Here is a 54992-nt window from a genome sequence, read left to right on the forward strand (position 1 = left end):
CTTCATTCGCAGAGACAGAAAATGGCGGCCCCTTCGCGGCTGACTGATCGTATTCGTAGGTCACAAGTAATTGGGGCGCTTTAGCTGTTAAGCTTGTTAGCTGGGCCGCATAGTCCCCGCGCATGTCGCTTGGCAGTGCGACAAGCGCAGCGCGGTCGATGATCGCCTCAACCGGGCCAATCATTTCGCTCGTAAGCGCAAAGATATCCCCGACATAGATATCCAGGTGCGGCGCATGGTAGTGTTTGTGGTCGGCCAGATCGGTGATCTTGGGGCTGACACCAAGTTCACTAAATAGCTGACTGATAGCGAGTTCACTTAATTCCGCGCCGATAACGCTGTGACCTTGTGACAGTAGCCAAGCGATATCGCGCGTTTTGCCACATAAGGGGACGAAAATTTTGCTACGAGGCGCGAGTTGCAGTTTTGAAAAATGTGCACTTATCAGCGCGTTTTCGGACCCTTCATGGAAGGCAATTCTATTCCCTTCCCAGCGCGCATGCCAAAAATCATGTTCCATACCGACCCTTTCTCGGTGTCTGTAACCTTGGTGCATACTGGCCATGCCGTATCGCGATGCAAGGCAAGATATGGTGAGGCGTCGGCTGTTTTGCTAACACTGCGCCATATTCCTGCGCAATGGGTCTTAAGGGGCAAAAACACATGACGAAATTCTGTGCAAACCTGACATGGCTGTTTACTGAATTGCCGCTTCTTGAACGCTTTGCCGCTGCCAAAGAAGCAGGGTTTGACGGCGTTGAAGTACAGTTTCCCTATGACGTGAATGCCCAAGATGTGGTGAACCAGCTCTCAAGGCATGACTTGAAAATGGTTTCGATAAACTGCCCGCCGCCGAATTATGCAGGTGGCGAACCGGGCTGGGCGGCTGTGCCGGACCTTCAAGATCGGTTTCAGCGCGACTTCAACCGTGCGGTCAGATACGCCAAAACCCTTGGCGCGGAACACCTGCATATCATGTCGGGTCAGGCCCAAGGCCATCACGCCAAAAAGGTCTACATCGAAAACCTGCGATGGGCCGCAGCCCAAGCCCCAAAGCAAAGTTTGACAATTGAACCGATCAATCACGGCGACATGCCGGGCTACTTTATGAATGATTTCGATCTCGCGGCCGAGACTATAAAAACTGTCGATGCACCCAATCTGCGCCTGCAATTTGACGCGTATCATGCTGCCAAGATCACCGGCGATGTAATGGCGGCTTGGGACCGCATGCGTGAACATACGGTTCACGTGCAAGTCGCCCAAACGCCAGATAGAACTGAGCCTGATAAAGGTGAGATCGACTATCCTGCGTTTTTTGCCCAGCTAGATGCCGACGGCTACAAAGGATGGGTCAGCGGCGAATACGGGCCATCCAAGACGACACAAGACGGGCTTGCATGGATTTCCTAAAATATCGGCCCTACTGAAACACTGCTGACACAACGCTGTCAGTAGGGGTATGGTTAACTACTGTCATCAACCTCAAACATTGGAGATGAGAGATGACCAAACACGCAGTAGCATGGACAGAAATCCCCGTGACCGACATGGAAAAGTCGGTCGCGTTTTATAATGACGTCTTTGACTTTGGTATGACAATCGATAACTCCGGCCCCAACCCGATGGCGATGTTCGGTGCAACCGGAAATGCAATCGGCGGGCATCTGTACCCCGGAAAACCGGCGGCAGATGGTGGGAATACCATTCACCTATATGTACCGGACGGATTGGAGGCCACGATGAAGCGTTGCGAAGCCGCAGGTGGCGAGATCGTAAGCCCAATCATTACGATCCCACCGGGGCGCTTTGCTTACGCCAAAGATTTGGACGGCAACTCACTGGGTATATTCGAGGCCGCGTCCTAATGCGCCGGGCCGACCGTCTTTTCCAGATACTTCAGTATCTTAGGGGCGGTCGGCTCATTACGGCCGCGCAGTTGGCCGAAAAGCTAGAGGTCACACCGCGCACGATTTACCGCGATATCGCGCATTTGATCGGGTCGGGTGTGCCCATTGATGGTGAGGCAGGTGTTGGGTACCTCATGCGTGATGGCTATGACTTGCCGCCGCTGATGTTCACCCAAGAAGAGATCGTCGCACTGGTTGCAGGCGCTCGGATTTTGCAAAGCTGGGGCGGGACAAAAATGGCCGCTGCCGCTCAAGAGGCGCTGGTCAAGATCGACACTGTTCTACCCGATGACGCCCGGCAAAAGGTCGGCCAAGTCAACGTGCATGCTGTGACAATGCCTTGGCACGGCGGCACTTGGCGGGATTATATCGACCAGTTCGAAGCTGCAGCCGAAGATCTGATCCGGTTCGATATTACCTATGAAGATGAGAAAGGTAACGAAAGCCAGCGGATCGTGCGCCCGCTTGGCGTTTGGTTCTGGGGTAAAGTCTGGACTGCCGTTTGCTGGTGCGAATTACGAAATGATTTTCGAATGTTCCGATTGGATCGGATCGGCCAGCTTACAGAAGCAGGTAAGTTCCGCCCACAAAAAGACCAGACGCTACAGCACTTTATGGATGCGAAGGCCTATATGCGTTAGGTTCATAATAGGGCAGGTACGCTGACCCGCCCTGATACTGATCCTTACTTTGAAAGACTTTGTGCGAGGCGCATCAGTTGCACGGCCTCTGTCCGGTAGCCGAAGCTGTCGTCGCCACGGTTCGCGTTGGCCAGTGCGATGGCGTCTTCATACCCCCAGTCGCCCAAATAGCTATCGTCACGCAGCAGTTGCCCAAAGCCTGCGATTGCTGCTGCAAAACTGGCTTCGGTGCCGGGGATGCTTTGCCCGATGATCGGCGTTTCAATGAGTCGGCTGATGTCTTCGCCCGGTGCCTTATAGCGCAGTTTGACATAGCCCAATTCTTCCGACGTGGCCGCGACCGTGTTTGGCGCATAGCGGAGCGGGTCGCTAAGTTGTGCGGGGCTGCCGACAGCGGTGATTTCATAGATTGCCGTAACGGTATGGCCCGCGCCTAATTCACCCGCATCAACCGCGTCATTATTGAAATCTTCGCGGTTCAGCGCGCGGGTTTCGTATCCGATCAGCCGATACTCGGCGACCCGGGCTGGGTTGAATTCGACCTGAACCTTCACGTCGCCCGCAATCGGGAACAGCGCCCCCGATAACTGATCCACTAAAACTTTTTGCGCCTCGGACAATGTGTCGATATAGGCAGCGGTCCCGTTGCCGTTTTGCGCCAGCGCTTGCATTGTCGCGTCGTCCAAATTGCCACGGCCAAAGCCCAGCACAGACACGTATGTCCCAGTGTCACGTTTATCGGCGATGAAATCCTTCAGCGCTTCGGGGTTATTTATCCCGACGTTGAAATCCCCATCTGTGGCAAGGATGACGCGGCTAACTTCACCGTCTTCGGCCATCGTATCGGCCACGGCATAGGCCTGTTCCAGACCACCCTGTCCGTTAGTCGACCCACCTGCACCAAGCGATTGCAAGGCTTGCAAGATCGTCTCGCGGTCAGAGGCCGCCGTGGGCGCAAGTACCTGTCCCGCACTGCCCGCATATTCAACTATCGCGACCTGATCTTGCGCGCGCAGTTGGTCAAGCATGATGCGGAAGGATTGTTTGAGCAGCGGTAGCTTTTCCGGGCTGTTCATTGATCCCGACGTGTCGATCAAGAATACTAAATTCAGCGGTGGGCGGTCATCCAACGCGGGCATCTGCCCTTGCAGTGCAATATGCACCAATTGCGTGTCTGGGTTCCACGGTGTTTCAAAGCTGGAAACGGTGGTGCGGAAAGGTGCATCGCCCGCGTCGGGGGCTGGGTAGTCGTATGGGAAGTAGTTAATCAATTCCTCAATACGCACGGCGTTTGCAGGCGGCAACTGGCCCCGCGATAGGGACGACCGCACCACTGAATAGCTGGCCGTGTCGACGTCGATTGAAAGCGTTGAAACGGGTTCTTCGGACGTGATTTTCAGAGGGTTTGGGGCCGCGTTGGCATATGTCTCTGTGGTTGATTGGGTTGCAACGGGGCTTTGGCCTGGGGCAATTCGGTCGCCGACTGAGAGCGTTGACAGCGCTTGGGCTTGCGGCTGTGCGATCTCGGCCTCCTCGACGGTTTCCATTGGTGCGGTCGTGTATAGGCGAGCACTTTCACGGCTAGTATCCGTCAGGCTAGGAGAGGGTTGCGATGCTTCTGAACGATTTAGTGAAGGTAGACCTGTTGCTGGCGCAGCGGGCATTGGCGGGGCGGTTGCGGCCGCCATCGCCGCAGGCTCTTCCTCATTAATTCCTTCTATCGCAAATGCCTCGGGCGTAAGTGGATGGTCGCGTTCGACAGTCGATACCGGGGGGCTAATAGCGTCAACAACGGCGACTTCTTCGGCAGTCCGTAGTTCTGCGCTTTCAAATGCGAGGGTATCATCAGCTGCTGGTGCCTCGGTCAATTTCGTTAGCACGGGGTCCGTCGCAGCGGGCGGCGTTAGCAAGCTTTGGCCTTGGGGCGTTAGAAACAAAAAACCGCAAGCGACAAGCGCGGTGGTTGTTCCAAGCGCGGCCTTGGATGTTAGTGCGTTCAGCATGGTTGTTACTCCTGTCCAGAGGGCGTTACACCCAGTTGCAGGAGTAGGACGCGGCGCTTCGCGTGATCCTTGGAGGTCGTCGAAATTTTTGCGGGCCAGCGCGATGTTTTCGGCGCGGCGTGTTTCATCTGCGCGCGGCGTGGCCATGTTCATCAGGGATTTGAGGTCGTCGAGATCATCGGTCATTCTGCGGCCTCCTTTTCTTTGATGGCGCGTAGGGCTTTTTTGGCTTCGGATATGCGCCAGCTGATTGTGCCTTCGGATACCCCAAGGATCTCAGCGGCTTGGGAATGGGTCATATCATCAAGAACAAGCGCGAGCGTATCGCGTAGGTCGTCGGTCAGTTGGTTCATCGCGGCCGTCAGCCAGTCCAGTGCTTCGGTCGTCTCTGTTTGTTCGGCTTTACGTGCGATTTCCCAATCGCCCCAGCCAGACGTCGCCTTAGTGTAAGTTGCGCGTTTTCGGCGGCGGTCGTGTGCTGCGTTTACGGCGACGCGGTATAGCCATGTCGTCACTTTGGCGCGGCGTTGGTAGCTGCCCAGTTTGGCGGGCAGGGCGGCGCAAATATCTTGTGTCAGGTCTTCGGCTTCGGCCCTTTGGCCAGTCAATCGAAAGCAAAACGCGAATAACCTATCGTAATGGCGATCAAGCAGGTTGGCAAAAGCCGCCCCATCGCCATTTGCGGCTGCTTCCGCGAGGTCTTCGTCACTGGTTTTCATACGCATCACGGTGGTTGGACGCGGTGGAATGGTCAATCCTTGGCGACATCTGAAAATTTATTTGTGTGCGATATGTGGCGCGATTGAATGAAGCGCAGTTTTCGGCTGATTTTCGATGATATTGCCGATCAGATCACAAATATGGATGGGTGAAACCGGGCGGCACGTTACGCGTCACCCGGTCATTATTAGCGCACCCAGACTTCGACGCGGCGGTTCAGGCGCTGCCCTGCAAAGTCAGAGTTGCAGGCGACGGGGTTTAGCTCTCCGTAGCTTTTGATTTGGACGTTGGCGGGGTCAAAGCTCGATCCGGCAACTTGGGAGGAAATACTGCCCAGCACCGCTTCGGCTCGTGCATAGCCTAGCGTACGGTTTGCATCGAAAGCACCGTCTGCGTCCGTGAAGCCCACCAAGGCCACTTCGGAAATGTTGGGATCATTTGTAAGATAGCTGGTCAGGCGCAGTAGATCGCGACGCGACGCGTTATCTAGGTTTGAGGAACCCGTCTGAAAGCGGAAGGTGGGGGAAAGTCGGCGCCATTCGAGCATGTCGATATATAGTTCCCGCAAGGCGGCGAGTTCTTGGCGGCTTTCGTTGGTGTCGATTTGCGTGCGGATGCTTTGGGCAGAGCGAGCAAGATCGCGACTGTCGATATTGAACCCGATGAAACCAGATTTTTCGATGATCCCATCAGCAGCTGGTGATTTTGCATAGGCAAGAAGTCCCTGCGCACGCGCAGGCAGTTCAGCGTTGGTCGTATATAGAAACAACGTCCGCTGGAGTGGGTATTCCCCTGTCTTAGCCGCGAAAGTAGATGCCTCTGCTGCGATCCCACAGCTTGAAATTAGGCCCAATGGTTTGTTGTCCCCGCGAAACGCAAAGCCCACGTAGCCGATGCCTCCGGGGTCACCAAAAACCGAGCCAGACATTTCAGAGTTGCCTGCTACGATCCGAGCTTGCGCAGTAAGCGATGCGTCGAAAGGGTCAAGAAACTTACCTGCAACGGTTGCGAACGTCCCTGAGTTCCCATCGCGCGTGTAAACGGTCACCGGCAGGTCGGCGCCACCCAATTGAGACCAGTTGCTGACTTTGCCCGATAGCAGATCAGAAATCTGTTTCTCGGTTAGCGCATCGACTGGGTTATCGGGGTGAACCACCACCAGCAGGCCGTCGACGGCAATCCCGTGCTCTTGTTCAAAGCTGAGCGCGTCGCCTAAACCTGCCTCTGCAAGGGCCGTGACTTCGGCGCTTTTGATCCGGCGAGATGACATGCCAATTTGCGTGGACAGATCAAGCAATCCGCGGAAGCCTGTGCTTGAGCCGTGATCCTCAATCAGCGTTGTAAAAAGTGTGTCACCGATGCCTTCGTCACCGATCACTGTAAGGACATGTTGACGCTCGCCCACTGTCTGGTTTTCGACGACAGCCCGCTGGCTTTCGGCATAGCCGCGCACCAACAGCGGCATGAGCTCTGCGCCAATCGTATCCGAGCCTTTGATGGTGAAGTCGAGAGCAGCTTGACCACCGACAGGGCAAGCCGCACCAGAGCAGCTCACAAGCGAAGCGGGGACTTGGACCTGCCCGATGTCGGTGCGCATGATATAGAATCCGTTGGTGAATTCTATCAGTTCACCCGCGAGCGCCATTTCGCCATCGTTGGTGGTTAGTGAAACTTCTTGCGCAAAAGCTGGCTGGGCCAGACACATACAGGTAGCGACGGCAAGTCGCGCTAAAGGTGTGAGGTTGAGGTGCATGTGCTTGGCCTTTCGTTTGGACGATCGTTGTGGTGCCATTCGTATTGGCGGCCATACAGATGCCTCGAAAGCACGTCAGTTTTGTTACAGTTACGTGACAGTTTCGTAACGGGGTCGCGTAAATGTAAATTATTCCAATTGGTTAAAAATTTTACATTCAGATAAAGACTGAAAATGAAGCCTAAGTTTGTACGATGATTTGTTGAGATTTGACAGCAACTGTTGCTGGTTTGCGCACAGTTTTTGAAAATTCGCACTTGGTTTGCTGTATTGTGCGCAATTCGGCAACATTACTTGTGGTTGTGTTGCGTTGATGTATTGGGCGTTCTTGATGGATACGCTTTGTGGCCATGCCCGCTTTTGTCAGCAGGCATGGCGTTTGGCTCGGTTCTGATTAATCAAACACCGACGCAGATGTATTTCATCTCGAGGTAATCTTCGATGCCGTGTGATGAACCTTCGCGGCCAAGTCCGGATTGCTTAACGCCGCCAAAGGGGGCGACCTCGGTTGATATGATGCCAGTGTTGACGCCCACGATACCGTATTCCAGTGCTTCGGCGACCTTGGTCACGCGTGACAGGTCTTTGGCATAGAAATAGGAGGCCAACCCAAAGATTGTGTCATTCGCTTGAAAAATCACGTCATCTTCGTCTTCGAACATGAATAGGGGCGCGAATGGGCCGAAGGTTTCATCGGTGCTGACAGCCATGTCTTTGGTCGCGTTGCTGATGATCGTTGGTTCAAAGAACAAGCCGCCCAGATCGTGCGGTCTACCGCCCGTCAGTACCGTTGCGCCTTTAGCAAGTGCATCATCAAGATGGCTTTGGACCTTGTCGATGGCTTTGGGTTCGATCAGCGGGCCAAGCGTTGTGCCATCTGTCAGGCCGTCACCGACGCGCAGGGCTTCGACCGCCGCTGTGAATTTGGCCGCAAACGCATCATAGACACCTTTTTGGACATAGATACGGTTGGCGCAAACGCAGGTTTGACCGTTGTTTCGGAACTTACAGGTGATTGCCCCTTCAACGGCGGCATCAAGATCAGCATCGTCAAACACGATGAACGGTGCGTTGCCTCCCAGTTCCATGCTGCATTTCATGACTTGGTCAGCAGCCTGACGCAGCAGGATGCGGCCGACTTGGGTCGACCCGGTAAATGTCAGTTTGCGTACGATTTGGTTTTCGCAGAATTCCTTGCCTATCTCCTCGGCCGCGTTTGATGTCACAACGGAAAACAGCCCCTTGGGAACGCCTGCCTCTTCTGCCAGCTTCGCCATGGCAAGTGCGGACAGCGGCGTTTGTGACGCAGGGCGCACGACAAAGGCACAGCCAGCGGCAAGGGCAGGGGCCACTTTGCGCGCGATCATCGCATTGGGGAAGTTCCACGGGGTAATGCCGGCAGCGACACCAATTGGCTGTTTGATGACAGTGATCCGCTTGTCGGCCATATGGCCCGGAATAGTTTCGCCATAGACGCGTTTTGCTTCTTCGCCGAACCACTCGATGAATGACGCGCCATAGGCCACCTCACCACGGGCCTCGGCCAGTGGTTTGCCTTGTTCCGCAGTCATGATGATGGCAAGGTCTTCTTGGTTTTCCATTAGCAGGTCGAACCATTTGCGTAGGACCTTGGCGCGTTCCTTAGCGGCAAGGGCGGCCCAAGGTTTCTGCGCTTTTTCAGCGGCAGAGATAGCCTCGGCTACTTCGGCGCGGGACAAGTCTGGAACCACGGCAATGACATCACCGCGCGCAGGGTTTGTGACCTCAAAGTTGGCACGGTTTGCTGCCGGGACCCATTCACCTGACACAAAGGCTGCTTCGCAAACCAGATCAGGGCGCGTGAGCATGGATTTGAGGTTGGTCGATTCATCAAGCATGTTAGGCTCCCTATGTTTGTCGCTATCTGACCCTGCACTTAGGGCGGCGTAAAGGGGGGACCATGGAATTAGACGATGCATTTGCCAATGCGGCATATATCCCAGATGGGGATACCTACCCGGATAAATGGGCTGCACTTGCCGCAGCGTTTCGCACGACAGCGTTATGCGAACTGGATTTGCCTTATGGCGAAGGCCAGCGGCACCGCTTTGATCTGTTCCATCCGCCCCGTCTGGCACGCGGAGTGGTCGTTTTTGTGCATGGAGGGTATTGGCGTCAGTTTGATAAATCGTATTGGTCGCATCTGGCTGCTGGCCCGATGGCGCATGGTTGGGCAGTGGCGATACCGTCGTATGATCTGTGTCCTGATGCCAGTATCCCCGAAATCGGAGATCAGATATCGGCTGCGATAGGCGTTATTTCACAGCGTGTTTTGGGACCGATTCTCTTGGTTGGGCACTCTGCTGGGGGGCAGTTGGTGGCACGTATGACAGCGCCCAGACTGCCAGAGCCATGGCACGATAGGTTGACCCGGGTTGTTCCAGTATCGCCAGTCGCTGATTTGGTTCCGCTGATGCGCACCTCAATGAACGCGGATCTAAGGCTTGATTTTGATACTGCTAGGGTTGAAAGCCCTGTGAATATGTCCGCGCCACAGATCCCGGTGATCGTTTGGGTGGGTGGTAGCGAAAGGCCAGTATTTATTGATCAGGCTCATGCCCTCTCAGATATGTGGGGCTGCGCCCTTGAGGTTGAACCTGATAAAAATCATTTTGACGTCGTGGAAGGCTTAAGTGATCCGAGGAGCGACCTGACACGTAAACTATGTGGAACAACTTACAATTGAGTTAAAGTTTCTTAGCAATAAGCATGTTTGCTGTTGCATTATGCGCACTAGATACGTGTTTTTACACGTGATAGGCGTTCATCGATTGTAAATCTGGTGTAAAGTGCAATCGATTGAGTATGGTTGTCGTTGTGAGGACGAAGATGAAAACTAAAAATATGGTTCGGGCTGCGTCCCTTGTTCTAGTGGTGGGCGTTCTTAGCGGATGCGAGGCATCGCGCAAAGACGGTAGCACTGTTGACGGTGGACTTGACGGCGGGCCGCTTCCTGACGGCATCGCATCGATTTGGGTAGACCCAGATGGGTGTCAGCACTGGTATATTGACGATGGCATCGAAGGCTACATGACTCCGCGCTTGCGCCGGGACGGTACACCGTTTTGCCGTGAAGAGCGTGGCCTGATTACGTTGAAAGATGGCAGCACAATGCAGGCCGAACAAGAGCCTGTTAATACTGGCGCATAAGTTTGCGCAGATTCTAGTTTCCCAAAAGGCGCCAGATATTTGGCGCCTTTTTTGTTTTTCGATCAGCGCATTGGGCTGAACTGTGCGTCCGTCATACTACAATCGCGGATGACATCTGGCCCACAAGTGCGGAACTCTAGGTCTCGTGTCATGCAGATACGTGCCTCTTGGATGTAATCAGATTTGCAGGTGATGGTGATCTGATCAGCCTCAAGAGTTGGGTTATCCTTTAGGAATGCTTCTTCGATCACGTGTGCAGGCATCGTGATGTCACGGTCAATGGTACGAAAGACCGGCGGACGGACAACGCGCGCATATGCTTCGCGCGATAGATCGTAATAATCATCGGGTGAAAGGCCAGTGCATACGCCGTGCTTGCGCCACTGATGCCACGCAAGCCCAGATGTACCCATGATGTCCGCCATGTCGCTTGTTTGGCCGCGGCTTGGTGGACGGTAGGATGTGTGACAAAACGACGGGTATCCACGGTCGTATTGCGGCCAAAGGCCGTGAAGAACCCAGTCGAAATCTTCGCTTTCTTCACATTGCGGTGAATTGCGTGCATCGCCTTCCAGTTCACACCAGTTAGCGGACCACGAGAGTGAGAGGACGTAGTAATCGAAGTCTCCAGCAGCATCCTGTGCTTGGGCTGAAGATGTGATAAGCAGTAGTAGGGCAATAAGCCTGCGCATTTTGATCTTTCCTAAAGTCGTTTGGGCTACTATATAGGGTTCAAGTTCCCCGACAATGCGAACCCGGCTGTTCCCACAGTCTGCCCAGTTTAAGGGCGCGGGAAAGGCTTGTCTGAAATTACGATGGAGATGAAAGATGTCCGATACACCGATTATGGCCAAAGCGACCGCTGTTTGGCTGTGCGACAACACAACCATCACCTTTAAGCAAATCGCTGACTTTTGCGGTCTGCACGAGCTAGAGGTGCAAGGCATTGCTGACGGTGATGTCGCGGTTGGCGTCAAAGGTTTTGACCCGATTGCCAACAAACAGCTGACCCAAGAAGAAATCGACAAAGCTGAAGCGAACCCGCTTCACAAGTTGAAGCTACTATTCAACCCAGCATCTGCGGGCGAAGAAAAGCGTCGCGGTCCGCGTTACACACCACTGTCCAAACGCCAGGATCGTCCTGCTTCGATCTATTGGTTGGTTAAGTTCCACCCGGAACTGTCCGATGGCCAAATCAGCAAGCTTGTTGGTACCACCAAGCCAACCATTCAGGCGATCCGTGAACGCACGCACTGGAACATCAACAACATCGATCCAATCGATCCTGTTGCGCTGGGTCTATGTAAGCAATCTGAATTGGACGCTGCTGTTCAAAAAGCGAACGCTAAAAAAGCAGCCGAAGGCGGCGCGATGTCTGATGACGAACGTCGTAAGCTGGTCAGCACCGAGCAATCTCTTGGCATGGAACCAGAGCCAAAGATCCCAGCGGCGATTTCAGGTCTGGAAACATTCAGCCTGTCTGACCCACGTGGCGACGATGAGGACGAAGAAGACAATCGTGATGTCACAGATGCGGACAGCTTCTTTAACTTACCCGATAGCGACGAAAAAGACGATTAATCGCTGTCTGACTGATCATGCAAAGGCGCGTCACCATGTGGTGGCGCGCTTTTTTTTTATGCAGGGCGACGCGCCACAATGAAATGAGTGGTCTCGTCCTTACCAAAATGACCAGTCTCCACGATCTGAAAGCCGGCATCGCGGAACGCGGCCTCTAGGGCATCAGCCGTAAATACGTTCACGAATGGGGCTTTTTTGAATAGCTGCATGAGGCGAATAACCAAAGGAATGGCGCGGTTCATATCGCCGATGCAGCCAGTCTTAGAGATAACATATCCACCCGGCTTAACCTGCGCTTTTAAATGCGCGATGGCGGCAGGTAAATCGTCAAGCAAGTGCAGAATGCTAAACGCGCAGATCGCGTCGAACGGGGCTGCGGCCAACGGCTTTAGCGCCGGAACCTGAAGAAAGCTGATGTTGCTTGGCGCATCATCACTTAGCTTGGCCTCTGCAATAGCCAGCATTTGGGACGAGATATCTGTCGCAGTAATATGTGCGACTGCTGGCGCTAAGTTCAGCGCGGTGCTGCCTGTCCCACATCCGATTTCAAGCAGGTGATCTGCAGGGTTAAGATAGCTGCGCGTGCGTTCCAGCGTGGCTTGATATGCGGATTCATCAGGTACGGGCTTCTTAGCGTATTTGGGGGCGATTTTATCCCAGAAGGCTGCGGTCGACATCTTGGGGTTCCTTTTTTGTAAATGCTGATCCTCTGAATTGCTGACATTCTACTTGCTTTGATTTTGTATATGAATTGCCTAAAAATGGCGATCTGATATACATATATGTATGAATTGGCAGGCCGTATCATTTGATTGGAACCAAATCCGCGCGTTCTTAGCGACCACCGAAGAGGGATCGCTAAGCGCAGCCGCGCGTGCGATGGGGGCAACGCAGCCGACCTTGGGGCGGCAAGTAGCCGGGCTAGAGGCTGACTTAGGGGTTACCCTGTTCGAGCGTGTCGGCAAGGCCCTCGTAATTACGACTGCTGGCAAAGACTTGCTTGAACACGTGCAGGCCATGGGCGACGCGGCGAGCCGCATTTCTATGGTCGCTGCCGGGCAGTCGCAGTCGGTGTCAGGCCGTGTTTCAATTACGGCAAGCGATCTGTTCGCGGCGGCATATCTACCGCGCATCTTGATGCAGTTGCGCGAGACCGCACCGGGGATCGAGATTGCAGTTGTCGCCTCGAACCATATTGAGGATCTGACGCGTAGAGATGCTGATATTGCCGTACGTAATGTGCGCCCGACGCAGCCCGAATTGATTGCACGGCTAATCGGCAATTTTGATGCCGGGTTGTTTGCAGCGTCGTCATATCTTGATCAATATGGTCGACCCAAAGGCGTGAATGACCTCAAACAGCACGCGTTTATTGGGCCAAACGACCCTGCAGAGATGAATGCGTTCTTTGCCACGCGGGGGATCCAGCTATCACCGGATCAGTTTCGCAGCACGTCAGATAGCGGTGTTGTGATGTGGGAAATGATGCGTGCGGGGTTGGGTATTGCAGCGATGCCCTGCCAGACTTGGGATAAAGTAACAGGGGTCGAGCAGGTCTTGCCCGAACTCGAACCGATCCGTTTTCCTATATGGTTGGCGACACATCGGGAATTACACACAAGCCGTCGTATCCGGATTGTGTTTGATGCTTTGGCAAAGGCGCTAGGCCAAATGCCACATATCTAGAGCGCCTTACGCGCGTTCAGTGCAGCGGTGATTGTGCCATCGTCAAGGTAATCCAGTTCACCACCTACAGGGACACCCTGCGCGAGAGACGTGACGCTGACACCCGGTAGCTGGTCAGCGATGTAGTGGGCTGTGGTTTGCCCGTCGATGGTTGCGCCTAGGGCAAGGATAACTTCGGTGACGTTCTCGGTCTTTACGCGGTCCAACAGTTGGGGAATGCGCAATTCATCGGGGCCAACGGCGTCTAGGGCTGAAAGTGTGCCACCCAATACGTGGTAGCGCCCCTTGAATACATTCGCCCGCTCCATCGCCCATAGGTCCGCCACGTCTTCGACGACAGCGATTTGGCCAGTGGCCCGTTTTTCAGATTGGCAAATGTCACAGATGTCCGACGTGCACACGTTCCCGCAATTCAGGCATTCGCGGACCGTTGATCCGACGCGATGCATCGCCTCGGCCAACGGGATCAGCACGAGGCTACGTTTTTTGATCAAATGCAGTACGGCGCGACGCGCAGAGCGAGGGCCAAGACCGGGAAGCTTGGCCATCAGCGCAATCAGATTATCAAGGTCGTCTGTGCCGTTAGTCATACGGTTCCCGGTGCCGCGAACAAATTTAGCTAAATTTGTTCTGTGTCATGAATTTTCTAGAAAATTCATTCGCCTTAGAAAGGTAGGTTCATTCCCGCAGGTAGCCCCATGTCTTCGGCCATTTTTGCCATTTCTTGCTGGCTGCGCTCTGCCGCTTTGCCTTGCGCGTCTTTGATGGCGGCCAAAATCAGGTCTTCGACCACTTCCTTTTCGTCACCGTTAAAGATGGATGGATCGATATCCAGCCCCTTCAATTCACCTTTGGCGGTTGCGGTTGCCTTTACCAAGCCTGCACCGCTGACGCCTTCGACCATGACGTTTTCGAGGTCGGCTTGCATCTGGGCAACTTTGCCCTGCATTTCTTGGGCTTGTTTCATCATCTTGGCCATGTCGCCAAGACCACCTAGTCCTTTAAGCATGTCTGTATCTCCTGTCTTGTTGGCCTTCAGATAGGGTCTGCGCGCGCAATTGGCAACGTAGGCTTAGTCTTCGTCGAAAGGATCCCATTCATCATCCACTTCGGGCAGCGCATCTTCGAGCGCATCCTGCGCTTTGTCGGCTTCTGTGCGGATGTCAGTGATCCGCGCTTTAGGAAAGGCCGCTATCACCGCCTGCACAAGCGGATGCTCGAATGCTTCTTGCCTGATCGCGTTTTCGGCCGCATCGCGCACCTCAGCGATGGTGGGTGCGCCACCTTCGTTCATCACGGTGATGACCCAGCGATTGCCCGTCCATGCTTGCAGTCGCGACCCAAGCCGCCCGACAAGGTCAGAGGCTGCATCAGCCGTTGGGTTCACCTCAATCCGACCGGGTTGATAATTGACGAGTCGTAGACCGGTTTCAACTTCGACCAGCAACTTCACATCGCGGTGGGCACGGATCAGTTCAACGACATCTTCGAACCGCGCGTAGCGTTGTAAGGCGTCGGTCGACAAGGCGACTGCAGTTTGTGCTCCTGATGCAGAAGGCCCGCTGGGCCCGCTATGCGTCGGGGCTGGCGTGCTCGACATTGCGTTTGTTGCGCTACCTGCTGCCGGGGCAGGGCGCCCGCCCGATGGGCCTCCGTTTGGCGGCGTTGCGTTTTGTAGCTTGCGAACCAATTCATCTGGCGTCGGTAAGTCAGCGACATGGGTCAGTCGGATCACGGCCATTTCGGCGGCCATCATGGCATTGGGTGCCATTGCGACCTCTTCCAATGCTTTCAATAGCATTTGCCACATCCGCGACATGACCCGCATGGGCAAATCGGCAGCCATCGCCTGACCGCGGGTGCGTTCATCGGGACTGATTGTGGGGTCTTCGGCAGCTTCGGGGGTGATCTTAATCACGCTGACCCAGTGACAGACCTCGGCCAGATCGCGCAGCACGGCCATCGGGTCGGCGCCATCGGCGTACTGCCCGGAAAGTTCAGTCAGGGCTTCGGCGGCCTGACCATGTAGGATCATATCAAACAGATCAAGGACACGACCGCGATCGGCAAGGCCAAGCATTGCACGGACTTGATCGGCGGTGGTTTCACCAGCGCCGTGGGAAATGGCCTGATCCAACAGGGACGTCGCATCGCGGGCAGACCCTTCGGCGGCGCGGGTAATCAATGCGAGCGCGTCATCGCTGATCTCGGCGTTTTCGCCAGTGGCGATTTTGCGCAGGAGCGCAATCATGATTTCAGGCTCGATCCGCCGTAGATCAAATCGCTGACAACGTGATAGGACGGTCACGGGAACCTGCCTAATTTCTGTAGTCGCAAAGATAAATTTGACGTGTGCGGGCGGTTCTTCAAGCGTCTTCAAAAGCGCGTTAAACGCGTTCTTGGATAGCATGTGCACTTCGTCGATGATGTAAATCTTATAGCGGGCCGAGGCCGCGCGATAGTGAACGCTGTCGATGATTTCGCGGATATCGCCCACGCCTGTACGGGAAGCAGCATCCATTTCCATCACATCAACATGGCGACCTTCCATGATGGCAGTGCAGTGTTCGCATTCGCCGCAAGGTTCCGTTGTTGGCCCGCCGTTTCCGTCAGGCCCGATGCAGTTCATGCCCTTGGCGATGATCCGCGCGGTCGTCGTTTTCCCGGTGCCACGAATACCCGTCATGATGAAGGCCTGAGCGATCCGGTCAGCCTCGAACGCGTTTTTCAGGGTGCGGACCATGGCATCTTGGCCGACCAAATCAACAAAGGTTTCGGGCCGGTATTTGCGCGCGAGCACTTGGTAGGCTGGGGTGTCGGTCATGGCGGCCTTTGTTGAGTGGATTCTATCGCGGACAGCCTAAGGGTGCTCGCCGCCAAGGTCCACCTGTTTGACCATGATCTTGCCCTTCGCGCGGATCATCCGAACCGTGTTGCATCGCGCAGGCTGCAGAGCTAACCTAAAACTGCCGATATCGGGGGGCATCCTTGGTTCGCGGAAAGCGCAGAGCACCCGGATATGATCTGAACGACCCACATATGTGGTCTTTCTCATTTGCCCGGGATAGCGAACCGGCGGGCCTATCTGGTGAGGAAGCCAATGACAGACCCATTAGACGCGCTGCGTCAGCAGGCGAAAACCCGTCAAAAACTGTATCAATCCGGTAACCGTGCCGCGAATACCCGTGTGAATGCGGTAAAACCACGCGCGGGTGAATTGAAGCGCGCCGATTTTCTGCACATCATCGCACGCGAGAATGATTTTACCAGTTGGCCGCAGCTAAAGACTGCAGTCGAAACCCAAGGCATGTATCGTGCGGCGAAACTGCAACGTCTAAAAACGGCACTGTTTCATGGGCAGACGAATGTCGTGCAACAACTGCTGTCTGATACGCCAGATTTGGCTGCGGGCGCATTTGGTTTGCAGGTCGCATTGTATGATCTGGATGCTGTGATCCAAACGCTGAAAGATGATCCACATATCGCGACCCGCCAACTTGGTCCGCGTCGTCCAATTTTGCATTTGGCATTCTCGAAAATGCTGACGGCTTGGCCTGAAAAAGAACAAGATATGCTCGCGATTGCAGAACTGTTGATAAGTGCTGGTGCCGACGTGAATGATGGCTACCCAGCACATCCCGGCAGCAAGCATCTGTTGTCTGCATTGTATGGCGCGATTGGCCACGCGGGGAATATCCCAATGGCGCGCTGGCTGCTGGAGCACGGCGCGAACCCAGATGATGGCGAAAGCCTGTATCACGCGACTGAGCTGGGCCACCATATGGGGCTAAAGCTGCTGCTTGAATATGGCGCGAATCCGGTCGGGACCAATGCGCTTTTGCGAGCGATGGATTTCCATGATGTTGCTGCAGTTGAAATGCTGCTCGTGGCTGGCGCAACCCCTGACGAAGCTATGCCTGCGTTACATCACGCAGCACGCCGTCAATCACCGCCGAAGATGGTCGAAATATTGCTGAACGCTGGCGCTGACCCGAACCGAGCCTTTCATGGCGCAAGCACCTATGCGGCTGCGCGGATTTTCGGAAACCAGTCCCTAAGCGATGCGCTGGAGGCGCGGAGCGTTGATACGACCCTGACCGACGTCGAACATATTCTTGCGGATTGCGCTGATGGCAATGTGGTTGAGGGGCGCTGGATAGATGCCGCCAAGGTTCCGCAGGCGTTCAAAAATGTCCTGCACGAGGTTCTGGTTTTGCCTAACCGCATGGAGCATGTACGTGCGTTGGTCGCTGTGGGCATGCCGTGGGATGCGCCGGACGGACAAGGGGTGCCGCCTGTGCAGCTTGCTGGATGGCAAGGGTTGCCTGACATGACCGACTACTTTCTACAGCTGGGGCCGGACCTTAGCTATGTGAATGGCTTCGGTGGCACATTGTTAAGCACCATTGTTCACGGGTCGGAAAACTGCCCGGATCGCAAAGAACGCGACCACCTTGCGTGTTTGGAACTTGCGTTGGAACATGGGGTCGCGTTACCCAAAAAGGCGATCAAGTTTGCGGGGAACCCAAGGGTGTCATCATTTCTAACTGACTGGGCTGTGGCACATCCGGGCCAAGTTGTGGACCACGGAATTGTCTGACTTTGCGATACATAACCTTGCTGTGGGCGGGGGCGAACTTGCGCTCGCCCCAGTACCGGGGACAAGCGGCTCGTATCCCTGCGACTTAGCCGACCTACAGGCGTGGGGGCCTGCGATTGTCCTAAGCATGACGACCATGACCGAGCTAGAGCAGTTTGGCGCAGGGCAATTCGGTGAAGACCTCTCGGATGCAGGCATCGCTTGGCTGCATTTGCCCGTTCCGGATTTTGGCGTTCCTCGTCATTTGAATTGGCCCAAAGTGCGCGACAGTGTTTTTGAACACTTAAGCGCCGGTAGAAGGGTTCTGGTCCACTGCAAAGGTGGCTGCGGCAGGTCAGGGATGATTGTTCTGCGGCTTATGATTGCGGCCGGAGAAGACCCAGACGCTGCACTGATGCGACTGCGGCGGGCGCGGCTTTGCGCGGTTGAAACGCTTGCCCAATTGGAATGGGCGCGGCGCGGTTAATATTATTCTGTTTGCGTACCGACATTGGCCACTACTCTGATTTCAATAATTGCGTCTTCACGACGTAAACCTGCGGCCTCAATGGCCGTCCATGCGGGGTAGGGTGGCTGTAAGTATTCAAGCCTGATCTGATTGAACAGCTCGAAATGGTCGCGCAGCCCTATGTGGTATGTCGTCATTTCTGCAATCGCAGCAAAGGGCAGTTTTGCTTCGCTAAGGATTAAGCCGATCTTATTAAATGCGTTCCGCATTTGCGTGGCCGGGTCAGATGGCATTTGACCATCTGGATCGCCGCCCGTCATGCCCGTCAGAAAAAGGTGGTCGCCCGATAGGACACCGGGCGACATTTTGATTTGTTCATAAGCCGTTTGGAAAGCAGGAGGGATAACGGGTGTAATCGCCATTTTCGTTTCCTCGAATGGTTAGCGGCCCTTTTTCTTCATGACGCTTTTGATGTGTTTGCCCAGTTTTTTGGACCGGTCACGTGCTTGGGCAATCGTTTCAGTCGCTTGGATGTTTTCGCGCTTCAGCTTTTTGAACCGCTTTAGTCGATCTGGATCGATCTCGCCTGCTGCGATAGCTGCCTGCACTTTGCAGCCCGGTTCGCTATCGTGGGCGCAATCCCGGAATTTGCAGTTTTCAGCAAGTTCCGAGATTTCTGGGAATGTTGCGTCGATGCCAAATGACACTTCGGCCAAGCCCAACCCGCGCATGCCAGGGGTGTCGATCAGCCAACCACCCGATGGCATCGCATGCAGCGAACGCCCGGTTGTCGTATGGCGACCGCGTGCATCGTCTTCTCTAATGTCGCGCGTTAGGGCGTTACCGCCTGTCAGCGCATTGGCGATGGTGGTTTTGCCAACGCCAGACGATCCGGTCAGCGCCACGGTTTGCCCTTTGCCACACCAAGGTGCCAAGGTTGCGATGACGTCGTCTGACTTTGCATCAAAGGCGATCACTTCAATCCCACGACCGAGTGCGCGCGCTTGATCGACGTAGTTATCTGGATTGTCGCATTGATCCGCTTTGGTCAGCAAAATCACGGGGGTGATCATCGCATCATGCGCCAGCGCAAGGTACCGTTCGAGCCGCGCAGGGTTAAAGTCATTGTTGCAAGATGTCGTGATAAACAGCGTGTCGATATTCGCTGCGATCAGTTGCTTTTCGCCCGTATGGAATTCGGTGCCGCGCGACAATTCTGTCTTGCGATCCAATACCTTGATCAAGCGGTATTGCTGAGGCGCGGCTAGAACCCAGTCGCCAACTGCTACCGCAGCCGTCGTGATCCCGGGATCAAGCGTCAATTCAAGCGTTCCGATTTCAGAAAAGCCCACGACACGGTCACGATGGACAGTGGCAATGCGGGCGGGGGTAAGTGTTTCAAGCTCATCAATATCGAGCTGAGACATAAAGAATGGCGACCAGCCAAGGGCGTCGCGAGTAAAATCTGTCAATGAAGTGTCCTCGTCAAAGGAAATACGTTGGCTGGTAGCGTTGTTCTACCAGTGGAAGCCGGACGAGGGAACGGAATTCGTTTCAGCGCACCCAAACCGGGAGAGGACATAGCACAATCATGAATGTTCTCCTTGTTCACGGCTTGCCTTTGCGGACTCCGCAAAACGGCGTCGCCATTTCGCTCTGTCCGTGTTCGCAAAATCGCTGGGCGATTTCGCTTTAGGTGAGAGGCTGGACATCGACCCAAGTGGGGCTCGTTGTGGCTGCTTCCTTCCGGACCTGACCAGGTTGGCGAGGCACTTGCCCGCGCCAACCTCTCAATGCCCATATATGACCAGTGACGCATCAGTGCAAGCGTCAGAACGTAAATCGGTAAAGGTCAAAGCCATTTTCACCGTGGCCAACATATGAAATTGGCTCTGCAAGGTGATCTTGTGCGGCAGGCGCAGAGGGAAACACTCCGCTAGTGTTTGGATGATGAGTAAATTCCCATTCTTTCGCGGGAAGGCTTTCTATGTTCGATTGTCCCTTAAAAGACTGGATCAAAACATCCCGTACTGAAAGCGTGCTCAAATATAGTAGGTCCTCGTCTGGGCAGCGGACATAGCCGCCGCCGCCATTGATCCGATACCTGTTTGCCGCGACGACAAACAGGTCATCATCAAGGACGGGTTTCCCATCATATCGCAGATCGCGCAGGCGAGAATTTTGTGAACTGATAAGCGCTCCTGCTGTGTCAAAGCGCGCGGGTTGGCTAAGGTCGATTTCGTAAGTCAGCCCGTGGATGACATCGCAATTATAGCCGGGACTGAATGGGTTGATAAGCGGTTGATCGTGCGCGCCGACAGTGACCTGCATGTAATGAGAAGCGCCGCGTTCAATCCAATTGCGCAGCTCGGCCCCGGTGCGTCGCACGGCACATAGCTTGTCAGTAAAGGGAAACATTGCGGCCGCATCACGCAGCGCGATTGGCCCGGGCGGGATGTCGATATAATGGCCCGGCCCGGCGCGCCCGCCGAATAGATAGGGCGCTGTCGCAGCCAACACAGGTAGTCTTTCGTGTTCTGTTCCGGCAAGAACCTCTTTGACGTGCGCGCGTTGTGCTTGGGCCAGTAACCGTTGACTTAGGTCAGGGCCAATCGTGGTAAAGTAACTGTGGACATGATCATTCGTCGTCGCGATAGGCTGACGAATATGCGCAAGCGTTGCAACATGCGCGGCAAAAACCTCTTGCTTCAGCCGTTGAGGTAAGGCGCTTTCGGGCGCTAGCCCCGGGTCCCCTTTGGCAAGCCGGGTCCTATGGCTTCGGATTTGCCATGTATCATCGACCCAGCGCAATTTCAGGTCAACGACCCCAAGCCGACTGCCGTAAAACCCCGGCATCACCGTGGGTTTTCCATGTAGCGTGCCGGAAACCGGATCGACAATATCGCTGACCGAACGATCGGGGTCAGGAAAAAACTCATGCGTATGTCCCGCAAGGATAACGTCGATCTCATTGATCGAGGCCAGCGGAACGGCAGCGTTTTCCATCCCTTCAAAGTGATCGTTCGCGCCAATCCCAGAGTGGCACAAGGCGATAATGATATCTGCGCCTTCGGCTTTCATCGTAGGGATAATCTGTTTGGCGCAAGCCGCGATATCGGTCGTTTCGGCAATGCCGCTTAGTTTGTCGGGGTTCCAATCTGATACCTGCGGAGGCAGAAACCCAACGACGCCGATTTTTATCGCCCGCGTCATGCCGTCATCGCAAGAAATGTTGCGCTGAAGAATCGCGTAGGGTGGGACAAGCTCCTGTCCGTCCGTCAGGCGCAGATTGGCGCAGGTCGCCGGAAATTCTGTCCCGTCCAAGGCGCTGCGCAAAAAGTCGATACCATAGTCGAATTCATGGTTGCCAAGCCCCAAGGCATCGTAGCCCATGACATTCATGGCGGCGATCATCGGGTGCAGGCGGCCTCGTTCCCAATTGGCAGCAATATAGTCGGCCAAGGGATTTCCCTGCAAAAAATCCCCATTGTCCATCAGTAGGGTCGTTACATCGGGGTCCGCGCGCAGCGCTGCGATTTTGTTGGCAAGCCGAATAAGGCCTGTCGTTTTGTCAGGGTGGTCTGCGAAATAATCGTAGTCAAGAATTTGCATATGCAAATCTGTCGTTTCCATGATGCGCAGGTGCCCTGTAGGGGCGACACTCCTATTATTGCGTTCACGAAAATCAACTATTTCAGTATTCATGGCGCAACTATAGGCGGTGTGTTGGCGGGCGCCAGCACCTAGATACGGAATAAATTGAACTTCTGTCGTTACCGTGCCATTTCGGTCTTATGAAGATTGCAGAGACGGTTACATTTGGTGGGTCTGGCCTTGATCGTGCGGCTCAATTGCGCGTACAGGCGGTTGATATTGCTAAACATCAGGACTCTCGGGCCATTCTTTTGTGGCGCGGAAAACCAATGCTGAAGGACGGTGCATTGGTTCGGGTTCCCTTTGACCACCCTGTGATTAAGGATGCAGGCCCTGATTTTATATTCTTGGGGCAGGACACCAACCCTATCTTCGCGGCAGATATGTCAGCTTGGACACCCCAAGATTTGGACGTTGAAGCATTGAACAGCTTTGCTGATGCTACTGAACAGCATCACCCGGCAATGCCTGAAGGCGCGGTGTTTGTAGAACTGCGTACAGTAATGAGCCAGCTTGCCCCGCTTGATGCGGAATTGGCAGCGACTGCGCGGGCGATATTTGGCTGGCATAGATCACACCGCTTTTGTGCGGTTTGTGGTCAAGAAAGTGCATTCGCAATGGGGGGCTGGCAACGGGACTGTGGAGCCTGCGGTGGGCATCATTTCCCACGTACCGATCCCGTGGTGATTATGCTGATCACACATGGCAATTCCGTCTTGATGGGCCGTTCGCCGGGCTGGCCAGAAGGCATGTATTCCTTGCTTGCCGGGTTTGTTGAACCCGGTGAGACGATGGAAGCTGCTGTCAGACGCGAAGTTCTGGAAGAATCAGGTATCCACGTTGGCGAAGTGAAATACCTTGCCAGTCAACCTTGGCCGTTCCCGTCGTCGTTGATGTTTGGGTGCTCTGGCGTTGCGACCAGTACCGATATCACCATCGATCCCGCTGAAATTGAAGACGCACGATGGGTCACACGCGAAGATATTGCGCGGGCGTTTGCGGGGCAGCACCCAGAGATACTTCCGGCAAGAAAGGGTGCGATTGCACATTTTTTGTTAGAAAATTGGTTGGCAGACCGACTCGATTAACCAATAAGCACTATGAACGTCCAAAAGGGATCCACTAGATGAAATTCAGTACACGAGAGGATATCGAAGCACCTGCTGAGTATGTCTTCGCGCAAGTTACGGATTTCGCTTCCTTTGAGCGTAAGGCGTTGCGTCATGGTGCACAGGTTACGCGGTCTGATCAGGACCAAGGTGCGCCCAAAGCAGGCTCAGAATGGAAGATCGCTTTCAAGTTTCGCGGACGCAGTCGAACCCTTGAGGCAAAGCTGACTGAAATCACTTCTCCGGTTGGGTATCATGTCGCGGGTATCGCGGATGGCATGACAATCCGTACCGGTATTGAACTGGTCGCTCTGTCGCCGACTCGTACGCGTATTATGGTCGGAATTGAATTGCGATCGAAAACATTCACAGCGCGCCTTGTGCTTGAGTCAATGAAACTTGCCAAAGCAAAGCTAAACAAGCGCTTTCGGGCACGCGTGGTCGAGTTTGCGGAAGATATCGAAGACAGCTACCGCAAAGGTAAGTAACCTACTTTTCGTGACGACGCGCTGCGGCTGGATAAACGCCCATCACATGTAGTTTGTCGGTGAAGTAATTCAGCTCTTCAAGCGCGAGTTGCACATTCCGATCATCGGGATGACCTTCGATTTCGGCATAGAATTGGGTCGCGGTGAAATGCCCATCAACCATATAGCTTTCGAGCTTGGTCATATTGACACCATTGGTCGCGAACCCACCCATCGCCTTATATAGCGCGGCTGGAATGTTGCGGACCCGGAAAACAAAGCTGGTCATCATGCCGTGTTTGCCGCGTTTGCGGTAATCGGGTTCACGCGACATGATCAAGAAACGGGTTGTGTTCCGGTCGTGATCTTCGATGTGCCGGGCAAGCACTTTTAGGTCATAGATGTCCGCAGCCAATTCAGAGGCGAGTGCCGCAACAGTTTTGTCATCACCTTCAGATACTTCACGTGCGGCACGGGCGTTGTCTGTGCTGGTGTGGCCGTGAATGTTTTGTTGGCGCAAGAAACCCGCACACTGCGGCAGGATAACAGGATGCCCATATGCATCTGTAATATCATCAAGCGTAGCGTTCTTTTTACCCAGCAGGTTCACGTGAACCCGGACAAAGGTTTCATCAACGATGTGTAAACCGCTTTCAGGTAGCAGCGAATGCACGTCAGCAACGCGGCCGTAGGTCGAATTTTCAACGGCGATCATGCCAAGGTCGGCATCGCCTTTCCGGACGGCTTCGATTGCGTCTTCAAATGTCCGGCAGGGAAAGGGTTCGAAATCGGGACGGGCGGCTGCGCAAGCCTCGTGACCATAGGCTCCAAGCTCTCCTTGGAATGCGATTTTCTGCGTCATAAGCGTGCCCTCCGAACGGCACCCGTGAAAAATGGGCGATTGGTCGCGGCAGTATACCTTGCAACCGGGTATGGGAAGCGGATACATACCCTCAAAACTGTGAACTGAATGGAACGCGACATGTTCGACACAATGACTATGACCAAAGTAGTAGGCGGCCTGTGTGGCACGTTTCTCGTTTTCTTGCTGGGCTCTTGGGCCGGCGATCTCATTTACGCTGGTGGCGGTGGTCACGGCGACCACTCACAAGCTTATGTGATCGAAGTTGAAGGCGCTGACGGCCACGACGAAGTCGTCGAAGAAGTCGACTTTGCTGCGGTGATGGCGACAGCAAGCGCAGCAGACGGTGAAGGCGTTTGGCGCAACTGCCGTTCTTGCCACTCACTTGAGCCTGGCGTGAACTCTACTGGCCCTTCTTTGTACGGCATTGTTGGCCGCCCAGTCGGGGCAGCTGATGGCTTTAACTACTCTGGCGCGTTGGTCGCGGTTGCTGATGTTTGGGATGTGGATCATCTGAACGGTTTCCTTGAAAACCCCAAAGGTTACGCACCAGGTACTGCAATGGGCTATAACGGTCTGCGCAAGGTCGAAGACCGCGCGAACCTGATCGCATACCTCGACAGCCTTGACGATTAATCGCATCGCGATACCCAAACAAAAGGCCGCTCCGATCTGGGGTGGCCTTTTTTGTTGCCCAAATTGCTGTGAAGATGGCGTGATCGCGCATTCTCAACTTGAATGTTAACCGGACTGTCACGTAGCCTTGCCCGTAACCTAATGCTTTGCTGTGACCGGAGACTATGATGCAAGATCGACCAAAGGCCCGCGCTATTGCTTTAAAGCGCGAAAATGAATCGCGCGGCTTAATGCATTGGTTTGCGGGGTCTGTTGTTGTCTTTGGCGCACTGTTCGGGGCGGATGCATTGCGGGCCGATAGCCATGTTACGGTTATCGAAAGCCACGGCATAAACGAATATGATGCGCTAAAGTACGGGCCAGATTTTACACATCTCGACTATGTTAACCCCGAAGCACCCATCGGTGGAGAGATCAGCATTTCAACCAGTGGTACGTTCGACAATATGAACCCGTTTGCGACCCTTAGCGGCACACCGGGTTTGATGTCGTCGATCATGTATGAGCGGCTCATGACCTCAACGGATGATGAGGTTGGGTCAGAGTATTGCCTGTTGTGCACGACGATTGAGTATCCCGAAGATCATTCATGGGTGATCTTCCATCTGCGTGAGGACGTAAAATTTTCCGACGGTACGCCAATGACCGCCGCTGATGTCATCTATACGCATGAATTGCTCCGCGAGCAGTCAACACCGTCTTACCGCGCAGGAATCGTTCAGTTGGTCGACAAATACGAAGCGCTGGATGATTACACGGTCAAGTTCACTTTCAATGCAGATGCACCTGAACGTGGTCGTCTGTCACAGGTCGGTGGACAGCTTGTTATGTCTAAGGCTTGGTTCGAAGAAACTGGCGCACGGCTAGACGAATCACGGATGGAGACATCACCCGGAACAGGCGAATATATGGTTGGTTCAATCGATCCGGGTCGCCAACTTATCTATACGCGCAACCCTGATTACTGGGGCGCAGAGGTTCCTATCAATGTTGGCCGTGGCAACTATGATTCGATTCGTATCGAATATTTTGCCGATACCTCTGCCGCATTCGAGGCCTTTAAGGCCGGTGAGTTTACTTTCCGTCGTGAGAATAGTTCGCTGAACTGGGCGACCGCATATGATTTTCCAGCAATCGAAAAGAACTGGGTCGTGCGCGATACGCTAGATGATGGGACGCTTCCTGCCGCGACTGGATTTGTTTTCAACCTGCGCCGCGAGAAATTCCAAGATCGAAACGTGCGCCGTGCCTTGGGCTTGATGTATAACTTCACGTGGACCAACGAAAACCTACAATATGGTCTGTTCCAACAGCGCGAGAGTTTCTGGGAAAATGATCGTCTAAAGGCCGAAGGTTTGCCCGAAGGCCGCGAATTGGAATTGCTAGAAAGCGTTCGCGAGTTTCTGCCAACTGAAATCTTTACCGAAGAAGCCTTGCTGCCGCATCAAAGCGGAGAACGGGCGCTGGACCGCAACAACATGCGTCAAGCTCTCGTGTTGATGGAAGCCGCAGGATATACCAGCAGCGACGATGGTCTTCTGCGCGATGCAAATGGCAATACCCTGGACATCGAATTTCTTGAAACCCGTCAAAGCTTTGACCGTGTTATCACACCTTATATTGATAACCTTCGTCGGTTGGGCGTGAACATCACCTATAACCGTGTTGACCCATCGCAATATCAAGCGCGCACCCAAGAGAACGACTTTGATATGATGTTCAGCTACTATTCCAACGGCCTTCAAGAGGGACGCGGGATTACGCAAAAATTTGGCTGCGAAGACAAAGACGATGTATTCAACCCCGCTGGCTACTGTTCTGAAGCCGTTGACGAATTGGCGAATTTTGTAACCGCTGCGCAAGACTATGATGAAATGGCCGCTGCCGTACGTGCCATCGATCGGGTCATGCGCTACGACTACTATATCGTTCCCGTTTGGTATCTTGGGAAAAATTGGGTCGCCTACTACGATATGTACGAATACCCGAATAATCTTCCGGAGTTTGGCTTGGGCTACCTGGACTATTGGTGGATCAATCCGGAAAAGGCCGAGGCTTTGACGGCCGCTGGCGCGTTCCAGTAAAGAACTGACATGGGCGCCTATATTCTCCGACGATTGTTGCTCGTGATTCCTACGCTGTTAGGGATCATGATCATCAACTTTACACTTATCCAATTCGTGCCCGGTGGCCCGATTGAACAGATCCTCGCGAACCTCGAAGGGAACGGTGACGTTTTTGAGGGAATTTCAGGTGGGGGCGGGGACGCCAGTTTTGGTGGCGAAGCTGAAAGCGAATACATCGGTGGCCGCGGCCTGCCGCCTGAGTTCATAGCCGAGCTAGAGCGCGAATTCGGTTTTGATAAACCGCCGTTGGAACGCTTCTTGAACATGATGTGGAACTACATGCGTTTTGACTTCGGCGAGAGCTACTTTCGCTCGATCAGCGTGTTCGATCTGGTGATGGAGAAAATGCCAGTGTCCATCACGCTTGGGCTTTGGTCGACTTTGATCGCCTATTTCGTGTCTATCCCACTGGGTATTAAAAAGGCGGTACGCGATGGCTCTTCCTTTGATACGTGGACCTCTGGCGCGATTATCGTTGGCTATGCGATCCCCGGTTTCTTATTCGCGATCTTGTTAATCGTGCTTTTTGCAGGTGGTTCATACTGGCGTTTGTTCCCGCTGCGTGGCCTGACATCTTCGGATTTCGACCAACTCAGCCTGATCGGCAAAGCGGCTGATTACCTGTGGCACATCGCCCTGCCAGTCTTTGCCTCAACGATTTCCGCATTCGCGACGTTGACCCTGCTGACCAAGAACAGCTTCTTGGACGAGATCAAAAAGCAATATGTGATCACCGCCAAGGCAAAGGGCCTGTCAGAGCGCAAAGTGCTGTATGGCCATGTCTTCCGAAACGCGATGTTGATCGTGATTTCCGGATTTCCAGCGTTGTTCATCGGCGTGTTCTTTGGTGGCTCGCTGATTATCGAAACACTGTTTTCGCTGGATGGGCTAGGGCGTTTGGGCTTTGAAGCCGCCGTTGCGCGCGACTATCCCGTTGTCTTCGGTACGCTCTTTGCGTTCTCGTTGATTGGTCTTGTAGTTGGGATTATCACCGATTTGACTTACGTTTTCATCGATCCGCGTATCGATTTTGAGGCTCGCGGATGAAGATGCTATCGCCCCTAAACCAACGCCGCTGGCGGAATTTCAAGCGGAACCGTCGTGCGGTCTGGTCGCTGATTATCTTTAGCATACTCTTTGGGCTTTCGCTCATGGCCGAGTTCATCGCCAACGATAAGCCGATCGCCGTCAGCTATCGCGGCGAAATTCGGATGCCAATCTTTAGCTTCTATTCAGAGCGTGACTTTGGCGGCGATTTCCCGACCGAGGCGGTCTACAAAGATGCCGAAGTTGAATGCCTGATCGTGACGGGTGGGTTGGACAGCTGTTTCGACGACCCTGAAATTCTGATCCAAGCCGTTGATGATGGGCAGACGCTCGAGGGTGATTTCGATAAGGGCTGGGTCATATGGCCGCTGATCCCCTATTCCTATAAGACAATTGTGGATGTGAAGGGCGTTGCCCCAGCCCCACCAAGCGCAGACAATTGGCTAGGGACAGATGATACGAAGCGCGATGTTGTGGCGCGGGTCATCTATGGTTTCCGCCTGTCCATCGTTTTTGCGTTGATGGTGACAGTTGCATCGTCGCTGATCGGGATCGTCGCTGGTGCTGTTCAGGGGTATTTTGGTGGTTGGACTGACCTAATATTCCAACGTTTCATCGAGATTTGGACAGGAACCCCATCGCTTTATGTGATCATTATCGTGTTCGCGATCTTGGGGCGAAGTTTCTGGCTGCTTGTGTTTTTGACGGTGCTGTTCGGCTGGCCTGCTTTGGTCGGCGTTGTCCGGGCGGAATTCTTACGTGCACGCAACCTTGAATACGTGCGTGCTGCCAAGGCGCTTGGCGTAAGGGACCGTACAATCATGTTCCGCCACATGCTGCCAAACGCAATGGTCGCAACGGTGACGATGCTGCCTTTCTTGGTGACCGGTGCAATCGCGACACTGGCATCACTAGATTTCTTGGGCTTTGGTTTGCCTTCATCTGCGCCGTCCTTGGGCGAGATGACATTGCAGGCTAAACAGAACTTGCAGGCCCCATGGCTGGGCTTCACTGCCTTCTTTACCTTTGCGATCATGTTGTCGCTGCTGGTGTTCATCTTTGAAGGCGTCCGCGACGCGTTTGACCCGCGCAAAACCTTTGTCGCTGACGGCAAGGTTGATACGGCTGATCTGCCCTTTGGCAACGAAAACGGGGCAGAATAATGACTGCGGTATTAGATGTGCGCGACCTGCGCGTGGCGTTTCGCCAAGATGGCGGCGTGACACATGCCGTGCGCGGCGTGTCGTTTCAGGTCCACAAAGGTGAAACCGTTGCCTTGGTCGGTGAATCCGGTTCGGGAAAGTCTGTCACTGCTTTGTCTACGGTGCAGTTGCTAGACGACAGCGCGGTCATGGCCGGGTCGATCAAATACAACGCCGAGGAAATGGTTGGCGCAGATGAAAGCGCGCTGCGCCGCGTGCGTGGGAACGACATCAGCTTTATCTTCCAAGAGCCGATGACCTCGCTCAACCCGCTGCACACGCTTGAAAAACAGCTCGCGGAAAGCATCGAACTGCACCAAGGCATTCGCGGTCCGGCGGTGCGTGAACGCATCTTAGAATTGCTTAAGCGTGTTGGTATTCGCGATGCTGAAAGCCGCCTAAATGCCTATCCACATCAGCTGTCCGGTGGGCAACGCCAGCGTGTCATGATCGCGATGGCGCTCGCGAATGGACCTGAACTGCTGATCGCGGATGAGCCGACAACTGCCTTGGACGTGACCATTCAGGCGCAGATTTTGGAACTGCTTGCTGAACTCAAGCGTGACGAAGGCATGTCGATGCTTTTCATCACACACGACCTGACAATCGTGCGCAAAATCGCAGATCGTGTTTGTGTGATGAAAGATGGCGAAATTGTTGAGGCTGGCCCCACGGCCGAGATTTTTGCGAACCCGCAGCATCCCTATACACAAACGCTTTTGGCGGCGGAATCGACTGGTCTGCCAGAACCCGTAGCGCCGGATGCTCCGATTGTTTTAAGCACGGACAAAACACGAATTTGGTTCCCGATCCACGCAGGGCTTTTGAAACGTACTGTCGGCCATGTGAAAGCGGTGAACGAGGCGACGCTGAATATCAGGGCAGGGGAAACGCTGGGCGTTGTCGGCGAAAGCGGGTCGGGTAAAACGACGCTCGCGCTTGCTGTGATGCGATTGATCCGGTCTGAAGGACAGATCGCGTTTCAAGGCAAGGATATTCATGGCCTGAGCCCCAAACAAATGCGCCCATTACGCAGCGAAATGCAAATTGTGTTTCAAGATCCCTATGGCTCGCTTAGTCCGCGCATGACAGTGGCCGAGATCATTGCCGAAGGGCTGGGGGTTCACGGTGTTGATCCAGGTCGAAATCGCCGCGACATGGTGTCCGAGATCATGGGCGAGGTTGGTTTGGATCCGGCCACGATGGACCGCTATCCACATGAGTTTTCAGGCGGGCAACGCCAGCGGATCGCGATTGCACGCGCGATGATCCTGCGTCCTAAATTGCTAATTTTGGACGAACCCACCAGCGCATTGGATATGACCGTGCAGGTGCAGATCGTACAGTTGTTACGTGACCTCCAGCAAAAATACGGGCTGGCCTATTTGTTCATCAGCCACGACCTAAAGGTTGTTCGTGCCCTGTCACATAAGGTGATGGTGATGAAACAAGGTGACATCGTCGAGGCCGGTGACGCCGATGCGATTTTCGATGCACCGCAAACCGAATACACGCGCGCGCTGATGGCGGCAGCGTTTGAGGGTAAGGTGGTTTGAAAGGTCGAAATCTTGGAGCTAATTCCTTGAATGTGGAGTTAACAACCGTTCACCCACGGACCATTTTGGTGATTTAGCCTTTGTACAGAGCGACAGCTTCGAGCATGTTTTGAAACTCCATTTGATTGACCGCTGGCCAATGCAAATCCTCGTTGCGTGAATTGTAGAAGCTTTTGAGTGAACGATAAATTGGAAGAATAACTTCTTTGAAGTCTCCGGAGGCTTGGTAATAAACTACGTTTGAAGCTGATACGCCCTTATCGATAGTGATTGTGAAGACGTCAGTTTGACGTGCTATCGACATCAGGTAGTAAGCTGGCTCGAGGCTCAACCAGACCTGTCGCTTGTTCTCATAAGTGAGAAGCTGTGAAAGGGCGATCATGGTGTCGTTGATGAAGTCATTTGGAACATTAGATACGATCACTTCGAAGCGATGTATGTCGTCAGTAATCGTGAGTTCGACCCAACCATGTTCTGGTGTGCCCAGAGAAAATTTCATTTTAACTCCTGCACCAAAAGATGCGAGCAACTAGGTTATCTACCAGTATGGCCGAGTGGTCACGGTGAGATGTGACCCACTTCGAGTTTTATGCTGGCTTTCATCTTTCCACACGCAAGTGCGTGTGGAAAGAGAACTTATAATTAGCCCTCAGATCCAATCATGAAACATGTCGTGCCGCGTGCTTGTAGGCGGCGGCAGGCTAGATCGGCACCTTCACGGCTTAGCCCCATAAAGTTTGCATCAAACCCACCAGAGCGTTGCACGACCCGGCGGAGTGCGCCGTCTAATGTGCTCATCTCGTTCAAGGCTACGCGTAGCAGGACGCGTTCGGCGTCATAGCGGCTGTTATAACGCCCAACGTTCACGCCCCAATGGCGGCCGCCGGAGGTTGAAATACGCGTCACCACTTCTGGTCCGGCATCTGCGACAACGGCTACAGGTGCGGCAGGTTTGGCTGCGGGCGCTTCGACTGCTGCAACCGCTGTCGTTTGCAGACTCGCGGGGCGAAGATGTGGCGTTAAAACAGGTGTATCAGTAGCGATCAGCGACGCGATTGTGGGATCTGGTGTGGCGACTGTTTCGGGCGCAGCTTCGGCTACAACGACGGTTTCCGGTTCAGCTTGGGGAACTGGTTCTGCCATGGCCTCGACCAATGCTGCATTAATCGCGTCGTTCAGCACATCATCAACTGCTGGCGTTTCCGCTGCTGCGACCAAAATCTCGGCAACTGGCGAAGTTGGCAGTGGGCGCGCAACAGGACGTAGGCTGCGGCTAACAAGCCCAGATTTACGCGTTACCGAACGGCTTTGTGTTGCTGGCGCACTGGTTAGCATCGCCGCAGGTGGGTTTGGTCGACGGACGGTTGCCCGTGACGGCGCGCGGTTAAAGCCCATATCCATGAGTTCAGTGACGCGTGCGTTGCGGGCTGTTGTGGACGAGCCACCAAAGACGGTCACGATGATGCGTTCTTGGCCACGCTGCGCAGAGGCAACAAGGTTGAAACCAGCCGCACGTGTGTATCCAGTTTTGATGCCATCACCACCGTCATAGGCATCCAGCCAACGACGGTTGGTATGACGGACAGTTGCAATGCCAGCGTCAGCCGTGCGGCGTGAAAACAGGTTATAATACTGTGGGAAATCATAGATCACGTGGCGACCCAGCACAGACATATCGCGTGCTGTGGACATGTGACCTGATTGGGTCAGCCCGTGTGCGTTTATAAAGTTTGTATTGCGCATGCCCATTGCGCGGGCAGTCCGGTTCATGCGTGTGGCAAACGCTTCTTCGGATCCGGCGATGGCTTCGCCAATGGCGGTGGCCGCGTCGTTGGCGGATTTCACAGCTGCGGCGCGTAGCAGATAGCGCAGGCGGATCGTTTGCCCGGCGCGCACCCCCAGCTTGGAAGGTGGCTCTGACGCTGCGTTTCGGCTGATCCGTACTTCGGTGTCCAACGTGATTTCGCCGCGTTCGATCGCTTGGAATGCGATGTAGAGCGTCATCATTTTGGTCAACGAGGCCGGATGGAGCCGGGTGTCTGCATTGCGCGAATGCAGCACCTCGCCGGTGCGTGCGTCCATCACCATTGCCGCATAGGGGGCAGCAGCTGCGCTGATGGGCGCAAACAAAGTTACGATCAAGAATGCGAATAGATACAGCCCACTTAGGGCCAATTGTCCCGGACGACTTGCCACGTCGCTTGCCTCTTATATTTACTGCCTCTGGTCCCGAATTTTTTCGGTGACCTTATTGTTATGCAGAAACGCTAACATAAGTTCGGTTTTCAGAAAATACCCTAAATTCAAAGACTTTTCTGGTGATCATAATGCGACATTTGGCACATGTTGTGTCGGTCTTGATCCATGCCGCTAAATGCGTGATTCACATTTAGAACGAAGGGGTTTTCACACGCGATGAGTGTCCTATATATGATGCTCACCAAACAGGGCGAAGCGATGTTGGCTGATTTTTACATGATGGCAGATAAAAGGGACGACGACGATGGCGGCGACCTTGGGATTGCGCTTGAGACAAAGCCAAAGACCAAACGCCCCCCGATGTACAAGGTCATGATCCTGAACGACGATTTTACGCCGATGGAGTTTGTGGTCATGGTGTTGGAACGGTTTTTTGGCCTGTCCCATGCCCAAGCGTTTGAAATCATGTTGACCGTCCACAAGAAGGGTATTGCAGTCGTTGGTGTCTTTAGCCATGAGATCGCAGAAACTAAGGTTGCGCAGGTAATGGATTTCGCCCAGCGTCACCAACACCCTTTGCAATGCACGATGGAGAAAGAATAACGCCCGGTCGTTATTCGAAGTAACATGTCACAGTCTCGTTTAAGTACCGCCCTTGATGACGGCCTTCTCGTGTTGCCTGAAGGTAAGATCGCGATCATGCGGCCGTCAGCCACTTATGATGTCGCAGGGCTTGCCCGTGATCAGGTACAGATCGTCCAGGGGTTCTATCCTGATTACACCGCTTGGGAAAACGCGGGTTATCCTGTGTCTCAGGACGTTCCAAAGGTTTCTGTCGCGATTGTTGTGGTCCCTCGGGCCAAGGCGCTGGCCCGTGCTATGGTGGCGCAGGCTTGTGAAATGGCTGATTTGGTCGTCGTTGACGGCCAAAAGACGGATGGCGTCGATAGCATATTCAAAGAATGCCGCAAGCGTCTGGGCGCTTTACCGTCGATCACCAAGGGGCACGGTCGTATCTTTTGGTTTGCTGCGACGGATGCTTTCGCTGATTGGGTCGCCCCGCCGCCAGAAAAGGGCGAGCACGGGTATTTCACCACGGCTGGTGTGTTCTCAGATGGAACTATCGATGTTGGATCTGCGTTGCTTGCCGCTGCGCTTCCAGCGAAATTGCCCGCGCGGATGGCCGATCTTGGGGCAGGCTGGGGATACCTTGCAGGGCCAGTTCTTGAACGTGCAGGCGTGCAATCACTTGATATGATCGAAGCAGAAGCGCTGTCAGTTGCTTGCGCCAAGATGAATGTGACCGATCCGCGTGCGACCTTACACTGGGCCGATGCCACGCAATTCCACCCTGATGCCGCCTATGACGGTATCGTTATGAACCCACCGTTTCACACGGGCCGGGCCTCTGATCCGTCGCTTGGCCGTGCCTTTATCCAATCTGCTGCCCGTATGCTTGCCCCGCATGGCAAGCTGTGGATGGTTGCGAACCGCCATCTTCCTTATGAAACAACCTTGTCCGAATGTTTCCGTAATGTGGACATGATTGGCGGGAATGGTGCGTTCAAGATTTTTCATGCCAATCGGCCACTGCGCTAGCAAGGCTAAGGAGTAACGCGATGTCCTTTTCTATCTCTGGCAAGACAGCCATTGTCACGGGCGCTGCCAATGGTGTCGGTCTCGCGATCGGTCGCCATTTCGTGCAAGAAGGCGCGAACGTTGTATTCGCTGATATGGACGAAAAAGCGCTGTGCCATGAAATGGGCGACGCCGCTGATAAAGAAGAGAACGTGCGCACCTTTGCGGGCGACCTACGCAAAAAGCTGACAATCGCGAACCTGCTTTCTGCGACGATTGACGCGTTCGAGCGTGTCGACATTTTGGTGAACGCATCGCGGCAGGTTCTGAAAACTGATCCGCTTGATCCCGATGACAATAGTGTCGAAGAGCTGTTACAGCAAAATACACTTACTGCCCTGCGGGTTAGTCAGGCGGTTGCACGCCGGATGATCAAACAGGCTGGCGCAGAACCGTCTGGCCAAGTGGGATCCATTGTGAACATCAGCTCTATCGCTGCGCGCCGTACGCATCCTGAATTGCTTGCTTACTCGGTCAGCTCTGCTGCGCTTGAACAAATGACCCGGTCAATGGCTGTTGCATTGGCGCCGAACGGTATCCGTGTGAACGCGGTTGCCTTTGGCAGCGTTATGAGTGCGAGCCTGAAGGGATCATTGAAAGAGTGCGAAGAGGATCGCGAAGCAATCGTGGAAAGCACACCATTGCACCGTATCGCAAGTCCGGGCGAGGTATCTGACGCAGTTCAATACCTATCGTCAGAGGCGTCCAGCTTTGTGACTGGTCAGATCATTACTGTCGATGGCGGCCGGACCCTATTGGACCCGGCAGCGGTTTCCTGTCACTGATTATTCAGGATGCATCGCGATACACTGCGCGACCATTTGATCGGAATTGGCCTGAGCTTCGATAAGGCGGCGTTCTAGCTGCTCTAGCTTTGTTTGCTCGGCGTCTAGATCAATCGAAACTGGCCGCGTTGTCGTGAAGGTTTCTGTTTCGTTGCATGGGTATGTAAAGATTTCGTCGTTTTCGTTTTCCGCACGACACGTCTTTTTTAGCGTGCGCACATCAGTGCTTTCGGCGAGCGCATAGCCACGTGCCAGATTACCCCGCGCCTCGCTAATCAAGTTGCGTAAAACATAGACATCGCGGTTAGCACTGCTGATACACTGTTCGCGCGGCGTAGCGCAGGCAGTCAGCGCAAGAAGGGGTAGAATGAATAGGGCGGGGCGCATGGTATTCTCCGGGGCTTGATCTAGATCATCGTTAGCTGATTGATATCCTGCAAAGAACCTAAGATAGAGTGTTATTCAATATCACAGCGCGAAGGGGCAGTCATGTCAAACGGATTTGAAGCGGAAAAGAGCAAAGCATCGGCTTGGTTTCGTACATTGCGTGATGAGATTGTGACTGCCTTTGAGGCGCTAGAAGACCGCCAACACAGCGATGCGCCCGCAGGCCGGTTCGAAGTGACCGAGACTAAGCGCGCATCTGATAACGGTGCGGATGCTGGCGGCGGGCTAATGTCCGTGATGCGTGGTGGCCGCGTGTTTGAAAAGGTCGGTGTGAACGTTTCGACTGTATATGGCCAGCTTGGCGAGGCCGCGCAGAAATCTATGGCTGCACGCGGTGTTCCCGGTATGGATGAAGACCCGCGCTTCTGGGCGTCGGGAATTTCCTTGGTTGCGCATATGCAAAATCCGCATGCTCCGGCAGTTCACATGAACACCCGCATGTTCTGGACGCCCCATGCATGGTGGTTTGGCGGCGGGTCCGATTTGAACCCATGCATCGAATACGACGAGGATACCGCCCATTTCCATGCTGTGCAGCAGGAATACCTCGATCCGCATGGCGATGATCTCTATCCACGCCTAAAGGAATGGGCCGACGAATATTTCTACATCCCGCATCGCAACCGCCCGCGTGGGGTGGGGGGCATATTCATGGACGATCGTTGCACAGGTGACTGGGAGGCGGATTTCGCACTTACCCAAGACATCGGGCGCGCGTTCTTGCCCGCCTATGTGCCGTTGGTTGATAAGCGTCGTGAAACCGTTTGGACCGACGCTGACAAAGATACGCAACTGATACATCGCGGGCTTTATGCTGAATATAACCTTGTTTACGACCGCGGTACCAAGTTCGGGCTGGCAACGGGGCACGATGCAAACGCTGTACTGATGAGCCTACCCCCGATGGCCAAATGGGTCTGAGCGGCATCGACCCCGCGGCGCTGCTTGCCTTTGCAGGTACTGCGATGCTGATTGAATTAACCCCCGGTCCCAATATGGTTTATCTGGCTGTTGTCGCAGCTAGTCAGGGGCGTAGGTTAGGGTTTGCTGCTGTTGCAGGCGTCGCACTTGGCCTCGCGCTGGTAGGAGTCGCTGCGGCACTTGGTTTGGCGGCGATCATCAATGCTTCTCCTACTTTATTTCAGGCACTGCGGTTTGGTGGCGTGGCTTACATGCTATGGTTGGCGTGGGATGCCTGGCGCGATGCAGACGAACCGGTGAAAGAGGTCGCAGGCGGAATCGCTGCGCGTACCTATTTTCGACGTGGCATGATTACCAATCTACTAAATCCAAAGGCAGCGGTATTTTATGTCGCCATTCTTCCTAGCTTTGTTAGCCCAGGAACGACGGTGATGTCCCAGACGCTTGCGCTATCCGCTGTGTTCGTTCTCGTTGCAACCACGATCCATGCAATAATTGTCGCTATGGCGGGGACGGCGCAGGTTTTGCTAGAAGACGAAAAACGTAGCCAATTTATTCGACGCGCGCTTGCGCTTGCGCTTGTTGGTGTCGCGCTGTGGTTCGGCTGGTCGACGACGCTTAGTCAACCGTAACAAATTTAGGTCCGTCGATGCTGCGCCCTTGCGTTTCGGGCGACGGCGCAACCTCTGCTGGATTACCTTCCGCGATCTGCCGCAGCATCATCCCAGCCAATTCTGGAGAAATCTCTCCATTTGTTGAATCGCTAAGCATCCGCGCGGCGCGTTCCGGGGCAAAGTGAACCATGGCGCGCGCAACGCGCATGGATGTTAGCCCCTCTGGACGCTCCACGCCAAGCGGCGCAGAAAGTGCGGACCTTTCAACGGCGGTTGCAGGTACAAGCCCAATCCAGCCAATGACCATGATCATCAGGCCGACCCAAGCGCTGCGTATGCCATGAAAAACGAGGCGCAGCGTCAGAGGCAATTGCAGCCTAGCCACCGCGCACAGTGTCTATCATCAGTTGGACGTTGTCTGGGTTTGCATCAGGTGTGATCCCATGCCCAAGGTTAAATATATGTGGGCCTTTGCTAAAGGCATCGCAAATACGGCGCGTTTCAGTGACCAAATCTTGGCCGCCTGTGACCATGTGTGATGATTTCAGGTTGCCCTGAACGCAGCCGTCAACTTGTACATGTTCAGCGGCCCAAGCCGCATCAACGCCGTCGTCCACCGCAACACAATCTGCGCCGGTGGCAGCATGCACACCAGCGTATCTTTCACCCGCGCCACGCGGAAATGCGATGACGGGAATGCCCGGGTGCTTTTCTTTCAGCGCTGCGGTGATGCGCTGCATCGGTTTAATAGAAAAATCCGCGAAATCGTCCCCTTGCAGGGATCCAGCCCAGCTATCGAATAATTTCACGACTTCGGCACCAGCCTCGATCTGCTTGGACAGATAGGCAATCGTGCCTTCGGTAATCCGGTCCATGATACCTTCGAAAACCGCACGGTTTTCTGCCTTGAGCGCGTGGGCTGGTCCCTGATCTGGGGTGCCTTGGCCGGCGATCATATAAGTTGCGACTGTCCATGGTGCCCCGGCAAAACCGATGAGCGTCGTTTCCTTTGGCAATTCTTGCGACAGGATTTTGACGGTTTCATAAACCGGGTTCAATGTGTCGTGGATGGCCTCAAGGGGTTTCAACTGGGCTAGCTCATCTGCGGTGGTGGTGGTCGACAGCCGTGGGCCTTCGCCTGTCACGAACCAAAGGTCCGCACCCAATGCTTGGGGCAGCAATAGGATGTCTGCGAACAGGATCGCCGCATCAAATCCGTAACGGCGAATTGGCTGAAGCGTGACCTCGGCCGCGAGTTCAGGGTTATAGCACAGCGACAAAAAGTCGCCCGCCTGCGCACGGGTTGCTTTGTATTCTGGCAGGTATCGTCCGGCCTGACGCATCATCCAAATGGGCGGGGTATCCAAAGTTTCACCCGCAAGGGCACGAAGGATGGTTTTTTGCTGCGTCATAGGGTCGTCCTTTATATTGCAACGGTGGTCCCAATTGCATGGCTTATTGTCAAGCTAGATCGCGGTCGCTAACAAACCACCATGACATTTGAAATGCCCACACCCGCCCAGACCTTTAAGATCGGAACCCGTGGTTCGCCGCTCGCATTGGCGCAAGCGCATGAGACGCGCGACCGCCTGATGGCCGCCTTCGATCTGCCCGAGGATGCCTTTGAAATCTGCGTGATCAAGGTCACTGGTGACCAAATCCAAGATAAACCACTGCGCGAGATCGACGGTAAGGGGCTATTCACCCGCGAAATCGAAGAAGCATTGTTGGATGGTGGTATCGATATTGCCGTGCATTCAACCAAAGACATGCCCGTCGCACAGCCGGGTGGGCTTGTGATGGATACGTTTTTGCCGCGCGAAGATGTTCGTGATGCGTTTGTTTCGCTCAAGTACCAAAGCCTGTCTGACCTGCCTGACGGGGCCGTTGTTGGTACGTCCTCAACCCGGCGCCGGGCGCAGCTTGCAGCGCGCTTTCCAAAGCTGAAAGTGGTAGAGTTTCGTGGCAATGTTCAGACCCGCCTTAAGAAGTTGGCAGATGGCGTGGCCGATGCAACGTTCCTTGCGACTGCGGGATTGCGCCGCTTGGGCATGGATGATGTGCCTTACACACCAATTTCACCTGACGATATGCTGCCCGCAATTGCGCAGGGTGCGATTGGGATCGAGCGGCGGCTAGACGATGCGCGTGCGCAGACGATGCTTGCTGCTATTCACGATGGGTCAACAGGTCAGCGGATCGCGGCAGAGCGGGCGTTTTTAGGCCGTCTTGATGGATCGTGCGAAACGCCGATTGGGGCATTGGCCGAACTTGATGGTGATCAGCTACGCCTGCGCGGCGAGATCTTAAGCGAAGATGGATCGCGCGTTCTAACGGACGAAGCGACCGGGCATGTCGCAACTGGCCCTGATATGGGGAACGCGATGGCACTGCGATTGTTGTCTCGTGCAGGGCCTGATTTCTTTACGCACTAAGAGTTCTGACGGTCGATCCACAAAAGGCTAACCGCGCCTGCGATAATCACAAACGCCCCCATAAACGCGGCGATGTGGTAACCGCCGAGCCACGTGCCAAGCGCAAAGATCACAGCGGCCAGTCCTTCAGAGACAAGCCGCTGTAGTGCGACCAGAGATGCACCAGCGCCCGCGCGTGAGCCTAGTAGGTCCTGAAGGTAAGTGATGGTCAGCCCGTACAGCAGGCCCCCACCAATCGCGACTGGTAGGATCAAAACCCATACCAGCGCGAATGGCGCAAGCACTGGCAGTAGCCCAAGGAAAACCGCATAGAAAGCTGCGCCCATAGCGATGATATGCAAGCGACGCATATAACGAAGCAGCGGGCTCACCGTGAACATCACGACCACTTCGAGTGCGACAAATGTCCCAAAGAAAAAACCAACATCACCCGGTCCACGCCCGCTGGCCTCACTAAACACAAGCGCAAGCAACACGCCCATCAGCGTTGAACCTGTATGGATCGCGCCCATCCAAAACAGCCGCCAGACGATATTGGACGCCAAAACCTCGCGTAGGGACTGCGTAAAGCTGAGCGTGGATTTTTCTTCGGTCCATGGGGCGTTAGCATCTGCAGGCCACTCAAAATAAACCAGCGCGGTCATGGCGAGCATAATCAGAAGAACAACCGGGTAGAGTGTGGTCAGTTGAACGCCACTATCAAACGCCCAACCCCATATGGGGAGGACGATGATAAACGGCACGGCAAATAATGCGCGTATCGTTGATGTCAGGCTATCACGTGTCGATGCGGGTAGATGCGACGTGTATAGGCGCATGACCGCAAAGACTTGGCCAAAGATGGTCCCACCCAACGGCATGATCAGCACATGTGCGATTAAGAATGCTGTGAGGTTGCCAAATGTCCAAACGAGGAAAAGTGCAGAGCAGATTGCGCCCATAGCGATAAGAGCAAAGACTCGCCGTAATGGGTGCCGGTCCGTCAAAATGCCAACCCCAACAGAGGTTGCTACCGAAACCAGCAAGGTAGCGGTCATCTGTAGCGCGAACATTTGGTCGCTAAGGCCAAAAAATGTGATCCCTAGTAACGAAACATAGGGTGCGAATGACGCAACGAAGACGCCAAAAAGCACGGCGCACGCGCTGAAAAAACGAAGCGTGCGATCATGCCATAGCTGCATCATGTCGGTGGGATTACCTTACCGGGGTTCAAGATGCCTTTGGGATCTAACGCAGCCTTGATCGCGCGCATTGCATCAAGCGCGACGGGGTCTTTGCGACGGCGCATCGTGTCGAGCTTGGAAATGCCCACCCCGTGTTCTGCACTGAATGACCCGCCCAATTCTTGCACGACATCTTCGACGGCTTCGACCATGGCTTTCATTGCGTCAGGGTCGTTGCGGCTAACGAATGTGGTATGGTGAATGTTGCCATCGCCCAAATGGGACACGATGACCTCGACACAGTTTGGATCGATTGCCTTTAGGCGTGGGGTGATTTCGCGTTCAAATGTCGCGACCTTGTCCAAAGGCACGGCAATGTCAGTGTTCACAAAGGGATCACCCTTAACAAGGATTTCGCCGGCTTCTTCACGACGACGCCACATCTCTGTCCGTTGAGATTCGTTTTGGGCGATGACGGCATCAAGTACGCGACCATCCTCTAACATAGTGCCTAACGTTTCTTCGAGATTCGCAACCACGGGTATTTGGCCGTCTGGGCCGGGCGTGGCGTCGCGCTGTGCTGTTGCACCAATTTCTATCAGAATATTCACGTCGTAGCTGTCATCGAATGGGGGCTTTGCTCCTTCCATGATCGCGATGTGACGGTCGATATAGTTGCGGGGCATATACTCGAATGCCTCGACTGCGCCGCCAGTGCTATCTTGCATGGTGTGTAGCAATGACAGGGCGTCATCTAGTGATGGTACTGCGATCATGGCTGTCGCATAGGCGCGGGGCTTTGGCTTTAGCTTCATGACCGCTGCTGTGATGATGCCCAATGTCCCTTCGGCCCCGATCATCAGGTGGCGTAGGTTAAGGCCAGAGTTATCTTTGTGCAGCGCGCTCATCAAATTCATGATGCGACCGTCGGCCATGACGATTTCTAGCCCCAAACACAAATCGCGCGTGTTGCCATAGCGCAGAACGTTTGATCCACCAGCGTTTGTAGAAAGCACACCACCGATCATTGCCGATCCCCGTGCACCAAATGTCAGCGGAAAGATAAGGTCATGCGCGTCAGCCGCGTCGTGCAAGCTGGATAGTATGACGCCAGCACCAACAGTCGCGGTACGGCCAGCGACGTCGATGTCATCGATTTTGTTGAGGCGATCAACAGACAAGACCAGAGCATCAGTCGCCAAGGTCGCCCCAGTCAGCCCCGTATGCCCGGACACAGGAACCACAGGCGTTCCCGTAGCATAAGCGAGCTTCATAATCTCGGATATTTCTTGGGTAGATCCAGGACGAAGCACCGCAAGTGGTTCACCTTTGTATCGGCCGGTCCAGTCAGTCGCATAGGGGGCTGCATCCGCCCCAGTCAAAACTCGCTCGCTGCCAATAATCGCGGCAATATCGTCGCAAATGCTCATAGAAATATTCCTCCCGTCCTCGTGTGAAATAGCTAGCGCTAAAACGAGAGCAGCGAAAGGTCGATGGTGTGCTTGGTGTGCTTGGTGTCGTGGCGATTATTGGTCCGGGGCGCTTGGCCCGAAATGCGCCGTTGTAACGACCAAAGTTAACAAGATGCATATCCCGATTGTAATCGCGATTGGGACCCAGCCGTTTAGTACGATGATTTTTAGCAGCACAAGCCCGAGAGCGATTCCCGACGCGACCCGGACCAAAAAGAACAAAAGCAACCAGACACCAAGCAGCATGAGAACCCAGAGGTACCCATTGTCGAAATAGGCACCATATCCCATCGGCTCTAGCAATATGGTTAAAGTTTCAATTGGTTGCGCCGGAATATTGTACAGGCCGACGAAGCTAATTGCGCAGAGGATCAGCCCTGCGAGAGTACAAGCAATATACGAAACATAGTTCATGTAAGAACCTAGAACACCAAATAAACAGCCTGTGAGAGCTTAGGCGATATTCTCAGGTTAATAAACCCTAAACGGAGTGTTTGTGCGTGCTTGCAGCTGCTGCGTGCGTAGGTCGGGGATTTGCGGAATTATGCGGTCAGCCTCGCACAATGCTGCACAGTCTTGCGCATCCATTGTGCGATAGCTTTTCCGCGGACGTTTGAGGCAGGAGAACCAACAACAAAACCAACACTCAACAGGGCAACTAGTACTACATCAAACATTCGATTCTCTCTTTAATGGCCTTGTGGTGATTAAGGGTCACCACGTTCAACCGCATGGTGATATATTTGCCTGAAATTTCACCAATTTAAAATATGCCCTTAAGTACAGTTTTAGATCATTGGAATTAGATGCCCTATCCGTTCGGATAGTTTGGCCGTAAATAGAAAGAGAATACGAATACAAAAAGAAATAGCGCAATTAACGCGCAATTTTGAATTTCAATTATTTGGATTTGTGGTGGTGGCGTGGGGGAGATTTGAACTCCCGACCTAACGATTATGAGTCGTTCGCTCTAACCAACTGAGCTACCGCGCCGGACCACGAAGGACCGATTAAGCAATGGGGCGCGGGGTGTCAAACCGATTCTTCATGCTTTTGTCGGTTTTCTTTCGCGGACAGATGCAGCGATGAAATCCGCGTGACAAGCGCGGTGGTATTTTGCAACATCCAGCCAGATTACAAAGGGCTTAAAATGACCGGTTTCCTCACCACACATGTTCTTGATACTGCTAGCGGTCTTCCTGCGGCAGGGATGACCGTTGACCTTTATTGTTTGGATGATGGCGCACGCGAACATCTGGTTACGATGGTGACCAACGACGACGGTCGGACCGATAGCCCCATTTTGCCAGCCAATGCATTCACGACCGGCAAATATGAATTGGTGTTTCAGGCTGGCGCATATTTCGCCCGGACCGAAGACATCAGCTTTCTTGATGATATCCCGATCCGGTTTGGCATAAACGATCCAGCGTCACACTATCATGTGCCGCTGCTGGTTTCGCCATTTAGCTTTTCGACCTATCGCGGCAGTTAGGCGCTGAACGTCCACCGCGTCGTTTGGCGATAGGGTGCATCGGGTGTGACGGCAATTGACGGAAACGCGCTGTGGTTCGGCGCGTCGGGCCAGCGCTGCGGTTCTATCGCCAATCCCTCGTATGTTCCTTTGCCCGGACGTTGCGCACCGCGTCCATCATAGACTTGAATGCCGGGTTCTGTCGTCGCGATGGACATTGATACGCCACTGTTACCGGTCAGCGTCAGCACGTCACGCAATGCTGTTGGGCTGTCGAAAAGACAGAAATTGTGGTCTAGGGCAGGGGATCCCCTATCAAAGATGCGGGCTGTGCGAAAATCCATATCGGTGCCATCCACTTCTAGCTGGTCACCGGTCGGCGCGGTCATGTCATTAACAGGCAGGTAGCTGTCAGCCGCGATCCGCAAACTGTGCCCGTCCCATGTATCGGACCCATCCATGTTCCAATAACTGTGGTTGGCAAAGTTCATCACTGTTTTGGTATCCGTCGTCCCCGTGACCTCAAGCGTGAGGCTGGCCGGCGCGGTCACAGTGAATGTGGCGGTGACTTTACGGCGACCGGGCAGACCATTAACGCCATCGGGCAAATCAAGTGTCAGCGTGACACTGCTTTGGCTTTGATACGCAATTTGCCAAATTTGCGCATGTGTTCCGTCGCTACCTGAATGAAGGTGGCAGTTTCCGTTTTCGTTCCGCTCGAGTTCATACATCATGCCTTCAAGCCGGACGCGCGCGTTGCTGATCCGGTTGGCGATAGGGCCAACCAAGGCGCCGTGATATCCCATTCCGTTTTCGTAATCGGCCAAATTGTCAGAGCCGAGCGTTAATGAATGAGGCACGCCAGCCACCCGGACATCTTGTACGATTGCGCCAAGCGTCAGGATACTCACGCTTAGGTCACCTGCGCTAAGCGTGATTTTTTCGACCGCGTCGCCGTTTTTCGTCGTGCCAAAGGCTGTCATGGAACAATCCTGTTTCGATCCGCTTACGCGGAGTTTTGAGTATTTTGGGCAAGATGATGCGGCCTAGAGAATAACCTGATGCTCAGCTTGGCCCTTGATGTCTGTCTCGGTTTGGAAGGTTTTGCCATTCGTGTCATTTTCCGGCAGGCCTGTTGCCGCTGATGTACAGAAAAGCGTTGTTAGGTCTTTCCCGCCAAAAGATGGGCAGGTGGTTTGCGGGGCCGGGAATTCAAAGGCTTTGATGAATGTGCCGTCTGGTTTGTAACCGGCGACACGACCGCGACCCCACTGTGCGTTCCACATGTTGCCGTCTTGGTCGATGACTGCCCCGTCAGGGCGATCATCCGTCCCGCACAGGTCGAGGTGTAGTTCAGGCTCTGCGTTCGGCCATCCGTCAGCATCTAGGCTGACACGCATTATTTTCTGAGTTGGCGTGTCGGTGAAGTAAGCCGTTTTGCCATCAGGCGCAAAGCAGATGGCGTTTGAGATCGTGATTGGCGCAAATAGCTGGCGGAGTTCACCTTTGTAGTAGCGGTAGATTGCGCCAGCGTCTTTTTCGGCGTTGATGCCCATGGTACCGATCCAGAACCCACCCTGCGGGTCGGCGCGGCCATCGTTGGAACGTGTGATACTGTTGCCTGCCTCAAGCCCGCAGATTTCGCTGTGCTCTCCGGTCGTGATGTCAAAGCGATGCAGCGCCTTGGCAGAGGCAACGATCAGCGTGTCGTCGTCTACCCAACCCGCCGCACTGACGTAGGTGTCGAACTGCCAATGCTTCCCTTTCGTGTGGAGCCGGTGCCCAAGGATGTCGAACCAGAAAAGCTGATTGCGTGTTGGGTGCCAAAGTGGGCCTTCGCCAAGCTGGCATTTGGTCTCGTCGAAAATCATGATGATGCCTCGTCAAATGCGGCGACAATGTCGATGGCTCGGGCACTAATATCCGCAATCGACATGCCGGGTTTATAAAGTGCAGAGCCAATGCCGAACCCGTCGGCGCTGGCGTTCAGCCATTGTTTGAAATTCTTAGGGCCAGCGCCGCCAACAGCGTAGAGGAGCGTACCTTGCGGAAGGACAGCGCGGAATGCCCTGATCCCGTCCGGACCGATCAGGTTTGCCGGGAATATCTTTAGCCCATCTGCGCCTGCTTTGAGTGCTGTGAAGCATTCGGTTGGTGTCATGACGCCCGGCCAGCTTTGCATGCCTGCTGTTTTGCTGGCGAATATGACGCGCTGGTCGCAGTTTGGCGAAACGATGAGTTTACCGCCTGCTTGGGCGACACGACCAACATCGTCGGGGGATAGAACGGTACCAGCACCGATCAGTGCCGTATCGCCGTTGGCCTCTGCCATTGCCCTAATACTATCGAACGGATCAGGAGAGTTGAGCGGGACTTCGATCTGGGTGATCCCTGCGTCGATAAGCGCGGCCGCCGCAGGTGCTGCCTCATTAGGTGATATGCCGCGCAAAATGGCGATGATGGGACGTTGCATGGAATATCCTTAAGTATGACAGATAGGCGTGGCGCGGTGACCCTTCGGCGTCATCCACGCCGAGGTTTTATCGGGCAGGGGTTTGGTAGAATACCGTGCCCTAAAGTTAAAGCGTGACTTGTCGCGTAATTCAACGTTTGCCGTAATATAGCCCGACAACGTGCTCTGCCTGTGCAAAGAACAGCCATCGTAGGCAAAGGACCCCGGCAATATGGCAAAGCACAGCAAGCGCCGCAAAGATGTGGTTAAACGGTAGGACGAGCAGAATGATCGGGGCGATGAAACCCAATACCCCCGCGATGACCTGCAGGCGCGTTACGTGCTTGCGCCCCACGACATAGATGAATTCACGCATGAGGTAGTTACCGCCAGTATGTGGTGGCTCAAAAGCGCGGACCCTGCCGATGTGACCAAGCCCCGTGGCCGTTTGTATATCGCTGCCTGAATTGGTGAACCGCTGACTGCCGGTCATCCAAGCGTAGGTCTGAAGCGCTCCAGTCAAAGTCAGTAATACGATTGCTATTGTCACCTGACCGGCCAGCAATGCGCCGCCACTGATTGATAACGCCAAGAATAGGATAGGCGTGGTCCAATGGTGCCACCGAGGTACTGTTTTGAGCTGCGTGTAGATCATAGAGGTTGTTAACACGGTGGCGATTGCGCCGAACGCGCCAAGCCACCCGAGAAACGCGACGCGAGTTCCCGTAAATACCAAACCTGCACCGTAGATCGCCATGATCACCAAGGCGAGGACGGCGGCGATGCCTTCGCGGCTTAGCCAGCTTGTTCTCCATTGGCTGAATGCCTTGATGGCGCGTTCAGGGCGACCAAGGTGAAAGGTCGATGCAAGCAACCCACCGACCGCGCAAACATAAGCGATTGTGAACCAGATGAATGCCGATAGTCCCGTTGGTACGATTGCCCCGATGCCGAGCCAAAAAAGCAGCCCAAAGCCGAGACCCGAAAACGTGGTGAAAATGATAACCGATGGCGCTGGGTGCATTAATTGGTTCTCCCCGGCAGGGCAGACAGGGTCCGGTCAAGCCACGCGACAAAACCTTTGCCGTTGCGCGCGACCGGTTGCAGATGCTGGGCAGGCACGGCCACGTCTTTGGGCCGTGGTGGTAGGTATTTGTTGACCGGCTTGGTGCCTAATTCCGGCATCAAATCAAACCCGCCGCGTTCGGCGACCAATTGCGAAACCTCGCTTGTTTCATCTGCCAAGTCACCAAAATGGCGCGCGCCTGATGGGCAGGTACGCACGCAAGCAGGCTGGCGGTCTTCTTCGGGTAGGTTTTCGTTGTAGATACGATCAACGCAAAGGGTGCATTTCTTAATCACGCCCGCGTCCGCGTCCAATTCACGCGCGCCATAGGGGCAGGCCCAAGCGCAAAGCCCACAACCGATACAGTCCTGTTCGTTTACTAAGACGATCCCGTCTTCGACACGTTTATAGCTGGCACCTGTTGGGCAAACGGTCACGCAGGGTGCATCCTCGCAGTGTAAACAGGATTTGGGAAAGTGGACCAGTTGCGCTGGGCCAGCGTCGGGTTGGACTTCATAAGAATGTACCCGGTTGAGGAATGTTCCGGATGGTTCTGCGCCATAGGGGTCTTGGTCGGATAGGGGGACGCCATAGTTCTCGGTGTTCCACCCTTTGCATGAAATTACGCATGCATGGCAGCCCACACAGGTATCCAGATCAATGACCAACCCGAGCTTTTTGGCGGAGGGCGGAGGAAGTTGGGTCATGCGATGGCCCTTTCGATTAGTGCTGGCGTAAGCTGGCCAATCGGTTGTTCTTTGGCTGGATCCCATGTCACGATGAACCAGCTAAAACTACCGAGTGTGAGCGTCACGAATGCAGCGATAAGGAGAAGTGTTTTTGTCTTGTTCATAGCTTCATCCCTTAAAAGGTGCGTCTGCGGCGCGGCAAATTTGTCGTAAGCCGTCCAGAGTCACTGCTCGCCCTGATATTTGCGGCTGAATATCGATCCGTAATCGGTTTTGTTCGTCGGTGCCGACGATATCGGCCACGGCTAATGTGGCGTCCTTTTGGGAAAGACTGGCAGACATGAGGCAATCGTGACCTCCATTGGGCTGCTCATTCACTTTGATGTACCGTCCCTTCAGCCCCAGCGCATGGTCTTGCGCGTCAGCCCCGTCGGAACGCGAAAGGATGACATAGGAAGTTTGGCCATTATCATTGGCGAAAATGACATAGCTCGCTGCACATTCTGCGTAAGTTGGCACCACGTTCGCAATCATTCTCCGACCTTCCATTCTAACGAAGTTGGCCCTTTGCCTACGGGCGATTTGATCTCGGGCAGTTCTGGTTGCACTTCTGTTGGAGGGGTGGTTCTGGCAATTTTTACGCGCAGATCAAACCACGCGGCTTGGCCGGTGATCGGGTCAGAGTTCGCCCAGCGCAACCCGTCGCCTTTGGGCGGCAATAGTTCGTGGATCAGGTGATTAAGCAGGAACCCTTTGGTTGCTTCTGGCGCGTCTTTGCCTAAGCCCCAGGTGCCCTTGCGTTTGCCGATGGCGTTCCAGGTCCAGATCGTGTTCTCGTTCAGGCTTGCCTGATGGGCAACGGGTACGGTGATTGTGCCGTGTGCAGACGTCACCTTTGCCCAGTCGCCATCTTGAAAGTTGTTTTCGTTCCAAATTTTGGTCGGCACGTACAGCGGGTTCATCCCATGGATTTGCCTTAGCCACGCATTCTGCGAACCCCATGAATGATACATCGCCATCGGGCGTTGGGTTAGTGCGTGGATGGGGTATTCGTTTTGATCGATATGACCATCCTCAATCGGAGCATACCAGATAGGCAGCGGGTCCATCGTCCGTTGGATTTGTTCGCGCAGGTGGTCTGGGGGTTGGCGTAATCCGTTGCCCTCAGCGGCGGCTTGGAATTTGCGCATCGGTTCGACATAAAGCTGAAAGATATAGGGCTGGACCACATCATAGCAGCCCATTTTCACCGCCCATTCTTGATAGGCCATGTTGATCGGTTTGTAATAAGCGGCCTCTTGGGGGACATGTGAAACCCAAAAGCCGCCGTTGTCGATGTAGTTTTTTAGCTGCTCTGGATTGGCTTCACCGCGACCGTCGCCGCCTTCGCGGAACCCCGCCAGTGGTCCAATGCCGGGGCGGCGGATATGGTTGGTGATATAGTCAGCATAGTCTTTGTATTTCGCGCTGCCGTCTTCGTTCACAAAACCGGGCAGTCCCAACCGCGCACCCAAATCACACAGCACAGACTGAAAGCCCCGCACATCGCGATCCGGTTCGACCACGGGCCATCTGATAGCATCGGCAATCCCATCAGCCTCGCAAATGGGGCGATCAAGGATCGAAATACAATCGTGTCTTTCCAGATAGGTCGTATCGGGAAGGATTAGATCAGCATAGGCGACCATTTCTGATGAATAGGCATCGGAATAGATGATCCTTGGGATGACGTAATCGCCGTTTTCGTCCTTATCGGTCAGCATGTTATGCACACCGCCGACATTCATTGACGAATTCCAGGACATATTCGCCATATACATAAACAGCGTGTCGATCTTATATGGATCGCCCGCGTGGGCGTTCGATATCACCATATGCATGAGCCCGTGGGCAGACATCGGGTTTTCCCAAGAATAGGCTTTGTCGATGCGAACCGGATCGCCTGCATCGTTTAGGCACAGATCCTCTGGGCCTTGGACATAGCCCAGATGCGGCCCATCAAGCGGTTGCCCAGGGCTAACCCGGCAATGCGGTTTAGGGTGCGCAGTTGCAGGCTTTGGATAGGGCGGTTTGAACCTCATCCCGCCAGGGGTTTCCACCGTGCCAAGAATGATCTGTAGCATGTGTAGCGCGCGACAGGTTTGAAACCCGTTTGAATGCGCTGATATCCCGCGCATTGCATGGAATGATACCGGACGCCCGATCATTTTGCGGTGCGTCACGCCGCGGAAATCTGTCCACTCGCGGTCCAGCTCTATGGCCTCGTCAAAGGCGACACGTGCCAGATCAGCGGCGATTTGGTGGATGCGTGCGGCAGAGATACCACAGCGGTCTGCGACGGCTTCGGGGGCGTATTCATCAGACAGATACCGATCCGCCATCAGGTGAAACACCGGGCGATGGGTCACGCCGCGCGCACGATGGGTGGCGGCCAAGTCAGGCTCTACCCCTTTGCCATTCCATGGTGCCAACTTGCCAGTGCGTCTGTCGATGACTTGGGGCTGTCCTGATTTGTCTTGCAAGAACAGACCGTATTGATCGGATTTGGGGTCCTGATTTACCAAAACGGACGCATTGGTGAAACGTGCCAGATAATCCAGATCCACCTTGCCCGCCTTCATCAGGCAGTGAACCAAAGCAAGAATGAACAACCCATCGGTGCCGGGCGTAATACCGACCCAGTCGTCAGCGACGGCATTGTAACCAGTCCGGATCGGATTCACACCAATGATACGGGCTCCACGGGCTTTGATCTTGCCGATGCCCATTTTGATCGGGTTGCTGTCGTGATCTTCGGCGACACCAAACAGCATGAACAGCTTGGTATGATCCCAGTCAGGTTGGCCAAATTCCCAAAACGCGCCACCCATGGTGTAGATGCCAGCGGCCGCCATGTTGACCGAACAAAAGCCCCCGTGGGCGGCATAGTTCGGTGTGCCAAAACCCTGTGCCCAAAAGCTGGTAAAGCTTTGCGATTGATCGCGCCCTGTGAAGAACGCCAGCTTTTCAGGGGCCTGTTCACGGATCGGTTTGAGCCAAGCAACGGCGGTTTCTAACGCTTCTTCCCAGCTGATTTCTTCGAATTCACCCGACCCACGTGGGCCGACACGTTTCAAAGGCGCCCGCAGCCGCGATGGCGCGTTGTGTTGCATGATGCCCGCGCTGCCCTTGGCGCATAGGACGCCTTTGTTCACGGGGTGGTCTTTGTTGCCTTCGATATAGGCGACCTTCCCATCTTTCATATGCACGTTGATCCCGCAGCGGCAGGCACACATATAGCAGGTCGTTTTGCGCACCTCGTCTGATACAAAGGGGGACGTGTCGACGCTGGGCTGGTCTAGTGACATGTGTCTTCCTTTCACGCGATTTGGGTGCGGACTAAGCCGACCAGGGCAAGGCTGATCAAGAGGATAAGGCAGAATGGTCGATAGTAAGGAGCAAGCGTTTCAGTGAATAATCGCTGTCCAATCAAGACACCCATGGTCGTTGGGACCGCAAATAATAGGCCACATGCAAACCCCGAAAACCCGCGTACGACCCCGGCCATTAGAACGATAACCACAAGGATTATGAACTCTTGGCCGGTAAGGTTCGTTACGCTGAGCAGGGTATCAATCATTCAGGGCCTATTCATTAGGGCAAGCGCATCACGAGCGATCTGTTTTTCCTCGTCTGCGGCGATCACATGGATAGGTGGCGCGCCAAAGCATGTGAGATGCGCCATGATTTTATCACGAATGGGGGCCGCGTTTTCACCTATACCACCCGTGAAGGCTACGGCGTCGACACCGCCCATCGCGACAATCGCTGACCCGGCTTGCCGTGCGGCCCAATAGCAAAAGTGTTCAACCGCAAAGCGCGCGTCATCATCGTCGCGTTCCAGTAGGTTTTTCATATTGTTGTCGCCAGCCAGACCTTTCAGCCCACTTTGTTTGTTCAACAGCGTATCTGCGCCTGCGAGCCCCAGTTCATCCGCGATCCGCAAAACGGCGGCCCCGTCGATTTCACCGCAGCGGGTGCCCATCACCAGCCCTGACATGGGCGAATACCCCATCGAGCTTGCGACGGATTTCCCATCTTTGATCGCGCAAAGGCTGGCCCCATTGCCAAGATGCAGCGCCAATAGACGGGGCGGCAGTTCAGCCCCAAACTCTGAAACCATGTTGGCATAGGACGATCCGTGAAATCCATAGCGTTGAATGCCAGCGGCGTATTGCGCATCAGGAATGGCATAGCGCGTGGCAACATCAGGGTTGGTTGCGTGAAACGCGGTATCAAAGCTCACAAACTGCGGCAGGTCTGGGTGGGTCTTGGCCAAAGCCTCGATCCCGAGCAGGTTCGCCGGGTTGTGCAGTGGGGCGAGCGGAATGCAGGCACGGATCGCGTCGATGACCTGCGGTGTCACGTGTGCGGGTTCTGTAAAATATGTGCCACCGTGTACAACACGGTGCCCCACGGCGGTAATATCTGCTGTTTTATGACCCGCGTCGTCAAGCGCCGTCATCATTTGCGCAAGTGCGCTGGCGTGATCCGGGGCGTCGACGTTGGATTTGCTATCGCCCAGCTTCAATGTGCTATTCGCGCCAATCTCGCTCACGATTCCATCGGCGATTTGCGTAAGGTCGGCCTGAAACAGGCTGACCTTTAACGATGAAGATCCGGCGTTGACGACTAGGATCATGATGCCGCCGCCACGATTGCACCTAAGGCGGCTGAACAGATACGTGCGGGTGCCTGTTGACTGCGCGAGGTAAGAAGGACAGGAACCTTTAGCCCCATAACCAGCCCGCCAGCGCAGCACCCCATGCCAAGCACCATAAGTTTGAACAGCGCGTTCCCGGACGTGATATTTGGCGTCAGCATAATGTCAGCGTCGCCCGCCACGTCAGAGGCATAGTTCTTTGCCTTTGCTGCGGCCGCGCTGAATATCAGGTCGAGCGCCATCGGCCCTTGGACCGTTGCGTTCGGCAATGCATCTTTGGCCCATTCTGCGATTTCTGCGGCTTCCATCGTGTTTGGGATCGACGGAATTGGATCCTCGGTCGGGGCAAGAATGCCCGCTTTGACCTGTGTATCGCCTAGTATTTCGGCCAACCTTACTGCGTGGCTAAGGCAGGCTTTGCGCGTATCGACGCTTGGATTCACGTTTAGCGCAGCATCAGTCAAGAACAGCGGCCGTTCCGATCCGGGGCGCGTGATGTGAAAAATATGACCGCAACGCGTCCCTTTTTCACGCAGGCCAGCCGCCGAAGGCAGCAACCCTTTCAGAAACGTAGACGTATGAATTTGGCCCTTCATGATGCTATCGACCTCGCCAGCGCGGGCAAGCTCTGCCGCTCGCGAGGCAGCTGCGGCATGGGGTGCGTGCTCAATCCGGTAGGGGCTGATATCCCAACCGATTTGTTTCGCCGTATCGTTGATCTTGTCAGCGTCCCCAATCAGTACAGGGTCGGCAAGGCCCAGATCAGCGGCTTCGCGGATACCTTGCAGTGGGTTCACTGAACCCGCGTTGACCAAGGCAACTTTTGGCGCTGGAAGGCTTTGTGCTTTGGCGAGCAGCCCTGCTGGGCAGGGCGCTGTTTCGGTGGCAAGAAACGGGAAGGGGAGGGTCATTCGGCTATGCCTTTCATGTCATCATCGGCCTAAGTAGGCCAAGCGCTGACAAGATCAGCAAGAGAAAAACGGCAAACCGACGAAAGGTAAGCGGGGAAGCGGCCAAAAACTGGCGACCGCCCAACCAGACGCCTAATCCCAGAATAGGAAAGGCCAAAGCCGCAGCCCGCACAGTATCCCCACTGACAAGGCCACCATGCCACATCAGCGGTAGTGTCATCATATCGAGCCCCGTCAGGAACACGATCATCGTCGCTCGAAACTGCGGGGCTTGCATGGGCTGCGCCGATAGGAATGCCGCGACAGGTAGTCCGCCAACACCCGCGCTATTGCAAACGCCAGAGATTACGCCAACGCCAGCATGCCCAATGGGGCCGATGATGCGTTGAAGCGTCCATCCAGAAAGCAAAACCAGCGATAGCGTAAGGATAATCGCCGAGATCACCATCCGCACCGTTTCGTCCCCGACCGAAAGAACGATGCTAACCGCAAAGGGAAGCGCAACAGCCGCCCCAACAAGCAGAGGTATGACCCGGCGCCAGTCGATCTGGCCACGAATGCCACGCGCTTGGAACCCGGTCATCATCATTTCGCAAGCAAAGACGACGGGGATCAACGGCAGCGGGTTGGTCAGCAGTGCCGCAAAAGCGATGAAAATTGCCGAAAACCCAAACCCAGAATAGCCTCGCACAAACGCTGCCCCAAGCAATGCAATTGCAAGGGCCGCGGATGTGCCAAGGCTTAAGTCAAATGGCAAAGCTTACTCGGCAGCCATGTCATCAGAAGATACGCCCGCGACGCGCACAGGTTTCTTCATCGCGTCACGACGGAATG

At 54.5% G+C, this 54992-nt stretch carries 58 protein-coding genes, 1 tRNA gene and 1 other RNA gene (2 of these 60 cut by a window edge); 23 read left to right on the forward strand and 37 right to left on the reverse strand.

Going from position 1 to position 54992, the window contains the following annotated elements:
• Window positions 1–520 carry the 5' portion of a thiopurine S-methyltransferase gene (gene tmpT / locus ACHUEV_RS16605; RefSeq protein WP_394181857.1) on the reverse strand. The gene continues 119 nt to the left of window position 1, outside the view, so the window shows 520 of its 639 coding nt (coding positions 1–520); it begins with the start codon at window positions 518–520; the stop codon falls past the left edge of the window.
• A gap of 143 nt (window positions 521–663) precedes the next feature.
• Here tmpT and ACHUEV_RS16610 point away from each other — a divergent pair, with 143 nt between their 5' ends.
• The 3 genes from ACHUEV_RS16610 (at window position 664) to ACHUEV_RS16620 (ending at window position 2551) form a co-directional block, all read left to right on the forward strand.
• Window positions 664–1413 (forward strand): hydroxypyruvate isomerase family protein, encoded by a 750-nt coding sequence (locus ACHUEV_RS16610; protein WP_394181859.1) that lies wholly within the window; start codon window positions 664–666, stop codon window positions 1411–1413.
• 92 nt (window positions 1414–1505) lie between these two features.
• Window positions 1506–1868, forward strand: a complete 363-nt coding sequence (locus ACHUEV_RS16615) for a VOC family protein (RefSeq protein WP_394181861.1) — start codon at window positions 1506–1508, stop codon at window positions 1866–1868.
• On the forward strand, window positions 1868–2551 hold the full coding sequence (locus ACHUEV_RS16620) for a helix-turn-helix transcriptional regulator (RefSeq protein WP_394181863.1): 684 nt from the start codon (window positions 1868–1870) through the stop codon (window positions 2549–2551). The genes ACHUEV_RS16615 and ACHUEV_RS16620 overlap by 1 nt, the downstream gene beginning before the upstream one ends.
• 44 nt (window positions 2552–2595) lie before the next feature.
• Here the strand turns inward: ACHUEV_RS16620 and ACHUEV_RS16625 are convergent, their stop codons facing one another.
• From ACHUEV_RS16625 to ACHUEV_RS16640, 4 genes are all read right to left on the reverse strand, one after another.
• Entirely contained in the window at window positions 2596–4740 is a 2145-nt protein-coding gene (locus tag ACHUEV_RS16625; RefSeq protein ID WP_394181864.1) for a vWA domain-containing protein, read from the reverse strand.
• Window positions 4737–5273 carry an RNA polymerase sigma factor gene (locus ACHUEV_RS16630; RefSeq protein ID WP_394181866.1) on the reverse strand — a complete coding sequence of 179 codons (537 nt, stop codon included), beginning with the start codon at window positions 5271–5273 and terminating at the stop codon, window positions 4737–4739. Before ACHUEV_RS16630 ends, ACHUEV_RS16625 begins: the two co-directional genes overlap by 4 nt.
• Window positions 5274–5461: 188 nt before the next feature.
• On the reverse strand, window positions 5462–7027 hold the full coding sequence (locus ACHUEV_RS16635) for a phosphate ABC transporter substrate-binding/OmpA family protein (RefSeq protein ID WP_394181868.1): 1566 nt from the start codon (window positions 7025–7027) through the stop codon (window positions 5462–5464).
• Between the two features lie 398 nt (window positions 7028–7425).
• Window positions 7426–8904, reverse strand: a complete 1479-nt coding sequence (locus tag ACHUEV_RS16640; protein ID WP_394181870.1) for an NAD-dependent succinate-semialdehyde dehydrogenase — start codon at window positions 8902–8904, stop codon at window positions 7426–7428.
• Between the two features lie 62 nt (window positions 8905–8966).
• Between ACHUEV_RS16640 and ACHUEV_RS16645 the strand changes: the two genes are divergently transcribed.
• Together ACHUEV_RS16645 and ACHUEV_RS16650 are read left to right on the forward strand one after the other, a co-directional pair.
• Complete coding sequence (locus tag ACHUEV_RS16645) at window positions 8967–9752, forward strand: alpha/beta hydrolase (protein ID WP_394181872.1); 786 nt, start codon at window positions 8967–8969, stop codon at window positions 9750–9752.
• Between the two features lie 143 nt (window positions 9753–9895).
• Window positions 9896–10216, forward strand: coding sequence for a hypothetical protein (locus ACHUEV_RS16650; RefSeq protein ID WP_394181874.1), 321 nt, complete (start codon window positions 9896–9898; stop codon window positions 10214–10216).
• A gap of 62 nt (window positions 10217–10278) precedes the next feature.
• Here ACHUEV_RS16650 and ACHUEV_RS16655 read toward each other — a convergent pair whose 3' ends face one another.
• Window positions 10279–10908 carry a ribonuclease T2 family protein gene (locus ACHUEV_RS16655; protein WP_394181876.1) on the reverse strand — a complete coding sequence of 210 codons (630 nt, stop codon included), beginning with the start codon at window positions 10906–10908 and terminating at the stop codon, window positions 10279–10281.
• A 136-nt stretch (window positions 10909–11044) separates the two neighbouring features.
• On the opposite strand from ACHUEV_RS16655, the gene ACHUEV_RS16660 reads away from it, so the two are divergent.
• Complete coding sequence (locus ACHUEV_RS16660; protein WP_394181878.1) at window positions 11045–11797, forward strand: DUF1013 domain-containing protein; 753 nt, start codon at window positions 11045–11047, stop codon at window positions 11795–11797.
• Window positions 11798–11853: 56 nt separating this feature from the next.
• On the opposite strand, the gene ACHUEV_RS16665 is transcribed toward ACHUEV_RS16660, so the two are convergent.
• Window positions 11854–12474 carry a class I SAM-dependent methyltransferase gene (locus tag ACHUEV_RS16665; RefSeq protein ID WP_394181880.1) on the reverse strand — a complete coding sequence of 207 codons (621 nt, stop codon included), beginning with the start codon at window positions 12472–12474 and terminating at the stop codon, window positions 11854–11856.
• 109 nt (window positions 12475–12583) lie between these two features.
• On the opposite strand from ACHUEV_RS16665, the gene ACHUEV_RS16670 reads away from it, so the two are divergent.
• Complete coding sequence (locus ACHUEV_RS16670) at window positions 12584–13483, forward strand: LysR family transcriptional regulator (protein WP_394181882.1); 900 nt, start codon at window positions 12584–12586, stop codon at window positions 13481–13483.
• On the opposite strand, the gene recR is transcribed toward ACHUEV_RS16670, so the two are convergent.
• The 3 genes from recR to ACHUEV_RS16685 form a co-directional block, all read right to left on the reverse strand.
• Window positions 13480–14073, reverse strand: a complete 594-nt coding sequence (gene recR, locus ACHUEV_RS16675) for a recombination mediator RecR (protein WP_394181884.1) — start codon at window positions 14071–14073, stop codon at window positions 13480–13482. The genes ACHUEV_RS16670 and recR overlap by 4 nt on opposite strands.
• A gap of 74 nt (window positions 14074–14147) precedes the next feature.
• Window positions 14148–14492 carry a YbaB/EbfC family nucleoid-associated protein gene (locus ACHUEV_RS16680; protein ID WP_106356315.1) on the reverse strand — a complete coding sequence of 115 codons (345 nt, stop codon included), beginning with the start codon at window positions 14490–14492 and terminating at the stop codon, window positions 14148–14150.
• Window positions 14493–14555: 63 nt separating this feature from the next.
• Window positions 14556–16307: a DNA polymerase III subunit gamma/tau gene (locus ACHUEV_RS16685; RefSeq protein ID WP_394181887.1), complete on the reverse strand. Its 1752-nt coding sequence runs from the start codon at window positions 16305–16307 to the stop codon at window positions 14556–14558.
• A 276-nt stretch (window positions 16308–16583) separates the two neighbouring features.
• Here ACHUEV_RS16685 and ACHUEV_RS16690 point away from each other — a divergent pair, with 276 nt between their 5' ends.
• A complete protein-coding gene (locus ACHUEV_RS16690; RefSeq protein ID WP_394181889.1) occupies window positions 16584–18083 on the forward strand; it encodes an ankyrin repeat domain-containing protein in 1500 nt (499 codons plus the stop codon).
• Complete coding sequence (locus tag ACHUEV_RS16695) at window positions 18076–18549, forward strand: protein-tyrosine phosphatase family protein (protein ID WP_394181891.1); 474 nt, start codon at window positions 18076–18078, stop codon at window positions 18547–18549. The genes ACHUEV_RS16690 and ACHUEV_RS16695 overlap by 8 nt, the downstream gene beginning before the upstream one ends.
• Window positions 18550–18551: 2 nt before the next feature.
• Here the strand turns inward: ACHUEV_RS16695 and ACHUEV_RS16700 are convergent, their stop codons facing one another.
• The 4 genes from ACHUEV_RS16700 to ACHUEV_RS16715 form a co-directional block, all read right to left on the reverse strand.
• Window positions 18552–18953 (reverse strand): RidA family protein, encoded by a 402-nt coding sequence (locus ACHUEV_RS16700; RefSeq protein ID WP_394181893.1) that lies wholly within the window; start codon window positions 18951–18953, stop codon window positions 18552–18554.
• Window positions 18954–18971: 18 nt separating this feature from the next.
• Window positions 18972–20003, reverse strand: coding sequence for a ribosome small subunit-dependent GTPase A (gene rsgA / locus ACHUEV_RS16705; protein ID WP_394181895.1), 1032 nt, complete (start codon window positions 20001–20003; stop codon window positions 18972–18974).
• 222 nt (window positions 20004–20225) lie between these two features.
• An RNA gene (gene ffs, locus ACHUEV_RS16710) (signal recognition particle sRNA small type) lies at window positions 20226–20324 on the reverse strand.
• A 37-nt stretch (window positions 20325–20361) separates the two neighbouring features.
• On the reverse strand, window positions 20362–22236 hold the full coding sequence (locus ACHUEV_RS16715) for a bifunctional 2',3'-cyclic-nucleotide 2'-phosphodiesterase/3'-nucleotidase (protein ID WP_394181897.1): 1875 nt from the start codon (window positions 22234–22236) through the stop codon (window positions 20362–20364).
• 89 nt (window positions 22237–22325) lie between these two features.
• On the opposite strand from ACHUEV_RS16715, the gene nudC reads away from it, so the two are divergent.
• Together nudC and ACHUEV_RS16725 are read left to right on the forward strand one after the other, a co-directional pair.
• Complete coding sequence (gene nudC, locus ACHUEV_RS16720; protein ID WP_394181899.1) at window positions 22326–23273, forward strand: NAD(+) diphosphatase; 948 nt, start codon at window positions 22326–22328, stop codon at window positions 23271–23273.
• A gap of 38 nt (window positions 23274–23311) precedes the next feature.
• The gene (locus ACHUEV_RS16725; RefSeq protein ID WP_394181901.1) at window positions 23312–23782 is read left to right on the forward strand and encodes an SRPBCC family protein; all 471 of its coding nucleotides are present in this window, start codon (window positions 23312–23314) and stop codon (window positions 23780–23782) included.
• A 1-nt stretch (window position 23783) separates the two neighbouring features.
• Here ACHUEV_RS16725 and ACHUEV_RS16730 read toward each other — a convergent pair whose 3' ends face one another.
• Window positions 23784–24623, reverse strand: a complete 840-nt coding sequence (locus ACHUEV_RS16730; RefSeq protein WP_394181903.1) for a prephenate dehydratase — start codon at window positions 24621–24623, stop codon at window positions 23784–23786.
• Between the two features lie 120 nt (window positions 24624–24743).
• Between ACHUEV_RS16730 and ACHUEV_RS16735 the strand changes: the two genes are divergently transcribed.
• From ACHUEV_RS16735 to ACHUEV_RS16755, 5 genes are all read left to right on the forward strand, one after another.
• Window positions 24744–25259 (forward strand): c-type cytochrome, encoded by a 516-nt coding sequence (locus tag ACHUEV_RS16735; protein WP_394181905.1) that lies wholly within the window; start codon window positions 24744–24746, stop codon window positions 25257–25259.
• A gap of 230 nt (window positions 25260–25489) precedes the next feature.
• The gene (locus ACHUEV_RS16740) at window positions 25490–27343 is read left to right on the forward strand and encodes an extracellular solute-binding protein (RefSeq protein ID WP_394181907.1); all 1854 of its coding nucleotides are present in this window, start codon (window positions 25490–25492) and stop codon (window positions 27341–27343) included.
• A 9-nt stretch (window positions 27344–27352) separates the two neighbouring features.
• Window positions 27353–28432: a microcin C ABC transporter permease YejB gene (locus ACHUEV_RS16745; protein WP_394181909.1), complete on the forward strand. Its 1080-nt coding sequence runs from the start codon at window positions 27353–27355 to the stop codon at window positions 28430–28432.
• Window positions 28429–29595, forward strand: a complete 1167-nt coding sequence (locus tag ACHUEV_RS16750) for an ABC transporter permease (protein WP_394181911.1) — start codon at window positions 28429–28431, stop codon at window positions 29593–29595. Before ACHUEV_RS16745 ends, ACHUEV_RS16750 begins: the two co-directional genes overlap by 4 nt.
• Entirely contained in the window at window positions 29595–31190 is a 1596-nt protein-coding gene (locus ACHUEV_RS16755; protein WP_394181913.1) for an ABC transporter ATP-binding protein, read from the forward strand. The genes ACHUEV_RS16750 and ACHUEV_RS16755 overlap by 1 nt, the downstream gene beginning before the upstream one ends.
• A gap of 73 nt (window positions 31191–31263) precedes the next feature.
• Here the strand turns inward: ACHUEV_RS16755 and ACHUEV_RS16760 are convergent, their stop codons facing one another.
• Window positions 31264–31689 carry a hypothetical protein gene (locus tag ACHUEV_RS16760; protein WP_106356344.1) on the reverse strand — a complete coding sequence of 142 codons (426 nt, stop codon included), beginning with the start codon at window positions 31687–31689 and terminating at the stop codon, window positions 31264–31266.
• A gap of 143 nt (window positions 31690–31832) precedes the next feature.
• Window positions 31833–33386, reverse strand: coding sequence for a D-alanyl-D-alanine carboxypeptidase family protein (locus ACHUEV_RS16765; protein WP_394181915.1), 1554 nt, complete (start codon window positions 33384–33386; stop codon window positions 31833–31835).
• Between the two features lie 261 nt (window positions 33387–33647).
• Here ACHUEV_RS16765 and clpS point away from each other — a divergent pair, with 261 nt between their 5' ends.
• From clpS to ACHUEV_RS16780, 3 genes are read left to right on the forward strand one after another with little or no spacing between them, the layout of a single operon-like run.
• Entirely contained in the window at window positions 33648–33992 is a 345-nt protein-coding gene (clpS, locus tag ACHUEV_RS16770) for an ATP-dependent Clp protease adapter ClpS (RefSeq protein WP_394181990.1), read from the forward strand.
• A gap of 24 nt (window positions 33993–34016) precedes the next feature.
• Window positions 34017–34988: a class I SAM-dependent methyltransferase gene (locus ACHUEV_RS16775; RefSeq protein WP_394181917.1), complete on the forward strand. Its 972-nt coding sequence runs from the start codon at window positions 34017–34019 to the stop codon at window positions 34986–34988.
• A 20-nt stretch (window positions 34989–35008) separates the two neighbouring features.
• Window positions 35009–35812: an SDR family NAD(P)-dependent oxidoreductase gene (locus tag ACHUEV_RS16780; protein ID WP_394181919.1), complete on the forward strand. Its 804-nt coding sequence runs from the start codon at window positions 35009–35011 to the stop codon at window positions 35810–35812.
• On the opposite strand, the gene ACHUEV_RS16785 is transcribed toward ACHUEV_RS16780, so the two are convergent.
• Entirely contained in the window at window positions 35813–36199 is a 387-nt protein-coding gene (locus ACHUEV_RS16785; protein WP_394181921.1) for a hypothetical protein, read from the reverse strand. It abuts the gene before it with no gap.
• A gap of 102 nt (window positions 36200–36301) precedes the next feature.
• Here ACHUEV_RS16785 and hemF point away from each other — a divergent pair, with 102 nt between their 5' ends.
• The gene (gene hemF, locus ACHUEV_RS16790; protein ID WP_394181923.1) at window positions 36302–37180 is read left to right on the forward strand and encodes an oxygen-dependent coproporphyrinogen oxidase; all 879 of its coding nucleotides are present in this window, start codon (window positions 36302–36304) and stop codon (window positions 37178–37180) included.
• Window positions 37171–37812 (forward strand): LysE family translocator, encoded by a 642-nt coding sequence (locus ACHUEV_RS16795; RefSeq protein WP_207766533.1) that lies wholly within the window; start codon window positions 37171–37173, stop codon window positions 37810–37812. Before hemF ends, ACHUEV_RS16795 begins: the two co-directional genes overlap by 10 nt.
• Here ACHUEV_RS16795 and ACHUEV_RS16800 read toward each other — a convergent pair.
• The gene (locus tag ACHUEV_RS16800) at window positions 37799–38107 is read right to left on the reverse strand and encodes a hypothetical protein (RefSeq protein ID WP_394181926.1); all 309 of its coding nucleotides are present in this window, start codon (window positions 38105–38107) and stop codon (window positions 37799–37801) included. The genes ACHUEV_RS16795 and ACHUEV_RS16800 overlap by 14 nt on opposite strands.
• Before the next feature lie 64 nt (window positions 38108–38171).
• Entirely contained in the window at window positions 38172–39206 is a 1035-nt protein-coding gene (gene hemE, locus ACHUEV_RS16805) for a uroporphyrinogen decarboxylase (protein WP_394181928.1), read from the reverse strand.
• 81 nt (window positions 39207–39287) lie between these two features.
• Here hemE and hemC point away from each other — a divergent pair, with 81 nt between their 5' ends.
• Window positions 39288–40229 (forward strand): hydroxymethylbilane synthase, encoded by a 942-nt coding sequence (gene hemC / locus ACHUEV_RS16810; RefSeq protein WP_394181930.1) that lies wholly within the window; start codon window positions 39288–39290, stop codon window positions 40227–40229.
• Here hemC and ACHUEV_RS16815 read toward each other — a convergent pair.
• The 4 genes from ACHUEV_RS16815 to ACHUEV_RS16830 form a co-directional block, all read right to left on the reverse strand.
• Window positions 40226–41413, reverse strand: a complete 1188-nt coding sequence (locus ACHUEV_RS16815) for an MFS transporter (protein WP_394181932.1) — start codon at window positions 41411–41413, stop codon at window positions 40226–40228. The two genes, hemC and ACHUEV_RS16815, sit on opposite strands and share 4 nt — an antisense overlap.
• Window positions 41410–42822, reverse strand: coding sequence for an FAD-binding oxidoreductase (locus ACHUEV_RS16820; RefSeq protein WP_394181934.1), 1413 nt, complete (start codon window positions 42820–42822; stop codon window positions 41410–41412). The genes ACHUEV_RS16815 and ACHUEV_RS16820 overlap by 4 nt, the downstream gene beginning before the upstream one ends.
• Window positions 42823–42918: 96 nt before the next feature.
• Window positions 42919–43278, reverse strand: a complete 360-nt coding sequence (locus tag ACHUEV_RS16825; protein WP_394181936.1) for a hypothetical protein — start codon at window positions 43276–43278, stop codon at window positions 42919–42921.
• 502 nt (window positions 43279–43780) lie between these two features.
• Window positions 43781–43857: transfer RNA gene (locus tag ACHUEV_RS16830), tRNA-Met, on the reverse strand.
• Window positions 43858–44014: 157 nt separating this feature from the next.
• Between ACHUEV_RS16830 and uraH the strand changes: the two genes are divergently transcribed.
• Window positions 44015–44359, forward strand: a complete 345-nt coding sequence (uraH, locus tag ACHUEV_RS16835) for a hydroxyisourate hydrolase (protein WP_394181938.1) — start codon at window positions 44015–44017, stop codon at window positions 44357–44359.
• Here the strand turns inward: uraH and ACHUEV_RS16840 are convergent.
• The 13 genes from ACHUEV_RS16840 to xsc form a co-directional block, all read right to left on the reverse strand.
• The gene (locus ACHUEV_RS16840; protein ID WP_394181940.1) at window positions 44356–45321 is read right to left on the reverse strand and encodes an aldose epimerase family protein; all 966 of its coding nucleotides are present in this window, start codon (window positions 45319–45321) and stop codon (window positions 44356–44358) included. The two genes, uraH and ACHUEV_RS16840, sit on opposite strands and share 4 nt — an antisense overlap.
• 63 nt (window positions 45322–45384) lie before the next feature.
• Complete coding sequence (locus ACHUEV_RS16845; protein WP_394181942.1) at window positions 45385–46209, reverse strand: SMP-30/gluconolactonase/LRE family protein; 825 nt, start codon at window positions 46207–46209, stop codon at window positions 45385–45387.
• Window positions 46206–46811 carry a 2-dehydro-3-deoxy-6-phosphogalactonate aldolase gene (locus ACHUEV_RS16850; RefSeq protein ID WP_394181944.1) on the reverse strand — a complete coding sequence of 202 codons (606 nt, stop codon included), beginning with the start codon at window positions 46809–46811 and terminating at the stop codon, window positions 46206–46208. The genes ACHUEV_RS16845 and ACHUEV_RS16850 overlap by 4 nt, the downstream gene beginning before the upstream one ends.
• 130 nt (window positions 46812–46941) lie before the next feature.
• Window positions 46942–47814, reverse strand: a complete 873-nt coding sequence (locus tag ACHUEV_RS16855; RefSeq protein WP_394181946.1) for a dimethyl sulfoxide reductase anchor subunit family protein — start codon at window positions 47812–47814, stop codon at window positions 46942–46944.
• Window positions 47814–48563, reverse strand: coding sequence for a 4Fe-4S dicluster domain-containing protein (locus tag ACHUEV_RS16860; protein ID WP_394181948.1), 750 nt, complete (start codon window positions 48561–48563; stop codon window positions 47814–47816). Before ACHUEV_RS16860 ends, ACHUEV_RS16855 begins: the two co-directional genes overlap by 1 nt.
• Window positions 48560–48709, reverse strand: a complete 150-nt coding sequence (locus ACHUEV_RS16865) for a hypothetical protein (protein WP_394181950.1) — start codon at window positions 48707–48709, stop codon at window positions 48560–48562. Before ACHUEV_RS16865 ends, ACHUEV_RS16860 begins: the two co-directional genes overlap by 4 nt.
• 4 nt (window positions 48710–48713) lie before the next feature.
• Window positions 48714–49079 carry a hypothetical protein gene (locus ACHUEV_RS16870; protein WP_394181952.1) on the reverse strand — a complete coding sequence of 122 codons (366 nt, stop codon included), beginning with the start codon at window positions 49077–49079 and terminating at the stop codon, window positions 48714–48716.
• Window positions 49076–51892: a molybdopterin oxidoreductase family protein gene (locus ACHUEV_RS16875; RefSeq protein ID WP_394181954.1), complete on the reverse strand. Its 2817-nt coding sequence runs from the start codon at window positions 51890–51892 to the stop codon at window positions 49076–49078. Before ACHUEV_RS16875 ends, ACHUEV_RS16870 begins: the two co-directional genes overlap by 4 nt.
• 11 nt (window positions 51893–51903) lie before the next feature.
• Window positions 51904–52164, reverse strand: a complete 261-nt coding sequence (locus ACHUEV_RS16880; protein ID WP_394181956.1) for a hypothetical protein — start codon at window positions 52162–52164, stop codon at window positions 51904–51906.
• Window positions 52165–53226 (reverse strand): acetate/propionate family kinase, encoded by a 1062-nt coding sequence (locus tag ACHUEV_RS16885; protein WP_394181958.1) that lies wholly within the window; start codon window positions 53224–53226, stop codon window positions 52165–52167.
• Window positions 53223–54158, reverse strand: a complete 936-nt coding sequence (locus ACHUEV_RS16890) for a phosphate acyltransferase (RefSeq protein ID WP_394181960.1) — start codon at window positions 54156–54158, stop codon at window positions 53223–53225. The genes ACHUEV_RS16885 and ACHUEV_RS16890 overlap by 4 nt, the downstream gene beginning before the upstream one ends.
• A 13-nt stretch (window positions 54159–54171) precedes the next feature.
• Complete coding sequence (locus ACHUEV_RS16895) at window positions 54172–54915, reverse strand: sulfite exporter TauE/SafE family protein (protein ID WP_394181962.1); 744 nt, start codon at window positions 54913–54915, stop codon at window positions 54172–54174.
• A 3-nt stretch (window positions 54916–54918) separates the two neighbouring features.
• On the reverse strand, window positions 54919–54992 hold the 3' end of the coding sequence (gene xsc, locus ACHUEV_RS16900) for a sulfoacetaldehyde acetyltransferase (protein WP_394181964.1). Its footprint extends 1699 nt past the window's final position; 74 of the gene's 1773 nt are visible here — the last part of the coding sequence; its start codon lies off the right edge, out of view; the stop codon is at window positions 54919–54921.

It is taken from the genome of Yoonia maritima (assembly GCF_043641945.1).
Taxonomy (GTDB): domain Bacteria; phylum Pseudomonadota; class Alphaproteobacteria; order Rhodobacterales; family Rhodobacteraceae; genus Yoonia; species Yoonia maritima_B.

Excerpts from the sequence above, each read along its gene's own strand:
- ACHUEV_RS16610 (WP_394181859.1), top strand. The coding sequence starts at position 664 with ATGACGAAATTCTGTGCAAACCTGACATGGCTGTTTACTGAATTGCCG.
- ACHUEV_RS16615 (WP_394181861.1), top strand. The coding sequence starts at position 1,506 with ATGACCAAACACGCAGTAGCATGGACAGAAATCCCCGTGACCGACATG.
- ACHUEV_RS16620 (WP_394181863.1), top strand. The coding sequence starts at position 1,868 with ATGCGCCGGGCCGACCGTCTTTTCCAGATACTTCAGTATCTTAGGGGC.
- ACHUEV_RS16625 (WP_394181864.1), bottom strand. The coding sequence starts at position 4,740 with ATGACCGATGATCTCGACGACCTCAAATCCCTGATGAACATGGCCACG.
- ACHUEV_RS16630 (WP_394181866.1), bottom strand. The coding sequence starts at position 5,273 with ATGAAAACCAGTGACGAAGACCTCGCGGAAGCAGCCGCAAATGGCGAT.
- ACHUEV_RS16635 (WP_394181868.1), bottom strand. The coding sequence starts at position 7,027 with ATGCACCTCAACCTCACACCTTTAGCGCGACTTGCCGTCGCTACCTGT.
- ACHUEV_RS16640 (WP_394181870.1), bottom strand. The coding sequence starts at position 8,904 with ATGCTTGATGAATCGACCAACCTCAAATCCATGCTCACGCGCCCTGAT.
- ACHUEV_RS16645 (WP_394181872.1), top strand. The coding sequence starts at position 8,967 with ATGGAATTAGACGATGCATTTGCCAATGCGGCATATATCCCAGATGGG.
- ACHUEV_RS16650 (WP_394181874.1), top strand. The coding sequence starts at position 9,896 with ATGAAAACTAAAAATATGGTTCGGGCTGCGTCCCTTGTTCTAGTGGTG.
- ACHUEV_RS16655 (WP_394181876.1), bottom strand. The coding sequence starts at position 10,908 with ATGCGCAGGCTTATTGCCCTACTACTGCTTATCACATCTTCAGCCCAA.
- ACHUEV_RS16660 (WP_394181878.1), top strand. The coding sequence starts at position 11,045 with ATGTCCGATACACCGATTATGGCCAAAGCGACCGCTGTTTGGCTGTGC.
- ACHUEV_RS16665 (WP_394181880.1), bottom strand. The coding sequence starts at position 12,474 with ATGTCGACCGCAGCCTTCTGGGATAAAATCGCCCCCAAATACGCTAAG.
- ACHUEV_RS16670 (WP_394181882.1), top strand. The coding sequence starts at position 12,584 with ATGAATTGGCAGGCCGTATCATTTGATTGGAACCAAATCCGCGCGTTC.
- recR (WP_394181884.1), bottom strand. The coding sequence starts at position 14,073 with ATGACTAACGGCACAGACGACCTTGATAATCTGATTGCGCTGATGGCC.
- ACHUEV_RS16680 (WP_106356315.1), bottom strand. The coding sequence starts at position 14,492 with ATGCTTAAAGGACTAGGTGGTCTTGGCGACATGGCCAAGATGATGAAA.
- ACHUEV_RS16685 (WP_394181887.1), bottom strand. The coding sequence starts at position 16,307 with ATGACCGACACCCCAGCCTACCAAGTGCTCGCGCGCAAATACCGGCCC.
- ACHUEV_RS16690 (WP_394181889.1), top strand. The coding sequence starts at position 16,584 with ATGACAGACCCATTAGACGCGCTGCGTCAGCAGGCGAAAACCCGTCAA.
- ACHUEV_RS16700 (WP_394181893.1), bottom strand. The coding sequence starts at position 18,953 with ATGGCGATTACACCCGTTATCCCTCCTGCTTTCCAAACGGCTTATGAA.
- ACHUEV_RS16715 (WP_394181897.1), bottom strand. The coding sequence starts at position 22,236 with ATGAATACTGAAATAGTTGATTTTCGTGAACGCAATAATAGGAGTGTC.
- nudC (WP_394181899.1), top strand. The coding sequence starts at position 22,326 with ATGAAGATTGCAGAGACGGTTACATTTGGTGGGTCTGGCCTTGATCGT.
- ACHUEV_RS16725 (WP_394181901.1), top strand. The coding sequence starts at position 23,312 with ATGAAATTCAGTACACGAGAGGATATCGAAGCACCTGCTGAGTATGTC.
- ACHUEV_RS16730 (WP_394181903.1), bottom strand. The coding sequence starts at position 24,623 with ATGACGCAGAAAATCGCATTCCAAGGAGAGCTTGGAGCCTATGGTCAC.
- ACHUEV_RS16735 (WP_394181905.1), top strand. The coding sequence starts at position 24,744 with ATGTTCGACACAATGACTATGACCAAAGTAGTAGGCGGCCTGTGTGGC.
- ACHUEV_RS16740 (WP_394181907.1), top strand. The coding sequence starts at position 25,490 with ATGCATTGGTTTGCGGGGTCTGTTGTTGTCTTTGGCGCACTGTTCGGG.
- ACHUEV_RS16745 (WP_394181909.1), top strand. The coding sequence starts at position 27,353 with ATGGGCGCCTATATTCTCCGACGATTGTTGCTCGTGATTCCTACGCTG.
- ACHUEV_RS16750 (WP_394181911.1), top strand. The coding sequence starts at position 28,429 with ATGAAGATGCTATCGCCCCTAAACCAACGCCGCTGGCGGAATTTCAAG.
- ACHUEV_RS16755 (WP_394181913.1), top strand. The coding sequence starts at position 29,595 with ATGACTGCGGTATTAGATGTGCGCGACCTGCGCGTGGCGTTTCGCCAA.
- ACHUEV_RS16760 (WP_106356344.1), bottom strand. The coding sequence starts at position 31,689 with ATGAAATTTTCTCTGGGCACACCAGAACATGGTTGGGTCGAACTCACG.
- clpS (WP_394181990.1), top strand. The coding sequence starts at position 33,648 with ATGTTGGCTGATTTTTACATGATGGCAGATAAAAGGGACGACGACGAT.
- ACHUEV_RS16775 (WP_394181917.1), top strand. The coding sequence starts at position 34,017 with ATGTCACAGTCTCGTTTAAGTACCGCCCTTGATGACGGCCTTCTCGTG.
- ACHUEV_RS16780 (WP_394181919.1), top strand. The coding sequence starts at position 35,009 with ATGTCCTTTTCTATCTCTGGCAAGACAGCCATTGTCACGGGCGCTGCC.
- ACHUEV_RS16785 (WP_394181921.1), bottom strand. The coding sequence starts at position 36,199 with ATGCGCCCCGCCCTATTCATTCTACCCCTTCTTGCGCTGACTGCCTGC.
- hemF (WP_394181923.1), top strand. The coding sequence starts at position 36,302 with ATGTCAAACGGATTTGAAGCGGAAAAGAGCAAAGCATCGGCTTGGTTT.
- ACHUEV_RS16795 (WP_207766533.1), top strand. The coding sequence starts at position 37,171 with ATGGGTCTGAGCGGCATCGACCCCGCGGCGCTGCTTGCCTTTGCAGGT.
- ACHUEV_RS16800 (WP_394181926.1), bottom strand. The coding sequence starts at position 38,107 with ATGATCATGGTCATTGGCTGGATTGGGCTTGTACCTGCAACCGCCGTT.
- hemE (WP_394181928.1), bottom strand. The coding sequence starts at position 39,206 with ATGACGCAGCAAAAAACCATCCTTCGTGCCCTTGCGGGTGAAACTTTG.
- hemC (WP_394181930.1), top strand. The coding sequence starts at position 39,288 with ATGACATTTGAAATGCCCACACCCGCCCAGACCTTTAAGATCGGAACC.
- ACHUEV_RS16815 (WP_394181932.1), bottom strand. The coding sequence starts at position 41,413 with ATGATGCAGCTATGGCATGATCGCACGCTTCGTTTTTTCAGCGCGTGC.
- ACHUEV_RS16820 (WP_394181934.1), bottom strand. The coding sequence starts at position 42,822 with ATGAGCATTTGCGACGATATTGCCGCGATTATTGGCAGCGAGCGAGTT.
- ACHUEV_RS16825 (WP_394181936.1), bottom strand. The coding sequence starts at position 43,278 with ATGAACTATGTTTCGTATATTGCTTGTACTCTCGCAGGGCTGATCCTC.
- uraH (WP_394181938.1), top strand. The coding sequence starts at position 44,015 with ATGACCGGTTTCCTCACCACACATGTTCTTGATACTGCTAGCGGTCTT.
- ACHUEV_RS16840 (WP_394181940.1), bottom strand. The coding sequence starts at position 45,321 with ATGACAGCCTTTGGCACGACGAAAAACGGCGACGCGGTCGAAAAAATC.
- ACHUEV_RS16845 (WP_394181942.1), bottom strand. The coding sequence starts at position 46,209 with ATGATTTTCGACGAGACCAAATGCCAGCTTGGCGAAGGCCCACTTTGG.
- ACHUEV_RS16850 (WP_394181944.1), bottom strand. The coding sequence starts at position 46,811 with ATGCAACGTCCCATCATCGCCATTTTGCGCGGCATATCACCTAATGAG.
- ACHUEV_RS16855 (WP_394181946.1), bottom strand. The coding sequence starts at position 47,814 with ATGCACCCAGCGCCATCGGTTATCATTTTCACCACGTTTTCGGGTCTC.
- ACHUEV_RS16860 (WP_394181948.1), bottom strand. The coding sequence starts at position 48,563 with ATGACCCAACTTCCTCCGCCCTCCGCCAAAAAGCTCGGGTTGGTCATT.
- ACHUEV_RS16865 (WP_394181950.1), bottom strand. The coding sequence starts at position 48,709 with ATGAACAAGACAAAAACACTTCTCCTTATCGCTGCATTCGTGACGCTC.
- ACHUEV_RS16870 (WP_394181952.1), bottom strand. The coding sequence starts at position 49,079 with ATGATTGCGAACGTGGTGCCAACTTACGCAGAATGTGCAGCGAGCTAT.
- ACHUEV_RS16875 (WP_394181954.1), bottom strand. The coding sequence starts at position 51,892 with ATGTCACTAGACCAGCCCAGCGTCGACACGTCCCCCTTTGTATCAGAC.
- ACHUEV_RS16880 (WP_394181956.1), bottom strand. The coding sequence starts at position 52,164 with ATGATTGATACCCTGCTCAGCGTAACGAACCTTACCGGCCAAGAGTTC.
- ACHUEV_RS16885 (WP_394181958.1), bottom strand. The coding sequence starts at position 53,226 with ATGATCCTAGTCGTCAACGCCGGATCTTCATCGTTAAAGGTCAGCCTG.
- ACHUEV_RS16890 (WP_394181960.1), bottom strand. The coding sequence starts at position 54,158 with ATGACCCTCCCCTTCCCGTTTCTTGCCACCGAAACAGCGCCCTGCCCA.